Raw genomic sequence first — 57671 nt, 5'->3', positions numbered from 1 at the left:
ACCACGGCCTTGAACAGGCCGGCGGCGGCGCCGAGGCCCCACTGCTGGGTGCTGATGGCCTGGTAGTAGACGAACGTGTCCAGCACCTCGGCGGCCTCCCGGCCGACGGCCTCGCGTTGCAGGATGAACTGCTCGAAGCCGACCGACAGCGCGTCGCCCAGCCGCATGATGAGCAGCAGCACGATCACCGGACGCAGGCCCGGCAGGGTGATGTGCCACAGCCGCCGCCACCGGCCGGCCCCGTCGGCGGCCGCCGCCTCGTACAGGTTGGGGTCGATCGCGGACAGCGCGGCCAGGAACACGATCGCGCCCCAGCCGACGTCCTTCCACACCGACTCGGCGGTGACCAGGACGATGAACGTGTCCGGGTTGGTCATCACGTTCCAGGGCTGCAGTCCGGCCTCGCGCATCTCCTGGGCCAGCAGCCCGGCGCCGCCGAGCATCTGCACGAAGAACGTGACCACCAGTACCCAGCTGAAGAAGTGCGGCAGGTAGACGACGCTCTGCACGAAGCCCCGCACGCGCCCCGAGACCAGGCTGTTGAGCAGGATCGCCAGCAGGATCGGCAGCGGGAAGAAGAAGACGAGCTGGAACGCGGTGATGGTGAGGGTGTTACGCACCGCGTCCCAGAACAGCGGGTCGCCGAAGAGCGCCTCGAAGTTGCCGAAGCCGATCCACTCGCTGTAGAGGAACGCCTCGAGGGGGTCGTCGCCGACGAACGGGTTGTAGTCCTGGAAGGCGATGACGTTGCCCAGCGTCGGCACGTAGTGGAAGACCAGCAACAGGCACGCGGCGGGCGCCGTCATGGCCAGCAGCGGCCAGTCCCGGCGCAGCCGGTCCCGCAGGGTACGCCGGGGCCGGACGGGCGGCGTACGACCGGCGGCCCTGCCTCGACGGCCGGGCCGGGTCGGGCGGGTGTCTGCCGGCGCGTCGACCGCGCCGGCGGTGCCCGGGCCGCTCATCGGCCGTTGTCGGCGAGCGCCTTCTCGTGGAACGCGCGCCCCTCCTCACCGCCGGAGGCGAGGAACTCCTTCGTCACCTGGTCGAGGTCGCTGATCGGGCGACGGCCGCGCAGGATGTCGCGGATCTTGTCCTCCGTCGGCTGGAGGATCTTCGACCAGTTGGCCGGCAGTTCCAGCTTGATCCCGGCGAACAGGTCCTTCTCCAGCAGGCCGATGTTCTTCTTGTAGTAGTCCAGGTACTGCTGGACGTAGTTCGGCGTGTCGCTGCTCTTCACCTTCACCGGGACCCGGCAGAAGTTGTACTGGCCGCCCAGCTCCTTGCGGCCGAGGTCGCTGGGCAGCGGACTGCCGTCGGAACCCCGGGTGAAGTGCTTGCCCTCCACGCCGTACTCGCGCAGCTCGAACTCGCGGCTGCCGAACGGCGCGGCGCACCAGTTGAGCACCCGCAGCAGCTCGTCGACCCGCTCCGCGCCGGCGCCCTTTTTCAGGAAGGTGAAGAAGATCGGCTTCTCGCTGCCCCAGATGACCGGCTGGGCGCCGGCCGCGCCGAACACCGGCAGCGGCTGCATGTCGAAGCTCGGCAGGACCTTGGACTGCTCGCCCTGCAGGCCCTGCCACGCGCCGAGCCCGTCCTGGAACATCGCGATCTTGCCGGCCTTGAAGAGCTGCTTCTCGTCGGCGCCCTTGCTGGCCACCGTGTCGGGGTGCACCAGCCCCTCGGCGAAGAGCTTCGCGGTGAACTCCAGGGCCGCGCGGAAGGCCGGGTTCTCGAACTTGTGCTCCAAGCCGCCGTCGGGCTTCTTACGCCAGTACTGCTGGCAGCCGAAAAGCTGCTGCACCGAGTCGAAGATGCTGCCGAACGCCCACACCCCCTTGCCCGGGTCGGTGAGCTTCCTGCCCAGCTCGTGCAGCTCCTCCGGCGAGGTGGGCGCGGTCAGGCCGGCCTTGTCGAACAGGTCCTTGCGGTGGAACAGCGCCCACGCGAACACGCCGTCGGTGGGGTACGGCACGGCGTAGAGCCGGCCGGCCCAGACCGAGTACTCCCACGCGCCGGTGGGCAGCGCGGCGAGGTACGGGTACTTCGCCGCGTTGTCGCCCTTGAGGTGGTCGGTGAGGTCCTCGAACAGCGCCTTGACGGCGTCGGAGAACCGGGCGACCTTGTCGACCTCCCAGTTGGGGACCATGAGCAGGTCGGGCACGTCGCGGGCGCCGAGCATCGCGTTGAGCTTGTCGGCGTAGGTCGTGCCGTCCTGCAGGCTCGGGTCCAGGTCCACGCCCAGCTTGGCGTTGACCGCCGCCAGGTAGGAGTTGCGGCCCAGGGTCGGCGGGGTGGGCCCCCACCACGGGCTCATGCTGCGGATCGCCGGGCCGCCCCGGCCGGGCTGCTCGGTGACGGCGTCGACCAGGCTGCGGGGGTAGCTGAGGTAGCCGTCGGGGATCGGCCCCTCCCCGACGATGTCGGGCTTGAGCAGGTCGGCCGGCTTGTGGGTGGGCAGCACCGACCGGATCGCGTCGGCCTGCGTGGCGCTGCCCTTGCTCCCGGCCTCCTTGCTGCAACCGGCCAGGGTGGCGCCGCCCATCGTCGTGGCGGCGCCGAGGCCGAGCAGGCGCAGCAGGGACCGTCGGTCGGTGGATACGCCCGGCAGGGACGGCTTCACGGCGCACTCCCTTCGTCATCGGATAACGGTTTCGCGGACCGTTCGTGTCCGGCTAGAATTAGTTGGGGTTCTAGCCGAACAAACTAATCGACGGTGATCCGTCCCACAAGACAGCGGCACCCGCCACGTAAGCGATGATGGGGCGCGCGGCACCACCGGGATCGCGCACCGTCGCCCAGGGAGCGGACAGATCGTGATCAGCAGCCACAGCGAACCGCGGCCGAGCGACCTCGGCGACGTCCGTACGGCCAACCGGGCCGTCGTGCTGCGGCACGTCCGCCGCCACGCCCCCTGCTCCCGGGCCGACATCGCGGCGCACACCGGCCTGAACAAGGCCACCGTGTCCAGCCTGGTCGGCGAGCTGATCGAACGGCGGCTGCTGCGCGAGACCGGGCTGACCGAGAACCGGGTCGGTCGTCCCGCGACCATGCTCGTCCTCGACGGCGCCCCGTACGCGGCCCTGGGCATGCAGATCGCCGCCGACGAACTGGTGGTGGTCGCCGTCGACCTGGCCGGCACCCGGCTGCTCACCTGGCGGCGTGCCTTCGCCGCGCCCACGTCCTCCCCCGCCGAGACGGTCCGCGCGCTGGCGGCCCTGGCCCGGCGGGCGATCACCCGGCTGACCGGGCAGGGCCGCCGCGTGCTCGGCCTGACCGTGGGCGTGCCCGGCCTCGTCGACGCCGACGGCGCCGTCCCCCGGGGCACCGCCCTCGGCTGGCGGGAGGTGACCCTCGCCGCCGACCTGCGCGCCGCACTGCGCGAGCCCGGTCTCACCGTCGACGTCGACACCGACGCCAACCTCGCCGTCCTCGCCGAGCACCGCCACGGCGCGTACGCCGGGGCCGCCCACCTGGTCCACCTCACCGGCGGGGCCTCCGTCGGCGCGGGGATCGTCGCCGGCGGCCGGCTGCTGCGCGGCGGACGGGGATTCGCGGGCGAGATCGGGCACCTGACGCTCGACCCGGCTGGTCCCGCCTGCGGGTGCGGGCGGCGCGGCTGCCTGGCCGCGTACGCCGGACTGCCGGCGGTCGTCGGCCGCCTGCTGCCCGACACCCAGCAGGACGGGCCGGTCACCGACTTCCTGCCCGAGATCGAACGGATCCAGGCGCTGGCCCGCCAGGGCGACCCCGGCGTCCTGGCCGGACTGGCCGACGTCGGCTGCCGGCTCGGGCACGCCGCTTCCGTCCTGGCCAACCTGCTCAACCCGCAGGCCGTGGTGGTCGGCGGGCACTTCGCGACCCTGGCGGAGTGGCTGCTGCCGGCGGCCCGCACGGAGTTCGCCGCGCGGACCCACGCCCCGGATTCCGGCGGGTGCCTGCTCGACGCCTCCACCCTGGACTCGGCGGCCACCGCGCTCGGTGGCGCCACCGCCTCGCTCGCCGCCGTCGAGTCGGGTCGGCTCCCTTCGGCGTGACCCCCGGGGCCACCGGGCCTTGACCGGACCGGCGCGGGGTGCCAACCTCGAACCGCCGCCCTGTGGCTCGGGCACCCGGGGCGGCATGTCTCGCGCAGTCGTCGAAGCGCTTCAACGCTTCCGGGCCGGCGGCCGCCACCCCCACCGCGACGCCGCTCGCGCCACCGTTCGTCGAAGCGCTTCGACACGGTCGTGACGCGGACCCACGGAAGGCGACCCGACCATGACCGACCACCCCGCCCCCTCCCCGCACGCCATCGTCGACGACCTGCTGGATCGGCTCACCCTGCCGGAGAAGCTCGGCCTGCTGCACCAGTGGCAGGCGCCCGTGCCCCGCCTCGGCCTACCCTCCTTCCGCACCGGCACCGAGGCGCTGCACGGGGTGGCCTGGCTCGGCAGGGCCACCGTCTTCCCGCAGGCGGTCGGGCTCGCCAGCAGCTGGAACCCCGAGCTGGTCCGCGCCGTCGGCGCCGCCGTCGGCGACGAGGTACGCGCCAAGCACCACGCCGACCCCGAGCGGGTCGGCCTCAACGTCTGGGCGCCGGTGGTCAACCCGTTGCGCGACCCCCGCTGGGGACGCAACGAGGAGGGCTGGTCCGAGGACCCGTGGCTGACCGGGCGGCTCGCCACCGCGTACGCCCGGGGGCTGCGCGGCGACCACCCGCAGCGGCTGCGTACGGCGCCGACGGTCAAGCACTTCCTCGCCTACAACAACGAGACCGACCGGGCCACCACGTCCAGCGACATGCCACCCCGGGTGCTGCACGAGTACGAGCTGCCCGCCTTCCGCGCCCCCCTCGCCGCCGGCGCGGCCGTCGCCGTGATGGCCTCCTACAACCTGGTCAACGGGGTGCCCGCGCACCTGAGCCCGCTCATCGAGAACGAACTGCGCCGCTGGACGCCCGAGGAACTGCTGGTCGTCGGGGACGCCGGCGCGGTGACCAACATCGCCGGGGTGCAGGGCCACCTGCCCGACCACGTCAGCGGCTTCGCCGCCGCCCTGCGCGCCGGGATCGACAGCTTCACCGAGGACGACGCCGACAGCGCCCCGACCGTCGCGCGACTGACCGAGGCGCTGGACCGGGGGCTGATCACCGGGTCCGACGTGGACCGCGCCGTCCGGCGGATCCTCACCGTCCGGGTCCGCCTCGGCGACCTGGACCCGCCGCGCGACGACCCCTTCGCCGGCGTCGCGCCGGACGCCGTCGACCGCCCCGCGCACCGGGACCTGGCCCGCGAGGCCGCCCGCCAGTCGATCGTGCTGCTGCGCAACGACGGGCTGCTCCCGCTGACCGATGCGGACCTGCGGGTGGCCGTGCTCGGCCCGCTGGCCGACGCCGTCCACGAGGACTGGTACAGCGGCACCCTGCCGTACGCGGTGAGCGCGTACCAGGGCCTGGCCGAGCGACTGTCCACGGTCACCACCCACCCCGGCACCGACCGGATCGCGCTGCGCGTCGGCGGGCGCTACGTCGGCTGCCCCGACAGCCCCGACGGCGGCCCGCTCACCGTCGGCGCCGACGCCACCGGGTTCGACGTCTTCGACTGGGGGCGCGACGTGGTGGCGCTGCGCGCCGCGGGCAACGGCCGGCACGTCGGAGCCGACGAGGCCGGCGCGCTCGCCAACGACCGCCCGGGACCGGGCGGCTGGGTCGTACGCGAGACCTTCCGCTTCCACGACGGCCCCGACGGCACGGTGCTGCTGCACCACCTCGCCACCGACCGGTACGTCGCCGTCGACGCCAGCGGGCGGCTGCGCGCCGACGCACCGACCCCGGGCGCCGCGACCCGCTTCACGGTGGAGCTGCTGGCCGACGGGGCCGCCGAGGCCGCCGCCCTGGCCGCCGAAGCCGACGTGGCGGTGGTGGCGCTGGGCAACCACCCGATGGTCAACGGCCGGGAGACCGAGGACCGCGTCGACCTGGCTCTGCCCACCGGCCAGGAGACGCTGCTGCGGGCGGTGCACGCCGCCAACCCGCGCACCGTGCTGGTGGTGACCAGCAGCTACCCGTACGCGGTGGGCTGGGCCGAGGAACATCTGCCGGCGGTGCTCTGGTCGGCGCACGGCGGCCAGGAGCAGGGCACCGCCCTGGGCGACGTGCTGCTGGGCGACGCCGAGCCCGGCGGCCGACTCACCCAGACCTGGTACGCCGACGCCGCCGAACTGCCCGACCTGCTCGACTACGACGTGATCGGCTCCGACGCCACCTACCTGTACCACCGGGGCGACCCGCTGTACCCGTTCGGCCACGGGCTGAGCTACACCCGCTTCGAGTACGCCGGCCTGCGGCTGAGCGTCGACGAGGCCACCGCCGGCGAGGAGGTCGAGGTGAGCGTCGAGGTCACCAACGCCGGCGACCGCCCCGGCGAGGAGGTCGTGCAGCTCTACACGCGCCAGCGCCGCTCCCGCGTCAAGCAGCCGCTGCGCCAGCTGCGGGACTTCGCCCGGATCAGCCTCGCGCCGGGGCAGCGGCAGGTGGTGCGGCTGCGGCTGCGTACCGCCGAGCTGAGCTGGTGGGACGAGACCCGGGGCCGCCGCGTGGTGGAGGACGCCACCCACACGGTCATGGTCGGGCGCTCCGCGCGCGACGTGCGGCTGGTCGGCACCCTCGCCGTACGCGGCGACGAGGCGGCCACCGACGGCCGGGCGGCCGTGCCGGCCTCGGGGCGGGCGCGGTGAGCGGGGCGCGGGGGCGCCCGTCGCCCGGGCAGCCCACCATCGCCGACGTCGCCCGGCACGCCGGGGTCGCGGTGAGCACCGTGTCGTACGTGCTCAGCGGCAAGCGCGTCATCTCCGAGGTCACCCGCAACCGGGTGCTGGCCAGCATCCGGTCGCTCGGCTACCACCCGCACGCCGGCGCGCGGGCCCTGGCCAGCCGGCGGGCCAACGTGATCGCGCTGGTGCTGCCGCTGCGCGCGGGGATGCAGGTGCCCGTGGTGATGCAGTTCGCCATGGCCGTGGTCACCACCGCCCGCCGCTTCGACCACGACGTGCTGCTGGTCACCTCCGACGAGGGGCCCGCCGGCCTGCGGCGCGTCGCCGCCACCGCCCTGGTCGACGGCGTCCTGGTGATGGACGTGGAGCTGGACGACCCGCGGGTGCCGCTGCTGCGGGCGCTGGCCCGGCCCAGCGTGCTCATCGGCCTGCCCGCCGACGCCACCGGCCTGACCTGCGTGGACCTGGACTTCCACCGGGCCGGCGGGGCCTGCGTCGCGCACCTGGCCGGGCTGGGGCACCGGCGCGTGGCGCTGCTCGGCGCGCCCGCCGCCGTCTACGACCGGGGCACGGGCTTCGCGCACCGCACCCGCACCGGCGTGGTCGAGGCCGCCGCAGGGCACGGCGTCGACGCGGTGGCGCTGCCCTGCGAGGAGGGGGCGGCGGCCGTCCGCCGCACCCTCGCCGACCTGCTGGAACGCCACCCCGACGTGTCGGGGCTGATCGTGCAGAACGAGGCCGCCGTGGACCCGGTGCTGGCCACGTTGCCCGCGCTGGGCCGGCGCGTGCCGCAGGACGTGTCGGTGGTCGCCGTCTGCCCCGACCGCTTCGCCGAGCAGGCCAGCCCGATGCTCACCGCCGTGCCCGTCCCCGCCGAGGAGATCGGCACGCAGGCCGTGTCGCTGCTGATGCGCAAGCTCGACGGCGAGGCGGTGCCGGAGGTCACCCTGCTGCCGCCGCGGCTGACGGTACGCGGCAGCACCGCCGCACCCGCCCCGGCGGCGAGGGCCGGCCGGTGACGGCCGGGCCGTCACCCGCCGCGCACCGCATCGTCGACACCGCCCCCGCCGGGCGCTGGGAGGACGCGTTCCTCTCCGGCAACGGCGAGGCCGGGATCATGGTGTACGGCCGGCCACACGCCGAACGCATCATCGTCAACCACCACCGCTTCGTCCTGCCCAACGGCACCCGCGACGCCCGGCCGCCGGAGCTGGCCGCCCTGCTGCCCCGCGTCCGTGAGCTGATCCTCGCCGGCCGGCGCGCCGAGGCCAGCCGGCTGCTCGCCGGCGACGGGGTGCTGCGCTGGACGCAGTCGTTCCATCCCGGCTTCGCCCTCACCGTCGACGCCGTGGCGCCCGGCCCCGTCGACGGCTACCGGCGCCGCACCGAGTTCACCACCGGGGAGGTCGTCGTCGAGTGGGCGGGCGGGCGGCGGCGCTCGTTCGTCTCCCGGGCCGACGCGCTGGTGGTCACGCACGTCGACGCGGGCACCTGCGAGGTGGGCGTCACCGGGGACCTGCCGGGCCGGCCGGATCCGGTGCGCTACACCGTCGCCGCGTACCGCCGGGGGGAGCTGGTCTTCCTGCGGGTGCGGGGCCGCTACCCCGACGCGGGCGGCGCGTACGGCTTCGAGGGGCTCACCCTGCTGCGCGGCGACGTGGCGGTCCTCGGCGACGACCGGGTGGCGGTACGCGGCCCGGTGCTGCTGACCACGGCGATCGACCGCCCCGACACGCCACCCTGGCGCACCGGCGAGCTGGAGGAGCGGCTGGCGGCCCACGCCGGCGACGACTACGAGAGCCTGCTGGCCCGGCACGTCGTGCTGCACGGCCGCGCCTACGGGCGGGTGAGCCTGGACCTGCGGGTGCCGGACGCGCAGCGGGAACTGCCCGTGGGCGAGTTGCTCGCGGCGCAGGACGCCGACGCGGGCACGCTGCGGCCGGCGCTGCTGGAGCGGCTGTTCCACGCCGGCCGTTACCTGCTGCTCAGCTCCAGCGGTGTCCTGCCGCCCCGGCTGACCGGGCTGTGGCTCGGCTCGTGGGACGCCGCCTGGGCGGGCGACTTCACCACCGACGCCAACCTGAACCTGCAACTGGCCGGCGCGAACGTCGGCGCCCTGCCGGAGGTGACCGCGGCCCACGCCAACCTGGTACGCGGCCAGGTCGACGACTGGCGGCGCAACGCGCGGGCGATCTACGGGGCCCGGGGCCTGCTGGCGCCCAGCCGCACCGACGGCGAGCACGGCCACCTGTTCCACCTGCACGAGGACTGGCCCTTCGCCGCGTGGCTGCCCGGCGCGGACTGGCTGCTGCACCCGCTGCACGAGCAGCACCTGGTCACCGGTGCGCCCCTCGGGGAACTGGCCGGCTGGCTGGCGGAGGTGGCGGACTTCTTCGCCGACTTTCTCACCGTCACTGACGAGGCGGGCACGGTGGTCGTGGTGCCGTCGTACTCGGCGGAGACCGGTCCGCACGACGAGCGGGGGCGGGCGGTGCACGTGGCCGTGAACGCCACGATGGACATCGCCGCCGCCCGGCACGCCCTGCGTACCGCCGCCGAGGTGACCGGCTCGCAGCGGTGGGCGGGGCTGCTGGGGCGGCTGCCCGCGTACCGGGTGGACGGGCGCGGGGCACTGGCCGAGTGGGCGTGGCCCGGCTACCACGGCGACGACGACCACCGCCACGTCAGCCACCTCTACCCGGTGTGGCCGCTCGACGAGATCAACCCGGACGACACCCCCGAGCTGGCCCGGGCCGCGCACCGGGCGCTGACGCTGCGCGGCGACGAGAACCTCTCCGCGCACGGCAGCCTGCACCGGGCGCTGGCCGCCGCCCGGCTGCACGACGGGGCGCTTACCGCCGCGAACCTGCTGAAGATCGTCGGCAACGACATGTTCTTCCGGTCGCTGATGAGCGCGCACAACCCGGGCCTGGTGACGTACAACGCCGACGCCGCGCATGCCCTGCCGGCGGTGCTGATCGAGTCGCTGGTGCAGTCCCGCCCGGGGCTGCTGCGGCTGCTGCCGGCCGCGCTGCCGGGCCTCGACGCGGGGGTGCTGCGCGGGGTGGCCTGCCGGGGCCGCGTCGGCGTCGAGGAGCTGTCCTGGTCGCCGGGGCGGGTGCGGGCCCGCCTGTGCTCCCCCGTCGCGCAGCGGATCAGCGTGCGCAGCCCGTACGGCGCACGGGACGTGGACCTGGCCGCGGCGACACCGATCGAGGTGGCCTTCGGCGCGCCGGACTGACAGCCGCGCCGGGCTGACGGGTCAGCCGGCGCGGTGCCGGCGCCGCATCCCGGCGGCCAGCGGCGCGGCGTCCAGGTCACCGGCGGCGAGCCGGCTGGCGACGGTACGGCGCACCAGCCGGTCGGCCAGCCTCGGCGCGTGCCGCGCGAGGGCCAGTTCGAGGCGCCCACGCCTGGTGGTGGCCACGTCCCGGGGCGCCCGCCGGGCGGTGGCGGCGTGCAGGATCGCCGCGACGACCCCCGCCACCGGTTCCGGGCGGGACACCCCGTTCAGGGACAGGCCGGCGTCGGCGGTGCTGTCGTGGATCGGCGAGGCGACCATGCTCGGGTAGACGACGCTCACCCCGACGTGGGTGCCCACCTCGTGGCGCAGCGCGTCGGCGTAGGCGACCAGCGCCCGCTTGCTGACCCCGTACGCGGCGGCCAGCGGCAGCGGCAGCAGGGCCATCCGGCTGGCGACGAAGACCACCCGCCCCCGGGCGGCCTCCAGGGCGGGCAGCGCGGCGGCGGTGGTGCGCCAGGCGGCGAGCAGGTTCACCTCCAGCTGCTGGCGCACCACCTCGTCGGGCGGCAGCTCGGCCGGGGCGGGTCCGCCGACGCCGGCGTTGTTGACCAGCAGGTCCAGCCCGCCGAGGCGGTCCACGGCGGCGGCGACGGTGGGCGCCACGGCGGCCGGGTCGGTCAGGTCGCAGCCGAGCACCGGCACCCCCTCGCCGTCGCCCGGGTCGCGGTCGACGGCGACGGTGCCCGGTTGCCGGTCGATGCCGACGACCCGTGCCCCGGCGGCGGTGAACGCGGCGCACAGGTGCCGGCCGAAGGTGCCGCTGGCCCCGGTGAGGAGCACCCGGCGACCCGCCAGCCCGCTCACGCCGCGGCTCCGCGGGCGCGGCGGGTGCCGGCGGCCAGTTCCCGGCCCAGCTCGGCCAGGTACGCGTCGAAGTCCACCCGCATGGCGGGCCGGCGCTGCCCCCACCGGGCGGTGGCGGCGCGCAGCTCGGCCCGGCAGGCGGCGCGCTGCCGGTGCGGCTCGGGCAGCGCGTAGCGGCCGGACAGCTGCGCCGCGACAAGCTTGGCCTGTGCCTCGACCAGCGGGAACGCCGCACCGGTGGACTGCATCAGCCCGACGAACGCCAACCCGGGCGCGTCGAGGTGGAAGACGTGCCGGTACAGCGGCAGGGTGTCCGCCCCGGCGCCGAGCAACGCCGGGTCGAGGAACGGGATCTCGACCCGGTAGCCGGTGCACCAGATCACCAGGTCGACCTCGTCGACGCGGCCGTCGGTGAAGGTGACCCGATCGCCGTCGAAGCCGGCGATGCCGGGGCGGGGCTCGATCTCGCCGTGGGTCAGCCGGGACAGCAGCCCGTCCGACAGCGTGGGGTGGTCCTGGAGGAAGCCGTGGGCGGGGGCGGGCAGGCCGTAGCGGGTGGGCGCGCCGACGGTGGCGGCGAGCAGCCGCTGGGTGATGCGCTGGCGCAGCCGCCACGGCAACCGCCGGGCGAGGGCGCCGTTGAGGGTGTCCGATGGGCGGCCGAGCAGGTGTTTCGGCACCACCCAGACGCCCCGGCGCAGCGACAGCAGGGTGCGCCGGGCCGCGTACGAGGCGTCCACGGCGATGTCCATGGCGGAGTTGCCGCCGCCGACGACCAGGACCCGCCGGCCGGCGAGTTGGTCGGGGCCCCGGTAGGCGTGGCTGTGCAGCTGCTCGGCGGTGCAGGTGCCCGGGTGGTCGGGGGCGGGCGGTTTCGGCACCCGGTTGTGGCCGTTGGCGACGACGACGGCGTCGACGGTGACCTCGACACCGCCGTCGGGTCCGTCGGCGTGCACCGCCCACCGGCCGTCGCCGCCGCGGGCGACCCGGTCGACGGTGTGCCGCAGCCGCACCGCGTCGTGCAGCCCGAACCGGTCGGCGTAGTCGGTGAGCCAGCCGGCGACCCGGGCGTGGTCGGGGTAGTCCGGCCAGTGCGCCGGCATCGGGTGGTCGGCGAACTCGGTGCGGGCCTTGCTGGTGTTCAGGTGCAGGGTCCGGTACGCGGGCGAGCCGGGCGCCCCGTACACCCAGAGGCCACCGACGCGGTCGGCCGCCTCGAAGCAGACGGCGGGCACGCCGACGTCGGCGAGCGCCTTGAGGGTGGCCAGTCCGGCCGCGCCCGCGCCGATGACCGCCACCCGGTGCTGTGCACCCATCGCCGGCTCCTCCCCATTAATCCAACGTGCGTTGGATAATGGCCCGGTACGGGCCGGCACGTCAAGGCGTGGCCGGCCCGTACAGGCCGTCGAGGAAGCGGTGCACGAACGCGCGGAACTCCCGCCGCTCGCGCGCCTGCGACCCCCCGCCGGCGGCCAGGGCCACCACGTGACCGTGCACCGCCCACACCAGGCTGCGTACCGTCACGTGCGGCGCCGGCTCGACCAGCGCCCCGGCCGCCGCGGCGGCGCTGAGCAGGTCGGCGACGAGCCGGTACAGCGGCGCTGCGTAGCGCTCGTCGAGTTCGGCGTGCCGCTGCGGCTCCAACCAGCGGCGCAGCCACAACGCGGTGGTCTCCGGCCGGTCCTCCAGGAAGTCCACGAACACGTCCACCAGGTCGTGCAGCGCCCGCCGGACCTCGCCCGGCCCGCTGTGCAGGGCCTGCCGGGCGCGCCCGGCCGCCGCTTCGAGGGCCTCCCGCTCGGCGGCGAAGACCCGCGCGAAGCAGGCGTCGTAGAGTTGCGCCTTCGTACCCGTGTGGTGCGAGACCGTGGCGACGTCGACGCCGGCGGCGGCCGCGACCTCCCGCAGCCCGACGGCGTCGAAGCCCCGCCGGGCGAACAGCGCGGTCGCGGCGGTGAGCACCACCTCCCGGGTCGGTCGGGTCTCCTCGCGGCGGGGCCGCCCGGGTCGACGGCGGGGCATGGTCATGGCCGCCATTCTGCCCCTACAATCCAGCATCCGTTGGATTGCGGGCGGCGTGCCCGCCGAGGAGGCCGCCATGACCGGGCTCGACCAGCAGCCGGCCGGTACGGACACCACCACCGCCCTTCCCCGCGGGCCGTTGCTCGGCTTCGCCGCCGGCTCCCTCGGCATGGGCGTCTGGGTGACGGTGCCCGGCCTGCTGCTGCTCTACTTCCTCACCGACGTGCTGGCCGTCGCCCCCTGGCTGGCCGGCCTGGCGCTGCTGCTGCCGAAGATCGCCGACGTGCTGCTGCACCCCTGGATCGGGCACCGCTGCGACGTCGAACAGGCCCGCCGGGGCGACCGGCGCCGGCTGCTGCTGCTCGGCTGCGCCCTGCCGCTGGCCTTCGCCACGCTGTTCGCCGTGCCCGGCGGGCTCACCGGCGCGCCGGCCGCCGCCTGGGTGGCGCTCGCCTTCGTCGCCGGCAACCTGCTCTTCGCCGCCTACCAGGTCCCCTACCTGGCCACCCCCGCCGACCTGCGGATCGGCTACCACGAGCGCACGCGGCTGATGGCCTTCCGGATGGTGGTGCTGACCCTCGGCATCCTCGTCTCCGGGCTGCTGGCACCCCTGCTGGCCGGCGGCGAGGACGCCACCCGCGCCGGCTACCAGCGGATGGGCGTGCTGCTGGCCGTCGGGATGCTGGCCGCCATGCTCGTCGGCGTGGCGGGCATCGCCCGGCTGCGCCGGGCCGCCGCCGCGACGCCCGCACCGCACGGCGGCGGCTGGCGGGCGCTGGTCGTGGCGCTGCGCGACCGGCAGTTCCGTTGGCTGGTCGCCGCGTACCTGGCCATGTCCACCACCACCCACCTGGTCCTGGCCGCGGTGCCCTACTACGCCGAGTACGAGCTGGGCCGCCCCGGGCTGACCACCGTGCTGGTGGCCGCGTTCGTCGCCCCGGCGCTGCTGGTCACCCCGGCGTGGCTGACGCTGGCGCGCCGGATCGGCAAGCAGCGGGCGCTGCTGGGCGCCCAGGGCGCCTTCGCGGCCGGCTCGCTGGTCCTCGCGGTCGGCCGTCCCGCGGGGTTGCCCGTGCTGGTGGCCGCCGTCGCGGTGCTCGGAGTCGCCTTCGCCGGCATGCAGTTGCTGCCGTTCTCGATGGTGCCCGACGTCATCCGCGCGGGCGGCGGGGCCGCCGGCACCTACACCGGGGTCTGGACGGCCACCGAGGCCACCGGGGCGGCGCTGGGCCCGTGGGCGTACTCGCTGTGCCTGGCCGCGGGCGGGTTCGTCGCCTCCACCGCCGGCGAGGGCGTCACGCAGCCCGACGGCGCGCTGACCGCGATCCGCTGGGGCTTCGGGCTGCTGCCCGCGGCGGCGATGCTCGTCGCGCTGCTGTTGCAACGGCGCTACACCCTGGACCGCACGGCCCGCACGGCCGGCTGAGCGGCCCGGTCCGGGCGCCGGGTCGCCGGCACCGGCACCGCTTCGGTGCCACCGGGCCCGGCAGTAGACTGCGCCCTCGATGGACGCCGAGCCCACCCCCGCCGAGACCCGCCCCTGCGCCCACTGCGGACGCCAGGTGCCGCAGCGCGTCGGCGCCGGCCGGCCGTTCCGCTACTGCCGCGACAACGACGGCGCCTGCCAGCGGGCCTCGCGCAACAGCCGGATGCGGCACCGCAACGCCCCCGGCCTGCCCGGTCAGGTGGCCCGCACCTGGGAGGCGGTCGACCGGCTGGAGCAGGTCGCGGAGACCCTCGCCGACGCCCTGCACGCCGAGCTGTCCCCGGTGGGGGTGGAACGCCAGCTCGCGCAGGCCCGCGCCGACGCGGCGACCCAGGTCGCGGCGGCCCAGACCGAACGCGACGAGGCCCGCCGCGACGCCGAGGACGCCGCCGCGGCGGCCGTCCGGGCTCGCGAGGAGGCCCGGTCCGCCGCCGCCGAACGCGACGCCGCCCACGACGAGGCCCGGCGCGCCGCCGAGCGGGCCACGGCCGCCGTCGAGCGCGCCGACCGGGCGGAGGCCGCCCGCGACGACGCCCGCCAGCAGGCCAGCGCCGCGGAGGCCCTGCGCACCCAGGCCGAACGCGACCGCGACACAGCCCGCCACGAGCTGCGTGCGCTACGCGTCGAGATCGACGCCGAACGCCGCCGCGGCACCGAACTCACCGGCGAACGCGACGCCGCCCGCGCCGACGCCGACCGGGCCACCCGCGCCGCCACCGAGGCCCTCGACCGCGCGCAGCGCCTGCACGCCGAGGCCGAGCAGGCCCGCGAGCACGCCGGGCAGGCCCGCGCCGAGGCCGACGCCGCCCGCACGGCCGCCGCCGAAGCCGACGCGGCCCGCCAACGCGCCGAAGCCGCGCACCGGGACGCCGAGACCGCCCGGCGGCGCGCCGAGGCCACCGCCGAGCAGGCCCGCACGGAACTGGCCGCGCTCACCGGCCGGCACGACACGCTGCGCGCCGACCTGGCCGCCGCGCGCGAGGCCGCGAGCGCCGCCGAGGGCCGTGCCGCCGAGTTGACCGTACGGCTGCGCGCCGCCGAGACCGACCGCGACGAGGCGCAGCGGCGGGCGGCCCAGCTCGCCGAGCAGGTCAGCCACCTCGCCGCCGCCCTGGCCCACCTGGGCCCCCGCGCGGCCGGCTGAGCTATCTCCGGTCACCCGTTTGCGGTGGCGGTGTAACGGCGGGCCAGCCGCGCGAAGGCGTCCCTGAGCTCGGCCGGGCCGACGACCTCGATGTCGACGTCGAAGCGGCCGATGGAGGCGGCCAGACCCACCCACGACCACGAGCCCAGGACGAGCCGGCAGCGGTGCGGGCCCAGTTCCTCGACGAGCGCGTCGTGCAGGTACCCGGACACCACGGCGGCCGGCAGGTCCAGGATCACCTCGCCGCGGCAGGGCCAGCCGCCGGTGCCCCCGGAGCCCTGGAACCGGCTGGTCACGAAGGCCGCCACGTCACCCCCGGGCAGCTCACGTGGGGTGAACCGGGGGCCGGTGGGGGTACGCGGGCTGATCCGGTCGGCGCGGAAGGTGCGCCAGTCACCGCGCTCGAGGTCCCACGCCACCAGGTACCAGCGTCCGCCCCACGTGACGAGGTGGTGCGGCTGCACCCGGCGCGGCGCGGGCGGTCCGCCGTCGCCGTCGGCCTCCGGCGGGGTCACGGGGGTGTAGTCGAAGCGCAGCACCTCGCGGGCGTGCACGGCGGCGCCGAGCGCCATGAGCACGCCGCTGTCGACCTGCCGGCCCGGCCGCGTCGGGGACCGCTCGACGGCGGTGACCTGGAGGATGTCGATGCGGTGGCGCAGCCGGGCGGGCATGACCTGCCGGACCGTGTGCAGGGCGCGCGCCGCGGCCTCCTCGATGCCGGCGCCGGCGGTGGTGGCGCTCTGCAACGCGATGGCCAGGGCCACGGCCTGCTCGTCGTCGAACAGCAGCGGCGGCAGCTGCGCACCGGCGGCGAGGCGGTAGCCACCGTCGGGTCCCTTGACGGCGGCGATGGGATAGCCGAGCTCGCGCAGCCGCTCGACGTCGCGCCGTACGGTGCGCGCGCTCACGTCCAGCCGCGCGGCCAGCAGCCCTCCCGGCCAGTCCCGGCGGGCCTGCAGCAGCGACAGCAACGCCAGCAGGCGCGCGGAAGTTTTCGGCATTCCCCCATGGTGCCCGCAGAAGCGGACACATCCTGTCCGCTTCGGCTGCGAACGTGGTCCACGTGCCCACCGACGACGACACGAAGGACCCGAACGCCGTGACCGACACCGCCACGCCCCCGACGACCCTCGACCCCGAGCGGGCCGACCTGCTCGCCGCGCTCTCGACCGCCCGATCGGCCCTGACCGGCACCGTCCGCGGCCTCACCGACGAGCAGCTCGCCCAGCGCCCGACGGCCAGCACGCTGTGCCTGGGCGGGCTGGTCAAGCACGTCGCGGCCATGGAGCGGTCGTGGCTGCGCTTCGTGGTCGAGGGCCCCTCGGCCATGTCCTTCGCCCTGCCCGAAGGGGTCACCTGGGCCGACATCACGGCCGGCACGGCCCGCGAGGTGCCGCAGTGGCTCGTCGCGCACGAGGCCGGCTTCCAGATGCTGCCCGGCGACACCCTGGCCGGGATCCTCGATGACTACGCGCAGGTCGCCGCCCGCACCGAGGAGACCGTCGCCGCCGTCGCCGACCTGTCGGCGACGCACCCGCTGCCGTCGGCGCCGTGGCACGAGGAGACGGGGGTGCAAAGCGTACGTGGGGTGCTGATGCACGTCATCGCCGAGACCGCCCAGCACGCCGGGCACGCCGACATCCTGCGCGAGAGCCTCGACGGGCAGCGGGCCACCTGAGCGCCCGGCGGGTCCCGGCCACCTGACCGGGACCCGCCCGCCCCGCACCCCGTCGATCCGCAGGGAAGGCGTGCACCGATGACCGTTCTCGACGCCCGGGCGCTCAACCGCGCCACGCTGGCCCGGCAGCTGCTGCTCGACCGCGCCGACGTGCCGGTCCTCGACGCCGTCGCGCACCTGTGCGGCCTGCAGGCGCAGGAACCACAGGAGCCGTTCGTCGGGCTCTGGTCCCGGGTGCGCGGGTTCGACCCGGCGGCGCTGTCGGACCTGCTGACCGGCCGGCGCGTGGTGCGGACGCACCTCATGCGCCGCACCGTGCACCTCGTCACCGCCGACGATGCGCTGGCGTGGCGGTCCCGCCACGACGGCATGCTGCGCCAGCGCGTACTCGGGGTCTACCGTCGCGAACTTGCCGGCGTGGACCTCGACGAGCTCGCCACGGCGGGCCGGGAGGTGCTGGCCGACGGCGAGCCCCGCTCGATGACCGGGCTCGCGCGCGAGCTGGCCGACCGGTGGCCGGCACCGGGACCGAGGGCGCTGGGCGAGATGCTGCTGGCCCTCGTCGCGGTGGTGCAGCTGCCGCCGCGCGGGCTGTGGCGCACGACGGCGGGCGTACGCAACGTGCCGCTCTGCGCCTGGCTGGGCCGCGAGATCGACCCGCCGGCCCCGCCGGGCGGCGACCCGGTCGGCGCGGCGCTCGTGCGGCGCTACCTGGCCGCCTTCGGTCCGGCCTCGACGGCCGACCTGCGCGCCTGGTCCGGCCTTGCCGGCCTGCCGGCGGCGGTGACCGCGATCCGCGACGAGCTGGTCGTCCTGCGCGACGAGCGCGGGCGGCGGCTGTGGGACCTGCCCGACGCGCCGCGCCCCGACGCCGACACGCCCGCGCCGGTGCGGTTCCTGCCGGCGTTCGACAACGCGCTGCTCGGCTACGACGACCGCAGCCGCATCGTCGACGACGCCCACCGTGGCCTGTCGGTCGCCGGCGAGCGCGTCGTCCTGGTCGACGGCCGGGTCGCCGCCACCTGGGGCCTCGCGGCCGGCACCGTGACCGTCGCCCCGCTGCGCCACCTCTCCCGGGCCGAACGCGCCGCCGTGACCGAGGAGGGCGCGGCGGTGGCGTCGTTGCTCTGCGACAGCGACCGCGTACACGTCGCCGCGGACGCGCCCTGATCACCCGCGAGCCGGCCCCGGGGCAGCGCGGCGGCCCGCCGCCGGGCCATGATGCCGGGGTGGGAAAGACATACGAGCGCATCGAGGGCCGGCTGCGCAGCTTCATCGAGGACCAGCCGCTGTTTTTCACCGCCACGGCGCCGCTGTCGGGCGACGGCACCATCAACCTGTCCCCGAAGGGGCTGCGCGGCTCGTGGGCGGTCGTCGACGCGCACACCGTGGCCTACCTGGACTTCGCCGGCAGCAACGCCGAGACGATCGCGCACCTGCGGGAGAACGGGCGGATCACGCTCATGTGGTGCGCGTTCGACGGGCCGCCGAACATCGTGCGGGTGCACGGGCGCGGCGAGCCGGTGTTTCGCGACGACCCCCGCTGGGCGGAGCTGACGGGCCACTTCCCGGACATCGACACCAGCGCGCACGGCCTGCGGGCGATCATCGTCGTGCGCGCCGACCTGATCCGCGACACCTGCGGCTACGCGGTGCCGTTCATGTCCTACGACGCCGACCGCGACCTGCACGCCCGGCGCTTCGCCCGGGAGGACGACGCGTCGTTGAGCGACTACTTCGCCGGCAAGGACCACGTGGCCCGCAGCATCGACGGGCTGCCGGGCCTGCCGCTGCCGCTGCCACCGACCCCGGCGACCTGAGCCGGCCGGCGCGTCACCGGCCGTCGCGACCTGCGCGGCTTCGGGGCGGCTACCATCACCGGTGGCACAGCGGAAACCCGACCCGGCCCGGGGCGACCCCGCCGGGCGGCTGGCGTGGCCGGCTACCCTTGTGCAGGCTCGCCCGGCGTCCGGGCGGGAATGGCCCGGCGGGAACGGACCGTTACACCGAGAAGACCAGCACCACGAACGAGGGGAAGTCGATCATGGGCGAGCGTATGCTGCGTGGCAGCCGTCTGGGCGCGGTCAGCTACGAATCCGACCGCAACACGGAGCTCGCGCCGCGTCAGACCCGCGAGTACCTGTGCGCCAAGGGCCACCAGTTCGAGGTTCCGTTCGCCGTCGACGCCGAGGTCCCCACGACCTGGGAATGCAAGTTCGACGGCAGCGTGGCCCGGCTGGTCGACGGCAACGAGCCGGAGCAGAAGAAGGCCAAGCCGCCGCGCACCCACTGGGACATGCTGCTGGAGCGGCGTTCCATCGCCGAGCTGGAGGACATCCTCGCCGAGCGGCTGCAGGAGGTCCGCACCCGCCGCGGCCGCGCCTGAACCGCACCGTCGACGACACGGCGCCCCGGGAGCATCCGCTCCCGGGGCGCCGTCGTGTCCGCGTCAGCTCCGGCCGGGCTCGACGATCTCTCCCTCGATGGCGCGGCCCCCGTCGACGACGGTGGGCTCGGCAACCGGCTGCTGCTGCGGATGCGGCTGCTGCGGCGCGCCCCGGCGCACCCGCACCCGGCGCGGCCCGAACAGGTCACCGGCGACCATCGACGACACCCGCCGCTCCGCGGCCCGCTGCACCCCGTTGCGGGCCAGCCGACGCACCGGCGGCACCAGCAACGACACCCCCACCAGGCCACTGAGCAGGCCCGGCATCGCCAGCAGCAACGCCCCGAGCAGCCCCACGAGACCATCGGTCACCTGCCGGCCCGGCGGCTGACCGGCCTGGGCGGAGGCCTTGAAGCCACGCCAGGCGCGCATCCCCTCCCGACGCAGCAGCACCAGCCCCAGCAGCGACACCGCGAACACCACCAGCAGCGCCGAGCCGAACCCGATCGCCCGCCCCACCACGACGAACACCACCAGCTCCAGCAGCGTCGCCACCAACAGGGCCAACGGCACAAACCTCAGTCCTCGGCGCATCTCACCCCATTCGCCATCAGCGGCGCCTACGGCGGGGTCACCCCGCGCGGGCGCCGGCGCCCCATCCAGCATGACACGCCGCCGCTCAGGGCCACCGCACCTGACCGGTGGGGGTGCCGTGCAGGCCCCGCCGCACCGCCTGCCGCCGGTCCTGCACCCCCCACGTCGTGATCCGCCACAACGCCTCCGCCACGATCAACGGGCTCATCTTGCTGCTGCCGCGCTCCCGCTCGGCGAACGTGATCGGCACCTCCACGATGCGCGCCCCGCAGCGGTGCGCCAGCCGGGACAACTCCACCTGGAACGAGTACCCCTGCGAACACACCGACGCCAGGTCGAACTCGTCCAGGGCCGCCAGCCGGTACACCCGGTAGCCGCCGGTGGCGTCGGACAGCGGCATGCCCAGCACCAGCCGCGCGTACAGGTTGCCGCAGCGCGACAACAGCAGCCGCCGCAGCGGCCAGTTCACCACCCGCGCCCCGGCGGTCCACCGGGAACCGATCACCACGTCGGCGTCGCGGGCGGCGGACAACAACGCGGGCAAATCCTCCGGGGCGTGCGAGCCGTCGGCGTCCATCTCCACCACCGCGTCGAAGCCACGCTCGCGGGCCCACGCGAACCCCGCCAGGTACGCCGCACCGAGGCCCTGCTTGCCCTCGCGGTGCAGCACGTGCACCCGGCGGTCGGCGCCGGCCAGGGCGTCGGCGAGCGCACCGGTGCCGTCGGGACTGTCGTCGTCGGCGACCAGGATGTCCACCGTCGGCGCGGCGCGCCGCACCCGCGCCACGATCCCCGCCACGTTGTCGGCCTCGTTGTAGGTCGGGATCACCACGAGCACCCGACCCACCCCCGGATGGCCGGTCTCGGCCCGGGTGCCGGTCGTCTCGCCCACCGTCGCTCCCCCTTCGCCGGCGTACCGGCTGGTGTCACCCGACGCGCGGCCGGCGGCGCAGCACGCCCGCGCCCACCAGGGCCGCCACGGCCAGGGTGGCCAACGCCACCTCCGGCCACAACCCGACCCGGGTGGCCAGGGTGCGCCCGTCGTCCAGCCGCAGCTGCTGCACCACGACCGCTCGGGTGTTGAACCCGGTGGCGTCGCTTACCCGCCCGTCCGGGGCAACGAACCCGGACACCCCGACCGTGGAGGCCATCAACGCCGGCCGGCCGTGCTCGACCGCCCGCAGCCGCACCATCGCCAACTGCTGGCGCGCCTCGGCCACGTCGAACGTGGCGTTGTTGGTCTGCACCACCAGCAGCTGCGCCCCGCCGACGACGGTGTCACGCACCACCTCGTCGTAGGCGACCTCGAAGCAGATCACGTCGCCGAGCACCGCCGCCCCGGTCCGCAGCACCCCCGGCTCGCTGCCCGCCACGAAGTCGGCGCGGACCCGGTCGACCTGCTTGCTGACCATCCGCGCGAGATCACGCATCGGCACGTACTCGGCGAACGGCACCGGGTGCCGCTTCGTGTACAGCTGCTCCAGGTCCGGGCCGCTGCCAGGCCGCCACAGGATCCCCGCGTTGCGCACCTGCCCCTCCCCGGGGCCGCGCAGCACCGCACCGACCAGGATCGGGGCCCCGACCGCGTCGGCGGCCTGCGAGATGCGCGCCCCGGCGTCGGTGTCACGCAGCGGGTCGATGTCGCTGGAGTTCTCCGGCCACACCACCAGGTCGGGGCGGGGCCGCACGCCCGCGGACACCTGCCCGGCCAGCTCGATCGTGGCGTCGACGTGGTTGTTCAGCACCGCCTGCCGCTGGGCGTTGAAGTCCAGCCCGAGCCGCGGCACGTTGCCCTGCACGATCGCCACCGTGACCGCGGCACCGCCCCCCGCACCCGACACCGGCACCAGCAGCCCCACCACGGGCACCGCGACCGACGCGGCCGCCAACCCGGCCACCGGCACCCACCAGCGCCGCCGCCCGCCCCACGGCCGCCACAGCGCCGCGACCAGCAGCCCGCCCGTCAGCGCCACCGCGAACGTCACCAGCGGCGCGCCACCCCACGCGGCCAGCCGCAGCAGCGGCGAGCCGTCCTGGCTGAACGCCAGGCGCCCCCACGGGAACCCACCGAACGGGGTGCGGTCGCGCAGCGCCTCCTGCCCCACCCACAACACGCCGGTCACCAACGGCCAACTCCACCGCACCCGCTCGACCAGCGGCGACACGTACGCGCCCGCCGCGCCCAGTAGCGCCAGGTAGCCGGCCTGCAACAACGACAGCAACACCCACGGCAGGTAGCCGGTGTGCAGGTTCGTCCAGCTCAGCAGCGGCGCGAACAACGCCACGCCGGTCAGGAAACCCAGCCCGGCGCCGGCGCGTACCCGACGCCCGTGCGTCGCCGCGGCCAGCAACGCCACCCCCAGCGGCGCGAGCGGCCACAGCCCGTACGGCGGGAACGCCGCCAGCAACGCCAACCCGGCGACCACCGCCATCGGCACGGCCACCCGCAGCGGCAGCGCACGCCGCGCCACCCCGGGCGTCCCCGCCCCCACGGCGCCCGGCTGGCTGCTGTCCCCGGCCGGCGCCGGCACGTTGCCCACGATCACGGGCCGAAGGCTACCCGGCCACGGGTTCCCGCCCCGCCCGGCGCCGCACCCGACGCCCCCTCACGGCGCGTACGGGCGATTCCTCCCCCACCGGGGGCCGCAGACACAAATCGGGGCGCGGCATAAGCCGCGCCCCGATGCTCCCAGGCCCTTCCCGGCCGGTGGGGCGAGAATGAGCTGCGCCGACCTTCGGACCGACCCGACGCGGACTGGCTGCCCCCGCCTGGCCGTTGTCTACTGGCCGTGCACCTCACCCTGCCCGTACACCGGTAACCGCGGCCGGTTCGCGCCGCCCCGCCGACCCCCGCCCGCTGGACCTGGCCGCCGCGACGCACTGCTCACATGTCGCTCGGCCAGCGGACGAAGGGACGAAGCGAACAACAGCCGCTTCCCGTAGTAGGACTCAAAGACGGTACGGCGTGGACCCCCGCCGCTGTCAACCCACCCGGGCCTGTCGTGTGATGCACCACGGCGTGTCGCGTCGGCGAGTCTCAATCCGTCGCGAGGTGCCGGCGCAGCAACGCCCCCGCCGCCGCCGGATGCTCGGCGGCCAGCAACCCACCAGCGGCCAGCACGTAGTCGACGTCGACGACCGGCCGCGCCGCACGCGGCAACGGCCACCCACCGGCGTGGTCGGCCAGCACCGCACCCAACACACCCGCCGCATCCGCCGGCGCGGCATGCCGCAGCACCCCACCGGAGCCCACCAGCAGCCGCACGTCACGCAGGTCCCGCCCGGCCCGCTCACCCGTGGCCGCCCCCCGGGCGTGCCGACGCAACGCCACCGTCGCCGCCAGGGCCGCGATCCGGGCGTCCACCGCACGCTCCGCGTCCCCCACCGGCAAAAACCCCGGATCACCCGCGCGCACCACCGCCCCCGCCGCCAGGTCCTCGCCCTGCGCGTCGGTCAGCAACCGCTCCTCGACGGCGGCCCGCACCACCCCCGGCGCGCTCCACCGCATGCCCAGGTCCCCCTCGACGGTACGGGCCCGCCACAGCGACCCCGCCACCTCCCGCCCCGGCCCGGTGGCCCGCTCGTCCGGCGTGAGCACCGAATACACGTCCGTGGTGGCGCCACCCACGTCCACCACCACCAGATCACCACCCAGGGTGTCGGCCAGCACCTCCACGCCCGTCAACACCGCGTCGGGGGTGGCCGCCCGCACCAGCCGCGCGAACCGCGACCCCCGCGACAGCCGCTTGCCCCCGATCACGTGCCGCAGGAACACCTCCCGGATCGCCGCGCGCGCCGACGCCGGCGCCAGCACCCCGATGCGCGGCAGCACGTTGTCGGCCACCGTCACCGGTACCCCCGCCGACGCCAGCACGGCGTGCAGGTCGTCGCGGACATCGACGTTGCCGGCCAACACCACCGGCACCCGCCAACGGGCCCTCGCCAACCGCGTCGCGTTGTGCGTCAACGTCTCGGCGTCACCACCGTCGGTGCCACCCACCAGCAGCACCACGTCCGGGCGGGCCGCCCGCAACCCCGCCAGGTCCGCCGCACCGAGCCGACCCGCCGCCACGTGCACCACGTTCGCGCCCGCCGACAGACCCACCCGCCGGCCCGCCTGCGCGGTCACCAGCCGCTCGTAGCCGACGACCGCCAACCGCAACCCGCCCCCGGCCGACGAACACACGTACCACGGCGCCTGACCCGCCGCCAGGCCGGCGGTGGCCGCCGCCACCGCCGCGTCCAGGCCGTGCAGCACGTCCGTGCCCACCGTCGTCGGCGCCGACGCCCCCGCCACCAACGCGCCCGCGTCGAGGTCCACCACCGCCACCTTCGTGTACGTGGACCCGACGTCGGCGCAGACCGCGTACCTCACGCCACCGGCGGCACGACCACCGTGCCGGTCGCGGTGACCGCCACGATCGGCTCGTCGAGCACCTCCGCCGCCGACTCACCCCGATCCGGACGCCCCCGGCACACCACCCGCGCCTCGAAGTCGATGGTGCGGCTACGCCTACCCACCCGGGTCACCGTCGCCGTCACCTCCAACACGTCACCCGCCCGCATCGCCGCCCGGAACTGCACGTCCGAGTACGACGCGAACAGCCCCTCGTCACCGTCGGTGCGGATACACACCTCCGTGGCCACGTCCCCGAACAACCCCAGCGCGTACGCCCCGTCGACCAGGTTGCCGGCGTAGTGGGCGTGCGAATACGGCACGTACCGCCGATGCACGACCGTCAGACCCACCCGGGAATCACTCATGCCTTCGCCTTCTTCTCCGTCACCAACGCATGCACCAGGAAACTCGCCACCTCACCCGGGGTCGTCCCCCGACCGAAGATCCGGTCCACGCCCAACTCGCCGGCCATCGACTCGTCGAAACGCGGCCCACCCACGATCAGCAACGGCCGACGCCCCGCCGGCATCGCCTCCCGGAACGCCGCCGACATCTCCCGCGTGTTGTGCAGATGCGCGTCGCGCTGCGTCACCACCTGCGACACCAGCACCGCATCCGCGCGCTCCACCCGCGCCGCCTCCACCAACTCCGGCACACTCACCTGCGCACCCAGGTTCGTGACCTTCAACTCCCGGTAGTACTCCAGGCCCTTCTCCCCCGCAATGCCCTTGACGTTGAGGATCGCGTCGATGCCGACCGTGTGCGCGTCCGTGCCGATGCACGCCCCCACCACCGACAACTTGCGCCGCAACCGCCGCTTCACCACCGCGTTGACCTCCTTGGCGCTCAGCAGCGGGAAGTCACGCTCCACCACCTGCACCGCCGACAGGTCCACCAGATGGTTCACCCGCCCGTACACCACGAAGAACGTGAACCCGTCACTCATCGGCTTGGCGTGCACCAGCATCGCCGGGTCGATACCCATCTTGTTCGCCAACTGCACCGCCGCACCCTCGGCCCGCTTGTCGTGCGGCACCGGCAACGTGAACGACACCTGCACCATGCCGTCGCCCGTGGTGTCCCCGTACGGCCGGACGATCTTCTTCCCGGCGTCCCCGCCGGCCTCGACGGCGCTCACGCCCGTGCCACCTCTCCACCCGCCACCGGCGCCTCCAGGATCTCCGTCGCCGGATTGAAGTAGCCGGCCTCGTGCGCGGCCACCCCCGCCAGCCCCTTGCCCCGGTCCGCCGGCCGCTTCATGATCCCGAACGTGCCCTCGGCGATCGCCGTCAACAGCGACTGCCCACCGATGCGCTCCAGCAGGTCGACCGCCTCACCCAGCACCCGGTTCGCCCGCTGCTGGATGAACCCGCCCGACGCCGGCACGAAGTCCTCGTGCAACCCACCGGCCGCACCCAGCACGTACCGCACGTTCTGCAGGGCGATGTCCCGGTCCGACAACCACGGCGTCACCACCGCCTCGGTCATCATCCCCACCAGCAGGATCCCCTGACCGGTCATCGTGCCCACCAGGTTGAAGAACCCGTCCAGCAGATTGCCCCGGAACACGTCACCCGTCATGTGCTTCGTCGGCGGCATCCACTTCAACGGCGCGTCCGGGAACAACTCCCGCGCCAGCAACGCGTGCGCCAACTCCAGCCGCAACGACTCCGGCACATCCGGGTTGATCTCGAACGCGTGCCCCAGGCCCAACTGCCAGTCCGCCAACCCCGCCTCGTGCGCGAAGAACTCGTTGAGCAGCTGCGACACCGTCACCGTGTGCGCCTCGTCCACCGCGTCCGCAGTGGTCAGGTAGTTGTCCTCACCGGTGTTGATGATGATCCCCGCCCGCGCGTGCACCTGCCGCGAGAACCGCTGGTCCACGAACGTACGGATCGGATTGATGTCGCGGAACAGGATCCCGTACATCGAATCGTTCAACATCATGTCCAGCCGCTCCAGGCCCGCGAGCGTCGCCATCTCCGGCATGCACAGACCCGACGCGTAGTTCGTCAACCGCACGTAGCGGCCCAACTCCCTCGACGACTCATCCAACGCCGCCCGCATCAACCGGAAGTTCTCCTGCGTCGCGTACGTGCCCGCGAAACCCTCCCGCGTCGCCCCCTCCGGCACGTAGTCCAGCAACGACTGCCCCGTCGACCGGATCACCGCGATCACGTCCGCACCCGCCCGCGCCGCCGCCTGCGCCTGCGGAATGTCCTCGTAGATGTCGCCCGTCGCCACGATCAGATAGATCCACGGCCGCTGCGCCGGATCCCCGAACCGCTTCACCAGCCGGTCACGCTCCGCGCGCCGCCGGTCGATCGACCGGATCCCCGCACCCACCGCCCGCCGCGCCGCCTTCCGCGCCGCCGTGGCCGCCTTCCCCGTCGGCACCTCGAACCGCACCGACCCCGCCGCCGCCTTCTGCGCCAGCAACGTCACGTCACCGAACTGCTCCCGGGCGAGCGCGTCGAACACCGGCAACGCCACCCCGTGCCCCAACCCCACGTCCGCGACCACCGCGTCCACGAGCCGGTTCACCCACGGAATACCGTCCGGATCCGCGCCGACCACCCCGGCCAGCCGCAACACCGCACGCTCCACCGACACCGTCGTGTGGCTACGCGCCAGATCCACCACCGGCTGCCCCGCACGACGCGCCAACTCCCGCGCCCGCGCCACCAGCCGCGGATCAAGGTCAAGCTTGCCCGTCACACCGTCACCCGACCCTGCCCCGCGACGGCGCCGCACGCCGTACCGATGGTTCCCACGCTCACGAAGACCCTTCCTCGTAGATCACGTCACCGCGCAACACCGTGCGCCGACACACCGGCAGCGGCGTCGGGTCCTGCGGACCACGCGCCTCCGGGTCCCCGGCCAACAACACCGGCAACCCCCGGTCCACCCCCGCCGGCGTCGACCACACCGCGAACGTCGCCGGCGCCCCCAACGCCAGCACACCCTCGTTGTCCAGCCGCACCGCACGCCACCCGCCCCGGGTGTGCGCCGCGAACGCCGACCGCACACTCATCCGCTGCGTCGGACTGTGGTGCCACACCGCCGCCCGCACCGAACCCCACGGATCCAGCGGCGTCACCGGCGAATCCGACCCGAACGCCAACGCCACCCCGACACCGTGCATCGCACCCATCGGATTCGACTCCAACGACCGCTCCAGGCCCAGCCGCGACTCGTACATCCGACCCGCGCCACCCCACAACCGGTCGAACGCAGGCTGCATGCTCGCCACGATCCCGTACTCCACGAACCCAGCGATCAACCGCTTGTTCATGATCTCCGCGTGCTCGATGCGGTGCCGACCCGCCCGCACCCGGTCCGTGCCCAACTTCTCCGCCGCCCCCGCGAAACCCTCCAGCACCGTCGAGATCGCCGCGTCACCGATCGCGTGGAACCCACCCTGCACACCGTGCGCCGCACAGTCCAACAGATGCTCACGCACCTGCTCCGCACTCAGGTAACCGTGCCCGCAACCCCCCTCACCATCCAGGTAGTCACGCGACACGTGCGCCGTACGCGACCCCAACGCCCCGTCAGCGAACAGATCACCCCCCGCCCCCACCGCACCCAACTCCCGGGCCCGCGCCGCCCCCATCAGCTCACCCCAGTACCCGTACACCTCCGCCACACCGTCACCCGACAACGCCAACAGACCCGTGAAGTCCTCCTCGTCGGAGATCTCCGGGCCACCGCACTCGTGCACCGCCGCGATACCCAGCGACGCCGCGTGCGCCAACGCCGCCCGCTGCGCCGCCACCCGCTGCGCCCGCGTCACCGACGCGAACGCCGCCGCCCGCACCACGTGGTGCGCATCCCGCCGCAACCACCCCGACGCGTCGTACCCCGCCGCCGACACCACCTGCGGACACGCCGCCAGCAACGCCGCCGACACCAACGCCGAATGGATCGACGCCTGCGACAGATAGACCCGCCGACCCCCGGCCGCCCGGTCCACCATCGCCGCGTCCGGCAACCGCGGCACCGGCCAACCCGACTCGTCCCAGCCGTGCCCCAGCACCACCGCGTCCGACGGCAACCCCGCCGCGAACCCCGCCACCGCGTCCAGCAACTCCGCCGCCGAACGCACCCCCGACAGATCCAGCCCCGACAACGCCAACCCCGTGTCCGTGGCGTGCACGTGCGCATCCACGAACGCCGGCGTCACCAACGCCCCGTCCAGATCCACCACCCGCTCGGCGACCGGCGCGTCCGCGTCCACCCCCAACCAGGAGATCCGGCCATCGCTGACCAGCAGAGCCGTCGCGCTCGGATCGGCCGGGCAGTGCAGCGTCCCGCCGCGGTACAGAGTCGAGGGGTTCGTCATGACCATCAGTCTGCCGCCAGACGCGCCTCGAACAACGCCCGCACCCCCGACTCCGAACGCAACAGACCCAACGCGAACTCCGCGTGCCCCGGCACGTACCCGTTCCCGACCAGCATCGTCACGTCCGCCGCCAGGCCCTCCGCCCCCAACGCCGCCGCCGCGAAACTCGTCGCCATCGAGAAGAACACCACCGTGCCGCCATCCTCCGTCGCCAGCACCGCACCGTGCTCACACCCCGGCACGTCCACGCAGACCACCGTCACGTCCGCCGGCGCCCCCAACGCCGTCGTCACCGCCGACGACAACCCCACCGGATCCCGCGCGTCGGCCAACGCCACCACGTCCGCCAGACCCACCGCCGCCAGCGCGTCACGCTCCGCCACGACCGGCACCACCCCGACCGTACGAGCGGCACCCGCCCGCCGCGCCGCGGCCAGGGACAGCGACCCGCTCTTGCCCGCGCCACCGATCACCGCCACCCGCACCGGCGTCGGATCCTCCGCCCGCTCCCGCTCCGCCACGTACCGCGACACCACCCGCGCCGTCAGCGCCGGCGCCCCGCACACGTCCAGCACCGCCAGGGACAGCTGCGGATCGAGATCCGCCGGCAGCACCGCCGCGATCGACCGGGCGAACAGGATCGCGTACCCGTCGCACGGCACCTGCTCGCTGCGCCCGTCCCAGCGGGCCAGCCCGTCGAGGATCGTCAGCGGCGTCAGCGTCAGCGACACCAGGGTCGCCACCCGCTGCCCCGCCCGCAGCCCCAGCGGGGACCGCCGCCCCGCCTCCTCCACGGTGCCGATCAGCATCCCGCCCGAGCCCGTCACCGGGTTCTGCATCTTGCCGCGCGTCGACACGATCTCAAGCACCTCGGCGCGGACCGCGTCGCCGTCCCCGCCGTGCTTCTCCCACAGCTGCCGGAAGCTCGCCGCGTCCAGGTTCAACCGATCCACCCGGATCCGCACCTCGTTCGGCGCGATCTGCGGACTCGCGTCCAGCCGCCACGCGGCCTGCGGCAGCACCCCCGCCGGTTCGACAACGCGGTGCAGACCCACCGGTGACGTCACGCCGACCTCCCCTGTCACGCCGCTCGAAGCCCCGACCAGGGCTCGCGTAGCGGGAAAACTTACGGCAGACTAATTTCTTCACCGAATATTTTCCAGTAGCCTTCGGGGTCGCTGATCAACCGCACCACATCGAGGAGGGGCCGTGACCCAGACCCAACCGGTAGAGACCCCGCCCGCGCCCCGCCCCGCGCCGGTCGCCGTCCCCGCCGCCGGACAGCCCTACGAATACCGCCGCGCGCCCCTCGTCGAACCCGACTGGACCCGCTTCCCCGGCTGGCGCCACGTCACCCGCGACCAGTGGGAGAACGCCCAGTGGCAGCGCGTCAACTGCGTCAAGAACGTCAAGCAGCTGCGCACCGTCCTCGGCGACACCGTCGACGAGACCTTCTACGCCGACCTCGAGGCCGACCAGAAGGCCCTGGCCACCATGTCCATGCTGGTGCCGCCGCAGATGGTCAACACCATGGTCCCGTTCGCGCCGATGACCACCGAGGCGTTCCTCGCCGACCCGATCCGGCGCTACATGATCCCGGTCGCCTCCGACCGGCGCACCGACTGGCCCTCCCACCCGTACGCCAGCCGCGACTCCCTGCACGAACACGACATGTGGGTCGCCGAGGGCCTCACCCACCGCTACCCCACCAAGGTCCTCGCCGAGCTGCTCTCCACCTGCCCCCAGTACTGCGGGCACTGCACCCGCATGGACCTCGTCGGCAACTCCACCCCCGCCGTCGACAAACTCAAGCTCACCCTCAAGCCCGTCGACCGCTACGACGCCCACATCGGCTACCTCAAGGCCCACCCAGGCGTCCGTGACGTCGTCGTCTCCGGCGGCGACGTGGCCAACGTCCCGTGGAAGAACCTCGAGTCCTACCTGATGCGGCTGCTGGAGATCGAGACGATCCGCGACATCCGGCTCGCCACCAAGGCCCTCATGGGCCTGCCCCAGCACTGGCTCCAGCCCGACGTCGTCGAGGGCCTCGAACGGGTCGCCCGCACCGCCGCCCGCCGCGGCGTCAACCTCGCCATCCACACCCACGTCAACCACGCCCAGTCGCTCACCCCGCTGGTCGCCAGGGCCGCCCAGACCGCCCTCGACGTCGGCGTACGCGACGTCCGCAACCAGGGCGTGCTCATGCGCGGTGTCAACGCCACCGCCCCCGACCTGCTCGACCTCTGCTTCGCCCTCCAGGGCGAGGCGGGCATCCTGCCGTACTACTTCTACATGTGCGACATGATCCCCAACGCCGAGCACTGGCGGGTCCCGGTCTGGCACGCCCAGCAGCTCCAGCACGACATCATGGGCTACCTGCCCGGCTACGCCACCCCGCGCATCGTCTGCGACGTCCCCTTCGTCGGCAAGCGCTGGGTGCACATGCTCACCGAGTACGACCGCGACCGCGGCATCTCGTACTGGACGAAGAACTACCGCACCTCGATCGAGTCCGCCGACGCCGAGGCGCTCAACAAGCGCCACGCCTACTACGACCCGATCGACACCCTGCCCGAGACCGGGCAGCAGTGGTGGGCCGAGCACCGCAACGACTGACCAGCCGCGACACCGCGTCACCCCCGGAAGCCGACCACCGGCCCCGGGGGTGACGCATCTTCAGCCACGACGGCGCCGCCGCTTCTTGGTCGAGCGACCGCGGGGGTACGGCGCACGCTTCACCCTCGACAGGAACGCCATGCGGTGCGGGTGAGGCTCACCCCACCCTGCTCAGTACATCGCTGAATGTACTATCCCTGGTGTGGAGACGTTGACGCACGGACAGGTGCTGGCCCGCTTCGGTCATGCCCTGTCCGACCCGACACGGGCACGGCTGCTGCTGGCGCTGCGCGACGGGCCGGGATACCCGGCGGAACTGGCCGAACTACTGGGCACGACCCGGCAGAACCTGTCGAACCACCTGTCGTGTCTGCGCGGCTGCGGCCTGGTGGTCGCCGTGCCCCAGGGCCGCCGCACCCGGTACGAACTGGCCGACGCCCGGCTGGCGCACGCCCTCGCAGACCTGCTCGGCCTCGTACTGATGGTAGACCCCGCCGCGTGTCCGGACTCCGGCGAAAAGGGCTGCTGCTGATGGCCCTCCCCCTCATCGACCTGACACCGGCGGGCCCGTCGCCGGCGCGCCGCGCGGTGCTCGCCCGCCGCGTGCGGCTGCTGGTCGCCGCGACGATCACCTACAACGTCGTCGAGGCGGTCGTCGCGATCACCGCCGGCACGATCGCGTCGTCGACCGCCCTGCTCGGCTTCGGCCTGGACTCCGTGATCGAGGTCTCGTCGGCAGCGGCGGTGGCGTGGCAGTTCGCCGGCCGCGATCCGCAAGCCCGGGAGAAGGCGGCGCTGCGGGTCATCGCGGTCTCCTTCTTCGCTCTCGCCGCCTACGTGACGGTGGAGTCGGTACGGGCCCTGCTCGGCGGCGCCGACGCCGAGCACTCCAGCATCGGACTGGTGCTGGCGGCACTGTCGTTGGCGATCATGCCGGGCCTGTCGTACGCGCAGCGCCGCGCCGGCCGGGAACTCGGTTCGCGGTCGGCGGTCGCGGACTCCAAACAGACCCTGCTGTGCACCTACCTGTCCGCCGTCCTCCTCGTGGGCCTGGGTCTGAACAGCCTGTTCGGCTGGTCCTGGGCCGACCCGGTCGCCGCGCTGGTCATCGCCGTGGTGGCGGCCAAGGAAGGTCGCGAAGCGTGGCGCGGTGACGCCTGCTGCACACCCGGGCTCCCCCCGGCCGGGCCGGCGACAGGCAGCACGGACGGCTGCTGCGCCGAGGAGCGGTAAGCCCTCCGGCCGAGCGGGGCAGCCGGCGGCCCCCGGCCGTTGCGCCGGGGACCGCCGCCGCACTCGGGTCACCTGGTGAAGGCGTCCTTCACGTCCCGGCCGGCGTCCGTGAGGTGCTCGCCGGCCTGTCGGGCACGCGCGTCGCTCTGCTGCGTGGCCCCCTCGCCGCGCATCCGCTCGTTGTGCGTGGCGCCGCCGAGTCGCTTCCTGGCCGCACCCGCCACCTGCTGGACCTTGTTCTTCGCCTTGCCGGTGAAGCCCATGTCGCCTCCTCCGCACAGGCCGGGCCTCCCCCGGCCCTCGTCCGCCGGGTGCCCTCATGGCGCCGCGGGAAACCCGGCCACGCCATCGTGGCGGGTGCCACACCCGCTAGGGCATCCTAGGACACTAGGTGAACGGCGGTGAGGGACTGTCTGGTTGACTGGGCCGATGGGAGAGCTTCTGCTGATCCGGCACGGCGAGACCACCTGGAGCGCCAGCCGCCGGCACACCTCGTACACCGACCTCCAGCTCACCCCCGACGGCGAGCGGCAGGCCCGCGCCCTCGGCCGCTTCCTCGCCGGCCGCCGCTGCGCCGCGGTCCTGACCAGCCCCCGCGCCCGGGCGTTGCACACCGCGCGCCTCGCCGGCCTCACGGTCACCGGCACGCTCGACGACCTGGCCGAGTGGAACTACGGGGAGTACGAGGGGCGCACCACCGCCGACATCCGCGACGACCACCCGAACTGGTCCATCTGGGCCGACGGCTGCCCCGGCGGGGAGTCCCCGAACCAGGTCGGCGAGCGCCTCGACCGGGTGCTCGCCCGGGTCCACCCGCTGCTCGACCGGGGCACCGTCGCCCTCGTCGGGCACGCCCACAGCCTGCGTGTGCTCGGCGCCCGCTGGGTCGGCCTGCCCCCGTCGGCCGGCGGGCTGCTGCGCCTGGACACCGCCACGGTCAGCGTACTCGGCCACGAGCACGGCCGGCGGGTCATCCTGCGCTGGAACCAGCCGGTTCCCCCGACCCCCGCGAGCGCACCCGAAGCTGGGGCTCGGCACTGATCTTCGGCGAGCGGTTCTCGTACGGCGTCGACAGCACCACGGTCGTACGGGTGGTCACGTTCGCCGCCGTCCGGATCTCCTGGAGCAGCCGCTCCAGGTCGGCCGGGCTGGCCACCCGCACCAGCAGGAGATAGAAGTCCTCCCCCGCCACCGAGTAGCACGAGTCGATCTCGGGCAGGTGGGCCAGCCGCTCCGGCGCGTCGTCGGGCTGCGACGGGTCGAAGGGCCGGATCGCCACGAACGCGGTGAGCGGCAGGTCCAGGGCCTCGAAGGAGACCCGGGCGGCGTACCCCTTGATCACGCCGCGCTGCTCCAGGCGGCGCACCCGCTGGTGCACGGCGGAGACCGACAGGCCCACCCGCTCCGCCAGATCGGTGTACGACAGCCGACCGTCAGCGGTCAGCGCGGCGATGATGGCGCGGTCGATCTCCTCCACGGCGTGCAACCTACCGGGAAAACCGCGTCGCGGCGACGACGCGGCCCGCCGGCGCGACACGGCGCCGGCGGGGCGACGCCCGTCAGCCCTTCGCCAGCGCCCGGGAGATGACCAGCCGCTGGATCTGGTTGGTGCCCTCGACGATCTGGAGCACCTTGGCCTCGCGCATGTAGCGCTCCACCGGGTGGTCGGCCACGTAGCCGGCCCCGCCGAGCACCTGGACCGCGTCGGTGGTCACCCGCATCGCCACGTCGGTGGCGAAGAGCTTCGCCTTCGCCGCCTCGATCGTGTACGGCCGGCCGGCGTCGCGCAGCCGGGCCGCGGCCAGCGTCAACGCCCGGGCCGCGGAGATCTGGGTGGCCAGGTCGGCGAGCGTGAAGCCCAGCCCCTGGAAGTCGATGATCGCCTTGCCGAACTGCTGGCGCTCCCGGGCGTAGCCGACCGCGTAGTCCAGCGCCGCCTGGGCCAGCCCGACCGCGCAGGCGGCGATGCCGAGGCGTCCCGAGTCGAGGGCGGACATGGCGATAGTGAAGCCCGCTCCCTCCCCGCCGATCAGCCGCTCGGCCGGCACCCGGGCCGAGTCGAAGGCGATCTGCGCCACCGGGGAGGCGCGCAGCCCCATCGTGCGCTCGGCCGCCTGCGGCGCGATGCCGGGCGTGGCGCGGTCAGCCAGCAGGCAGGAGATGCCCTTCGGGCCGGGCCCGCCGGTGCGGCAGAAGATGTTGTAGAAGTCCGCCACCTGCGCGTGGGTGATCCACGCCTTGGTGCCGTCGACCACGTAGTCGTCGCCGTCGCGCACGGCCTTCGTGGTCAGCGCCGCGGCGTCCGACCCGCCCTGCGGCTCCGACAGGCAGTACGCCCCGAGCAGCTCCCCGCCGACCATGTCGGGTAGCAGCTTGCGCTGCTCGTTCGTACCGAACTGCGCCAGGGGGTAGCAGGACAGGGTGTGCACGCTGACCGCCTCGGCGACCGCCAGCCAGCGGCTGGCCAGGATCTCCAGCACCTGGAGGTAGACCTCGTAGGGCTGGGCGGCACCGCCGTGCTCCTCGGCGTAGGGCAGGCCGAGCAGGCCGGCCCTCCCGAGGGTGCGCAGCACCTCGCGGGGGAACTCCGCGCGCTCCTCGAACCCGGCGGCCCGCGGCGCGAGCTCCCGGTCGGCGAGTTCGGTGGCGAGGTCGAGCAGGTCGTGGGCCTCGTCGGTGGGGAGGATCCGGTCGACAGTCATAGCGCGATGAGCTCCGTGGGGGTGGTGTTGAGCCGTTGCACGCCGTCCGTGGCGCAGACGACGATGTCCTCGATGCGGGCGCCGTGGCGGCCCGCCAGATAGATGCCCGGTTCGACGGAGAACGCCATCCCCGGCTCCAGGGGGCGGGCGTTGCCGGCCACCACGTAGGGCTCCTCGTGGCCGTCCAGGCCGATGCCGTGGCCGGTGCGGTGCAGGAACTCCGCGCCGAACCCGGCGGCCGCGATCGGCTCCCGGGCCGCCGCGTCGACGTCCTCGGCGGTGATCCCGGGGCGGACCGCGGCCACCGCGGCCCGCTGGGCGGCGTGCAGCACCGCGTAGTAGTCGACGAACTCGACCGGCGCCGGGGCGCCCGTGACGTAGGTGCGGGTGCAGTCGGAGCGGTAGCCCGACGGCATCGTCCCGCCGATGTCCACGACGACCGGCTCGCCGGCGCCGATCGGGCGGTCGGAGGTGCCGTGGTGCGGGCTGGCGGCGTTCGGGCCGCCGGCGACGATCACGAAGTCCACGCTCACGTGGCCGGCGGCCCGGATCGCCGCGGCGATGTCGACGCCCACCTCCGCCTCGGTGCGCCCCGGCCGCAGCCACTCCCCCATCCTCTCGTGGACCGCGTCGATCGCCGCGCCCGCCTCGGCCAGCGCGGCGACCTCGGCCGGGGACTTGCGCAGGCGCATCTCGCGCAGCACCTCGGAGGCCAGCCGCTGGGTGGCGCCGGGCAGCGCCGCGCGCAGGGCCAGGACCTGCTCGGCCCACATCCGGTCGGCCAGGCCGACCGTCGCCACCGGTCCGCCCAGGGCGGCGACGAGCAGCGGGTACGGGTCGGTGCCGTCGGCGTGGTCGACGATGCGTACGCCGGTGGCCGGCGCGGGGGACGCCTCGGCGGCCGGCCGTTCCAGGGTGGGCACGATCAGCGTCGGCTCGCCCTGCGCGGGCAGCACCAGGCAGGTGAGCCGCTCCCCCTCGTGGGCGTCGTAGCCGGTCAGGTAGCGCAGGTCGGAGCCGGGGGTCAGCAGTAGTGCGTCCAGGCCCGCGGCGGCGGTGGCGCGCCGGGCATCGTCCAGCCGCCGTGGCGGATACAGCTCGTCGGATCCCACGCGCTCAGCTTAACGGTCGTTCGGGGCCGGACCCCAGCCCACCCGACGTCGGGCGGTGCCCGCATCCATCGAACATCATCGTTGACGCGACAGTTAACAATCCTTAGGATTTGGCTGCCTCGAGGATGTCCACCCGTCCCCCACCCGTACGCCCGCACCCGGCGCCCCACCGCCGACGCGGGCGGCACGGCCGCCACGACCCGCCCACGGGAAGGCCCCCCGATGCCCTCATCGCTCTCCCGCCTCAGGTCGGCCCTCGCCGCCGGCCTGCTCACCCTCGCCACCGCCGCCACCACCCTCACCCTGGCCCCCGCCCCCGCGCAGGCCGCCGTGCTGCCCAACGGCTTCCGCAGCGTCGGCTACCTGCCGTCCTGGACCGGCGACGTCAACGCGGTGCAGTACGCCAAGCTGACCCACGTCAACTACGCGTTCGTGCTGCCCAACGGCGACGGCAGCCTCCGCCCGGTGGAGAACCCCGCCAAGCTCTCCCAGCTGGTGTCGCGCGGCCACGCCAGCAACGTCAAGGTGTCGATCGCGATCGGCGGCTGGAACAACGGCGACGACTCCGCCTTCGAGGCGCTCGCCGCCAACGCCGGCAGCCGCACGACGTTCGTCAACAACGTCGTCAACTTCGTCAACCAGTACAACCTCGACGGCGTCGACATGGACTGGGAGTACCCGGACCCGGGCGCCTCGGCCACCAACTACACGGCGCTGATGCAACAGCTGGCCGGTGCCCTGCACAGCCGGGGCAAGCTGCTCACCGCCGCCGTCGTCTCCGAGGGCTGGTACGCCGAGGGCGTGCAGCCGGCCGTCTTCGGCCACGTGGACTGGCTCAACATCATGGCGTACGACGGCGGCAGCCCGCACGCCAACTTCGACTGGTCGATCAACGCCGTCAACTACTGGAAGTCCCGTGGCCTGCCCGCCCGCAAGGCGGTGCTCGGCGTGCCGTTCTACAGCCGGCCCGGCTACCACACGTACGCCGCGCTGGTCGCCATGGACCCGGCAAACGCCAACCGCGACTGCACCACGGTCAACGGCACCCAGCAGTGCTACAACGGCATCCCGACGGTCAAGCGCAAGACCCAGTGGGCCATGGCCAACGCCGGCGGCATGATGAACTGGGAACTGAGCCAGGACACCACCGGCGCCACCTCCCTGGTCAGCGCCATCTACGACACCGCCACCGGCGGCACCACCCCGCCGCCCGTCGGGCGCACCGGCCCGATCACCGGCATCGGCGGCAAGTGCGTCGACGTGGCCGCCGCCGGCACCGCCAACGGCACGGCCGTGCAGCTCTACGGGTGCAACGGCACCAACGCCCAGAGCTGGACGGTGGGCACCGACGGCACCCTGCGCGCCCTCGGCAAGTGCGCCGACGTGACCAGCGCCTCCACCGCCAACGGCGCCAAGGTGCAGCTGTGGGACTGCAACGGCACCGGCGCGCAGGTCTGGCAGGCCCAGTCCAACGGCACGCTGCGCAACCCGGCGTCCAACAGGTGCCTCGACGCCACCGGCAACAGCTCCGCCGACGGTACCCGGCTGCAGATCTGGGACTGCTTCGGCGGCGCCAACCAGGTCTGGCGGCTGCCCGCCTGAGCCCTCTCCGGGGCCCGCCGTCGACGCGGGCCCCGACGGGCGCGGGTACCCGGGCGCGACGATCTCAGTCCGGCCCGTCGGCCGCGACCGGCAGCGCGGCGGCGAGGCGGCGGACCCGGTGCGCGTGGGTCAGCACGTCGACGCTGTCGACGTACTGGTCGACCGCGCCGAGGGGCGCACGCCCGCGCAGCACCGGATCGGTGACGGCGGCCCGCAGCGCGCCGGCGATCCGACCGGCGTCCAGGACCAGGAACGGCCGCCGGTGGAAGGGCCGGGGCCGGGCGCGCACCGGGGCCGCCAGGCCGGTCTCGTCGGTCCGGGCGGCGAGGGCCTCCAGCGCCCGGACCAGCCCGTCCTCCCGCCTGCGCCAGTCGCCCGGGCCGAGCGCGTCGGCCAGGGCCGCGACCAGGGGCGCCGCGTCGGGCAGCCGGGCGAACAGCGTGCCCAGCCACTTGTCGTACGGGGGCCAGCGGCGGTGCAGCAGCAGACCGAGCCGCATCAGGTCCCGGGCCAGCCCGGCGGTGACCACCCGGCTGCCGAGGTCGTCGCCGGTCTCGGCGCAGCGGCCGGGCAGGTGTTCGGCCTGGGCGACGCGGGTCCACGCGGCGGCGAGCACGTGCCGCCACACGTCGTCCGGGTACCACGCCAGCGCCGCCCGGGCCCCGGTCAGCGCGCCGTCGAGGCCGTCGTGGAACACTTCGCCGCCGGTCACCTCGGCCAGTCGCTGCGTCGGCGTGGCCAGCCAGTCCGCCGTGCTGACGCCGGCAGCGGGGTCGAAGCCCAGCCGCTCGCGCCACCAGCCGCCCGGCTCGTCGATCGTGACGCCGTGGCGGCTGCCCGCCCGGTCGGCGACCCCCAGCCGGCCCTCCCCGGTGAAGCGGGTGGGCCAGCCGAGGAACTCCGCCGGCAGGTCGGCGTCCAGCGCCGCGCGCAGGTGCGGGATCCGCGCCGCGTCGGACGCGCCGACGAAGAGCTGCGCGCGCGGTCCCCAGTCGTGGTCGGTGGAGCGCGGGGTGTCCAGGCCGAGCAGCTCGGAGCCGCCGTCGAGCAGCCCGGCCGCGTACCGCAGGTCGGGGAAGCGTCGACGCAGGATCGGGGCGAGCACCTCGTCGTGGAACCGGCGGCCGAGCGTCAGGCCCGCAACGAACGTCACACCGGCAAGTCTGCGCGCGCAGCGGCGGGCCCGCAGCCCGGTTCCGCCGCCGGCGGCCGTACGCGCCGATAGGCTGGGCGCGGACGGGTCGCCGACGGAGAGGACCGACCGCCGTGGCAGCGACGGACCGGGAGCGCGCCGCGACCCGACGCCGCCGGCTGCTCTGGGCGGGCATCCTCGCCGTCGCGGGCCTGGTGCTGCTGGCCGTCGGGGTGACAGTCGCCGACGGCACGGCGGCCTGGCTCGAGGTGTCGGTCGCGATCGCGCTGCTGCTTGCCAGCTACGGCCTGCAGTACGTGGCCCGCCGCGAGACGGTGTACCGCGACCACGAACGTCCCTGACCCGCCGCGCCGCGCCCCCTGATCGTCGGTGGGGTGTGCCAGGCTGTCGGGCGTGGCACAGCGACCCCCGATCCTGCTCATCGACGCGCCCAGTCTCTACTTCCGGGCCTACTTCGGCATTCCCGAGTCGGCGGCCCGGGCCGCCGACGGCAGCCCCGTGAACGCGGTGCGCGGCTTCCTCGACATGCTGGCGAGCCTGATCCGCACCCGCCGGCCCGACCGGATGGTCTGCGCGATGGACCACGACTGGCGGCCCGACTGGCGGGTGGCGCTGCTGCCGTCCTACAAGGCGCACCGGGTGGCCCCCGAGGGCGGCGAGGTGGTGCCCGACACGCTCAGCCCGCAGGTCCCGCTGATCCTGGAGGTGCTCGACGCCGTCGGCATCACCCACGTCGGCGCGACCGGCTACGAGGCCGACGACGTGCTCGGCACCCTCTCGGTGACCCAGCCGGCGCCGGTCGAGGTGGTCTCCGGCGACCGGGACCTGTTCCAACTCGTCGACGACGCACGCCCCGTGCGGCTGCTCTACGTCGGGCGGGGCGTGGCCAAGCTCGACGACTGCGACGACGCCGCGGTGCGCGCCCGCTACGGGGTGCCGGCCGACCGCTACGCCGACTTCGCCGCCCTGCGGGGCGACCCCAGCGACGGGCTGCCCGGGGTGCCGGGCGTGGGCGAGAAGACGGCCGCCCGGCTCGTCGAGCGCTACGGCGACATCGCGGGCATCCTGGCCGCCCTGGACGATCCCAACTCCGGCTTCGCCCCCGGGCTGCGCATCAAGCTGGTTGCCGCGCGTGACTACCTGGCCGTCGCGCCGCAGGTGGTCCGGGTCGCCCTCGACGTGCCGCTGCCCGAGCTGGCCACCGAGCTGCCGACCGCGCCGGCCGACCCCGACCGGCTGCTGGAGCTGGCCGGCGAGTGGAACCTGGCCGGCTCGGCACGTCGCCTGGTCGACGCCCTCGCGCAGCGGTCCTGACCCGGTCGCGCGCACGGCCGGTCGCGGGCATGGCAGGGCAGGGCACGGCCGGCCGCGGGCAGGCCCGGTCGCGCGCACGGTCCGGGCAGGGGCACGGCCGCTCGCGCACACGGCTCGACAGCGGGCCGGCGCCGGGCCGGACGGGACCGCAGGTGGCTACGGGGATCTTCCCGGCGGCGGTGTCGGCCCGCTGGGCGGGGTCAGCGCGGCGGGTTGTCCCGGCGGGACGGGAACGGGGTGCCCGGCCGGCCGAGCGTCGACCGGGCCCGCAGCCCCACCGGATCGGGCGGCGGCGACGCCTCGGCCGGCTCCGGGCCCCGCAGGGTGTCGAAGTACGCGGCGGCGGCCCGGTCCTCGGCGGTGGGGGCGGCGAGCAGCGCGTAGACCAGCCCGACCACGCCGAACACCACGGCGAGGATGATCGGCACCAGCAGGGTGCTGACGCCGGCGCCCACCACCTCGCCCTGCCCGGAGTGCGGATGCACCGACATGGCGCTCATCCCGGTGAAGTGCATGCCGTTGACGGCGACGCCCATCAGCAGCGCCGAGCCGACGATCGCCAGCCCCCGGCGGACGGTCATCGCGAGCCAGAGCGCCACCGTGGCCGCGACCACCGCAATCACGACCGAGAGCACGACCCGGGTGGTGTCGTAGTCGATCCGGCCGTTGAGCCGCATGGCCGCCATGCCGGTGTAGTGCATCGCGGCGACCCCCGCGCCCGTGAACAGGCCCCCGGCGAGCAGCCGCACGGCGGAGAACCGCCCGGTGCCCACGATGGCCAGGCCGATGCCGACCGCGATCACCGCGATCATCGCGCTGGCCACGGTGATCGGCACGTCGTACCGGATCCGGGTGCCCTCGACGGCGAAGCCGAGCATCGCCATGAAGTGCATGGTCCAGATGGCGGTGCCACCGATCGCCCAGGCCGCCAGGGTTCCCCACCAGGCGCGCTGGCCCGCGCTGCCCGCCGTGCGGATCCGGCCCGCGCAGATCAGGCCCAGGGCCGAGCCCAGCACCGACAGCGCGTAGCTGAGCGCGGGGGTGATCCACCCGTACTCGAAGTGATTGATCTCCGCCACGGCGGCCTTCTCCCAGATCGTTCCACCGACGCGCGATCCCGCGCCGGAGCAATGATCAGGGATGCCGTGACCAGGCACGACGACACCCCCCGGACAATTCGGGGGGTGCCGTCGCGGTGACTAAGCGATGCGTCGATTTCGATATCCGGTGACGGACAGTGACGGTCAGGCCGGGGCGTGGTAGGCCAGCACACCCCGGTTCACGGCGCCGATCGCCTGCCGGGCGGTGGACCTGAGCTCCGCGGAGGCGCCGCCGGAGTCGGCGAGCTGGCCGAGCAGGTCGACCACCTGCCGCGCCCAGCGGACGAAGTCGCCGGCCGGCATCTCGCCGTCGATCTCGTGGCCGCTGCCGAGGACCTTCGCGAGCGCCTCGCCCCGCGCCCACCGGTAGACCGGCCAGGCGAAGCCGAGGTCGGGCTCGCGGGTGACGGTGAGGCCCCGGGCCGCCTCGTCGGCCTCGATCTCGCTCCACAGCTTGAGCGTCTCGTCGACCGCCTCGGCCACGGGCCCGCGCGGCAGCGACGCCCGCTCGTCGACGTCGCGGCGGGCCTCGAAGACCACCACGGAGACCGCCGCCGCCAGTTCGGCCGGGGAGAGCCCGTCCCACACCCCGCGCCGTAGGCACTCGGCGACCAGCAGGTCCGCCTCGGTCCAGATCCGGCCGAGCATCCGGCCGGCGTCGGTCACCGCGCCGTCGGGCGCCAGGTAGCCCCGGGCGGTGAGCAGCGCCACGATCCGGTCGAACGTGCGGGCCAGCGAGCCGGTCCGGCCGGCCACCCGCTGCCGCAGCTCCTCGGTGTCGTTCTCCAGGCGGCGGCGCCGCTCCGCCCAGCGGGCGTGCTCCTCGCGGTCGGGGCAGGCGTGGCAGGGATGCCGGCGCAGCTCGGTGCGGAGCTGGCTGAGCCGGTGGTCCTCGCCGACGGCCTGCCGGGACCGGCCGCCGCGGCGGCCGCCGTGCCGGTCCAGCCCCGTGCCGCTGACCTCGGCGGCCAGGTCGCGCCGGGCCGCTGGGGACCGGTGGTTGAAGTGCTTCGGCACCCGGATCCGCGCCAGCACCTCGGCCGGGGTGGTGAAGTCCCCCGGGCTGACCCGGCCCGCCCAACGGTCCTGGGTCAGCACCAGCGGCCGGGGCTCGCCGAAGCCGCCGGTGGCCGGGTCGAGCACGACCGCCAGGCCGGCCCGCCGGCCCGACGGCACCCGGATCACGTCGCCGATCCGCAGCCGCTCCAGTGAGGCCACCGCGGCGGCCTTGCGCTGGCTCTGCCCCTGCCGGGCGATGGCCCGCTCCCGCTCGCCGATCGCCACCCGCAGCGCGAAGTACTCGTCGAAGTCGCCGTGGTGGCAGGCCGCCTCCGCGCCGTACGCCTCGATGGTCTCGGTGTTGCGCTGCACCTGCCGGGCCAGGCCGACCACCGAGCGGTCCGCCTGGAACTGGGCGAACGAGGACTCCAGCAGCGCACGCGCCGGCTCGGCACCGACCGTGCCGACCAGGTTGACCGCCATGTTGTAGGACGGCCGGAAGCTGGACCGCAGCGGGTAGGTGCGGGTGGAGGCGAGACCGGCCACGTGCCGGGGGTCGGTCTCCGGGGACCAGACGACGACGGCGTGCCCCTCGACGTCGATGCCCCGCCGGCCGGCACGGCCGGTGAGCTGGGTGTACTCCCCCGGCGTCAGGTCGACGTGCGCCTCACCGTTGTATTTCACCAGGCGTTCCAGCACGACGCAGCGGGCCGGCATGTTGATGCCCAGCGCGAGCGTCTCGGTGGCGAAGACCGCCTTGACCAGGCCCCGGACGAAGAGCTCCTCGACGACCTCCTTGAACACCGGCAGCATGCCGGCGTGGTGGGCGGCCAGCCCGCGTTCGAGGCAGTCGAGCCACTCCCAGTAGCCAAGGACGGTCAGGTCCTCGCCGGGGATGGCGGTGACCCGCGACTCGACGACGCGACGGATCTCGGCCCGCTCCTCGGGGGAGGTGAGCCGCAGGCCCGCGGCGAGGCACTGCTGCACGGCGGCGGCGCAGCCGGCGCGGCTGAAGATGAACAGGATCGCCGGCAGCAGCCCCTCCCGGTCGAGCCGGTCGACGATGTCGGGGCGCATCGGACCCCGCCAGCGGGGCCCGCGCCGGCCGCCGCCGGGACCGGCGCTGCGCCCCTCGCCGAGCTCCAGCCGGCGCATGGTGTCGCGGGTGTAGCGCAGCAACTCGGGGTGCACGTCGTGCTTGCGGGCGGCGTCGGCGTCGTGGAACAGGTCGAACATCCGCTTGCCGACCAGCATGTGCTGCCACAGCGGCACCGGGCGGTGCTCGCTGACCACCACGGCCGTCTCGCCGCGCACGGTGACCAGCCAGTCGGCGAACTCCTCGGCGTTGGACACGGTGGCCGACAGGGAGACCAGGGTGACCGAGGCGGGCAGGTGGATGATCACCTCTTCCCACACCCCGCCGCGGAACCGGTCGGCGAGGTAGTGCACCTCGTCCATCACCACGTAGGCCAGGCCGTCGAGGGTGGCCGAGCCGGCGTAGAGCATGTTGCGCAGCACCTCGGTGGTCATCACCACCACCGGGGCGTCGCCGTTGATGGCGTTGTCGCCGGTGAGCAGCCCGACCTGCTCGGCGCCGTAGCGGTCGACCAGGTCGTGGTACTTCTGGTTCGACAGGGCCTTGATCGGGGTGGTGTAGAAGCACTTGCGCCGGCGGGGCGGGGCCCCGTCGCCGGCAGCGGGCGCCGGCGTGCCGCGCAGCGCCAGGTGTACGGCGAACTCGCCGACCACCGTCTTGCCGGCGCCGGTCGGGGCGCAGACCAGGACGCCGCTGCCCCGTTCCAGCGCCTGGCACGCCTCCCGCTGGAAGTCGTCGAGGTCGAACCCCAGATCGAGGGCGAACTCGTCAAGTGCCGGGAACTGTGAGGCCTGCGCGGCCCGGCGGCGCGCCGCGGCGTACCGCTCGGCGGGGCTCGACATGCCTCCAAGATTAATGCGTGCCGCCGACAGCCACCGGACAAGGCCAACCGGCAGGGGGGTCGGCGGCGGTCGGTAGGGTGCACGACGTGCCGGATCATGCCGAACCGCCCCACGCCTCGCGCGGCGCCGACGACGCCGTCCGCCCGGGTCCGTCCCGCCGGCCGGTGGAGGCGGTCCTGCTCGACTTCCACGGCACCCTGGCCCAGGTGGAGGAGCCCCGGGACTGGGTGCTCGCGGCCGCCGCCGCCTGCGGGGTGAGCCTGGAGCGGATGCGGGCCACCGCGCTGGCCGACCGGCTGCTGACCGCCGGCCGGGCGGGCGGGCCGCTGCCCACCCGGGTGCCGCCCCGGCTGGCCGAGCTCTGGGCCGACCGGGACCTCTACCCGCACGCCCACCGGGGCGCCTACACCGGGCTGGCCGAGACCGTGGACGCGGGCATCGAGGGCTTCGCGGAGGCGCTCTACGAGCGGGTGCTGGTGCCCGAGGGCTGGGTGCCCTACCCGGACACCGCGGCGACCCTGGACGCGCTGCGGGCCGGGGGCGTCCGGGTGGCCGTCGTCAGCAACATCGGCTTCGACATCCGGCCGCACTTCGAGGCCTGGGGGCTGGCCGGGCTGGTCGACGCGTTCGTGCTCTCGTACGAGGTGGGGCGCTGCAAGCCGGACCCGGGGATCTTCCTGCGTGCCTGCGGAATGCTCGGCGTCGATCCGGAGCGGACGCTGATGGTGGGCGACACGCCGGCCGACGCGGGGGCCGTCGCGGCCGGGTGCGCGGTGCTGGTGCTGCCGGCCGCCGAGGCGGGTCGGGCCAACGGGCTGGGCGCCGTGCTGGACCTGGCCGGCGTCGATCAGCAGCGCTAACGGCACGCCGAAAGCACCGTTAACACCTGGCGCTAACGCGAAGGCGTTATCGTCGCTGCCATGATCACCGAGACGTCGCCCCGGGACCGGATCGTCCGGGCCGCCGCCGCACTGCTCGCCGAGGGCGGCCGGGAGGCCGTCTCCACCCGCGCGGTCAGCCGGGCGGCGGGGGTGCAGGCGCCCACCATCTACCGCCAGTTCGGCGACATGCGCGGCCTGCTGGACGCGGCGGCCAGCTACGGGTTCGCCGCGTACCTGCACGCCCAGGCGGCCGGGGACCTGGCCGACGACCCGGTCGACGACCTGCGCCGGGGCTGGGACCTGCACGTCGGCTTCGGCGTCGCCAACCCGGCGTTCCACGCCCTCATGTACGGCGATCCGCGCCCCGGCGAGACCCCGACCGCCGCCCGGGTGGCGGCCGACATCCTGCGCCAGCTCGTGCACCGGGTGGCCGAGGCGGGTCGACTGCGCACGAGCGTCGACCAGGCGACCGAGATGCTGCACGCCACCGCGTGCGGGGTCACCCTCACCCTGATCCGGACCCCGCCGCCGGGGCGCGACCCGGCCCTGTCGACCCGGACCCGGGAGGCGGTGCTGGCCGCCCTGGTCACCGACTCCCCCGCCGCCCGGGCGACCTCCCGGGCCGACCGTCCGGTCCGGCACGCGGTGGCGCTGCGCGCCGCCCTCGACACGATCACCACCGACCTCACCGCCGCCGAACGCACCCTGCTGGCCGAATGGCTGGACCGCATCACCCGCCAAACCCCCTGACAAACGCCCCCTCGACGCCCTCGACGCCCTCGACGGGTCGATCATGCACTTCTGGCGCCGGTTTTGCGGGCATACACGGCTTGTGCGGGGCACCACGACTGCATGATCGGCGCCGGGGAGGGGGCGGGGGAGGGCGGGGGGAGGGCAGGGGGCGGGGGTCAGCGGAGGAGGTGGAGGGCGGCGGGGGTGGCCGTGACGGTCAGGGGGAGGGGCAGGGCGCGCTCGCCGTCGGCGTACGTGGTGATGCCCTCGGCGCTCAGCTCGACCGTACGGGCGCGGTAGCTGTGCACCAGCGGATGCGTCACGTGGGTGCCCCGGTAGATGCGCGGCTTGACCCGCATCAGGGTGCGCCGGTGGAACCGGCCGCCCACCACCACGTCGAGCACGCCGTCGGTCGGGTCCGCGTCCGGGCAGATCCGCATGCCGCCGCCGTAGCTGGCGCAGTTGCCCACCGCCACCAGCACGGCGTCCACCTCGTGCGGCACCCCGTCGAGGCGCAGGGTGTAGCGGCGCGGGCGCAGCCGGGCCAGTTCCACCAGGATCGCCAGGTCGTAGCGGCGCGGACCGCTCGGCCAGCGCATCCGGTTGGCGCGCTCGTTGACGATCGCGTCGAAGCCGGCCGCGAGCACGGCCCCGTACCACCGGTCCGTACCGTCGGCCCCCGTCATCCGGGCCAGGTCGACCGGGCGGGTGCGGCCGTCGCGCAGCGCCGCCGCGATCACGTCGACGGCGGCGAGCGGGTCGGCCGGGAACCCGGTGTCGGCGGCGAAGTCGTTGCCGGTGCCCGCCGGCACCGGACCGAACGGGACCCCAGTCCCGGCGACCGCCTGCAGCGCGCGGTGCACGGTCCCGTCGCCGCCGACCGCGACCAGGGCCGACGCCCCGTCGCGCACCGACGCCCGGCAGGCCGCCTCGGCCTCGTCGGCGGTACGCGCGTGCAGCGGGCGTACCGGCCGGCCGGCAGCCGCGAGCCGGTGCAGGACCTGCGGCAGCAGCCCTCGGTGCCGACCCCGGCCAGCGGTCGGGTTGGCCAGCACGGCGACGGGCCCGGCACCGGCGGCGGAGGGGTGATCGTCTGCGGTCACGGCGAGCACCGTACCGCCCCGGGACGGGCGGGGGCACCGCCCACCGTGCGGTCGGCGACCGGCCGGCGGGGCACCGCGCACCCCGGGCGCAACTGACTTTTGTCACGGCCGACCCGTGCGGCACGCATTCGTCGTCATGACTGAACGCACTGGAACCGCCATAGCCCGAACGGACAGACTCAGATCCGTCAGCAGGACGAAGGCATCGGCCGAACGACGCAGGCACCGGCCGAACAGCGGAGGGAGTGGTCACGGTGGACGAGCGCTACGACAGTTACTGCGCCGCCGACCGGCTCTTCTACGACTCCCTCGGCAGCGCGGTCGAGCAGCCCACCTTCGCGGCGGCGCAGCGGCCCGTTCCCGACGGTTGGCGCTCCGAGCCGCTCGACGACTGGCTGATCTACGCCCCCGAGGGCGGCACGCTGCCCCAGCAGGGCTGGAAGGTCCACGTGTCGGCGACGCTCGACAACGCCGAGCGGGTGCTGGACGCCGTCTGGGACTACTGCGTCCCCCGCGGACTCTCCTTCAAGTTCCTCCGCGGCCCGCGCACCCTGCTGCTGCGCAACTCCAAGTACGCCTCCCGGGCGGCCAGCGGCAAGTTCGTCACCGTGTACCCCCGCGACGACGCGGAACTGGAGCTGGTCTGCAAGGAGCTCGACGAGCTGCTCGCCGGCGAGCCCGGCCCGTACATCCTCAGCGACCTGCGTCACGGCGCCGGCCCGGTGCACGTCCGCTACGGCGGCTTCGCCGCGCGCTACTGCCACTCCCCCGACGGCCAGGTGGTCCCGGCGATCGAGGACGACACGGGCACGCTGGTGCCCGACCGCCGCGACCCGGTGTTCCACGTGCCGTCCTGGGTGACGCTGCCCGACTTCCTCGGCCCGCACCTGGCCGCCCGCAACGCCACCAGCACGAACGAGGTGCCGTACCGGATCGAGAAGGTCATCCACTTCTCCAACGGCGGCGGCCTCTACGTCGGCCGGGACGTGCGGACCGACGACCAGCTGGTGCTGAAGGAGGCCCGGCCGCACGCCGGTCTCGACGCCGACGGCACCGACGCGGTCGCCCGCCTGGCCCGGGAGGCCGACGCGCTGCGCCGGCTGGCCGACCTGCCGCAGGTGCCCCGGGTGCACGACGAGTTCGCCCTCGGCGAGCACCGGTTCCTCGCGCTGGAGTTCATCGAGGGCCGCCCGCTCAACAAGGTCCTGGTCGACCGGTACCCGCTGATCGACGCCGACGCCACGGACGCCGACCGCGCCGACTACACCCGCTGGGCACTGGACGTGCACCGGCAGGTCGAGGAGGTCGTCACGGCGATCCACGACCGCGGCCTGGTCTACGGCGACCTGCACCTGTTCAACGTCATGGTCCGCCCGGACGACCGGATCGCGCTCGTCGACTTCGAGGTCGCCGCGCCGATCGACGGCCACCGCCGGCCGGGACTACGCAACCAGGGCTTCGCCGCGCCCCGGAACCGCACCGGTCCCGCCGTCGACCGGTACGCCCTGGCCTGCCTGCGGCTGGCGCTGTTCCTGCCGCTGACCCAGCTCGTCCGGCTCGGGCCGGAGAAGGCCGCGCACCTCGCCGACGTCATCGCCGCGCACTTCCCGGTGCCGAGGGAACTCCTCGACGACGCCGTACGGGAGATCACCGGCCCCGCCCCGGCGGACGCCGACGGGCCACCCGACCTCACCGTCGACGTCGGGCCGGCCCACACCGACCGGCTCGCCCGGGCGATCCTCGCCGGCGCGACACCCGACCGGGACGACCGGCTCTTCCCCGGCGACATCGAGCAGTTCCGCAGCGGCGGGCTCAACCTCGCCCACGGCGCCGCCGGCGTCCTGTACGCCCTGCACGTCAGCGGCGCCGGACGGTGGCCGGAACACGAGCAGTGGCTGGTCCGCCACGCCACGGCACCCGCCTCCGGCACCCGGTGCGGCTTCTACGACGGTCTGCACGGCGTCGCGTACGCCCTGGAGGCGCTCGGCCGCCGGCAGGACGCCCTCGACGTGCTCGACATCTGCCTGCGCCAGCCGCTGGACGGCCTGGACCACAGCCTCTCGGGCGGCCTCGCCGGCATCGCGCTCAACCTGGCCGAGCTGGCCGGACGCACCGGCGAGACGGCCCTGCGCGACGCGGCCTGGCGGGTAGCCGAGCGGGTGGTCGACCAGCTCGCCGACGACCCGGGGCCGGACATCAGCGGCGGGCGCAACCCGTACGCCGGGCTGCTGCGCGGCCGCACCGGGCCGGCGCTGCTGCTGGTGCGGCTGCACGAGCTGACCGGCGACGAGGCCCTGCTGGACCACGCCGCCACGGCCCTGCGCCAGGACCTGCGCCGCTGCGTGGTACGCCCCGACGGCGCGCTGGAGGTCAACGAGGGCTGGCGCACCATGCCCTACCTCGGACAGGGCAGCGTCGGCATCGGGCTGGTGCTCGACGAGTACCTGCGCCACCGCGCCGACGAGCGGTTCGCCGAGGCCAGCGCCGGCGTACGCCGCGCCGCCCGGTCACCGTTCTACGCGCAGTCCGGCCTCTTCGCCGGACGGGCCGGCATCATCGCCTACCTGGCGGCGTACCCCGACGATCCGGGGCTCTGCCGCGAACGCGACGCCCAGGTGGCCCGGCTGGCCTGGCACGCCCTGCCCTACCGCGACGGCACCGCCTTCCCGGGCGAGCAGCTGCTGCGGCTGTCCATGGACCTCGGCACCGGCACCGCCGGCGTGCTGCTGGCGCTGGCCGCCGCGCGGCCCGACGACCCGGTGCGCCTGCCGTTCCTCGCGCCCCTGACGGGCGCCCCCGACTCCCTCGCCGACGCGAGGGCGACCGACCCGACCGACCAGCACGGAAGGAGGTGACACGACATGGCGCTTCTGGACCTCCAGGGCCTCGAGATGGCCCCCGCCGACCGCACGGGCGGTGGCAGCCGGGCGAGCCTGCTGCTCTGCGGCGACAGCTCGCTGTCCGTCACGACCTGCAACTGAGCCGGACGCCCTCAGCGGCGACATCCAGCACAGGACCATCCGACCGACCAGCACAGAAGGAGATGATCGACATGGCGCTTCTCGACCTTCAGGGCATGGAGATGGCCCCCGCCGACCGCACCGGCGGTGGCAGCCGCGCGAGCCTGCTGCTCTGCGGCGACAGCTCGCTGTCCGTCACGACCTGCAACTGACCAGGTCATCACGCGAGGCCCTGGGCGGACGCCGTGTCCGCCCAGGGCCGCACGTCTTTCGCGGGAGAAGCCATGGGGACGCCGACCGGCACCGACCGGCTGCTGCGGCGGGTGGTCCGCGACGGCGGCGGGTGGACGGTCCTGCTCGGCGCGGTCTCGCTCACCGGCGCCGCCGCCGAACTCGCCCTGCCCGCCGCGCTCGGGCTCGCGGTCGACGCCGCCGTCGACGGCGACCCCGGCGTCTGGTGGCCGGCCGCCGCCTGCGGCCTGATCGCCGTCCTCATGGTCACCGACATCCTCGCCGACGTGGCCAGCGGGTACGGCGCGGCCCGGGCCACGGCGCGGCTGCGTCGGCGCCTGCTGCGGCACCTGTTCGCGTGCGACGTCCGCACCGTCCGGCGCCACCCGGTGGGCGACCTGGTCGGTCGACTCGTCGGGCAGGCCGCCGAGGCCGGGCAGGCCGGCACCGCCGTGGTGTTCGGCCTCGTCGCGCTGCTCCCCCCGGTCGGCAGCGTCGTGGCGCTCACCCTGCTCGAACCGCTGCTCGGCCTGACCCTCCTCGGCGGACTGGCCCTGCTCACGCTGCTCATGCGCGCCTTCGTCACCGACGCCTCCGCCGCCGTCGCCGGCTACCAGCGGGTGCTGGGGGACATCGCCGGGCGCCTGCTGGAGGCCCTCGGCGGCGCCCGCACCATCGCCGCCGCCGCGACCGTCGACCGGGAACGCGAGCGGGTGCTCGCGGCCCTGCCGGAACTGCGCGGGTACGGGCTGCTCAGCTGGCGGCTGCTGGCCAGGGCGAGCGCCCGCACCGCTGCCGTCGGCCCACTGCTCCAGGTGGCCGTCGTGGCCGTCGGCGGGTACGCGCTGACCGTCGGCTGGCTCTCCCCCGGCCAACTCGTCGCCGCCGTGCAGTACGCGGCCCTCGGCGCCGGACTGGGCGCGGTGCTGGCCACCCTGAACCGCCTCGTCCGCGCCCGCGCCGCGGCCGGCCGGATCGCCGAGCCGCTGGCCCACCCGGTACGCCCCGACGGCACCGAGCCGCTGCCGCCCGGCCGGGGAGAACTGCGGCTGCGCGGGGTGGGCGTACGCGCCGAGGACGGGCGGGCGGTCCTCGACGGGATCGACCTGACCGTCCCGGCGGGCGCCACGGTGGCCGTCGTCGGCCGCTCCGGCGCCGGCAAGTCGACCCTCGCCGCGGTGGCCGGCCGCCTGCACGACCCGGAGACCGGCGAGGTGCTGCTGGACGGGGTGCCGCTGCGCCGGCTCGACCCGTCCGCGCTGCGCCGGGCCGTCGGCCATGCCTTCGACCGACCCGTGCTGGTCGGCGAGACGGTGCACGACGCGATCGGGCTCGGGCTGCCCGCCGGCTCGGCGCGACCGCCCGCAGGCGCCGCCCCGGCCACCCCGGCGGTGTTGGCCGCGGCGCGGGCGGCGCAGGTCGCCGACGTCGTCGCCCGGCTGCCCGAGGGCTTCCGCACCCCGCTGGCGGACGCGCCGCTCTCCGGCGGCGAGGCGCAGCGCCTCGGGCTGGCCCGCGCGTTCCCCGCCGAGCGGCTGCTCGTCCTCGACGACGCCACGTCCAGCCTGGACACCGCCACCGAACACCGGATCGCCCGGGCGGTGGCGGCCGGCGCCGGCGGACGTACCCGACTCGTGGTGACCCACCGCGCGACGACGGCGGCGGCGGCCGACCTGGTGGCGTGGCTCGACGGCGGGCGGCTGCGGGCCGTGGCGCCGCACCGGCAACTCTGGGCCGACCCGGCCTACCGGGCGGTCTTCACGCCCGGTGGAGACGCCCGATGAGCGGCCCCGGCGTACGCCGCAGCACCTGGGCGGCACTGCGGGCCCGCCGCCGGGCCCTGGGCCGGCTGGCCGCCTGGTCGGCGGTGGAGGCCCTGCCGGCGCTGCTCGGCGGGGTGCTCGTGGCCCGCGCCGTCGACAGGGGTTTCCTGGCCGGTGAGTTCGGCACCGGCCTGGCCTGGCTGGCCGGGCTCGCCGCGGCCGTGCTGGTGGGCGCGGCGGCCACCGGGCAGGTGTACCGCAGCCTCGGGGCCGTGGTGGAACCGTTCCGCGACGAGTTGGCCGCCCGGGTGGTGCGGGGGGCCCTGCACGACGCCACCCGGGCCGGCGGCCGGGCGGACAGCGCCACCGTGGCCCGGCTGACCCACCAGGTCGAGGTGGTCCGGGACACCTTCGGCGGGCTGCTGCTGGTGGTCCGCGGGTTCCTGTTCACCGCCGGCGCGGCGCTGCTCGGCCTGCTCGCCCTGGCCCCGCCGCTGGCCGGTGCGGTGGCCGCCCCGCTGGTGGTGGGGCTGGCCGTGTTCGGGGCGTCGCTGCCGGCCATGGTGGCGCACCAGCGGGCCCAGGTGACCGCCGGCGAGCGACTCGGCCGCTCGGCGGCGTCGGCGCTGGCCGGGCACCGCGACGTCGTCGCCTGCGGCGCGCAGGAGCGCGTGGTGTCCGACGTGGACCAGCGGGTCACGGCGCAGGCCGACGCGGAGCGGACCCTCGCGCGGATGGCGGCGCTGCGCAGCCTCAGCCTCGGCGTGGGCGGCTGGCTGCCCGTGGCGGTGCTGGTGCTGGCCGCGCCGTGGCTGGTCCGGCAAGGGCTGAGCGCCGGCGCCGTGCTGGGCGCGCTCGTCTACGTCACCACCGGGCTGCAACCCGCCCTGCACGCGGTCGTGCAGGGCGTCGGTGGCGGCGGCCTGCGCTACGCCGTCACCCTGGGCCGCATCCTGCGCACCAGCCCGCCCCCGGGGCCCGACCTCCCGCCGCCCGCCGCCCCACCGTCGCACCCCGCCGCCGTCCCGGCGCCCCCGGTCCCCGCCGGCCCGGCGGGTCCCCCACCGGCCGCCGCCGAGGGCGTTCCGCCGGCGATCGCGCTGCGGGGGCTGACCTTCCGGTACGGCCCGCACGCCCGCCCCGTCCTGGCGGACCTCACCCTGACGGTGGCGGCCGGCGACCATCTGGCCGTGGTGGGGCCGAGCGGCGCCGGCAAGTCCACCCTGGCCGCGCTGGTCGCCGGGCTGGCGTCACCGGAGTCGGGCACGGTCCACCTGGCCGGCGTACCGGTCGACGGCACGCCGCCGGAGGCGCTGGCCCGGCTGCGGGTGCTGGTGCCGCAGGAGGCGTACGTGCGCACCGGTTCCGTCGGCGACAACCTCCGCTATCTGCACGCCGACGTCGACGACGCGACGGTCCTGGCCGCCGTACGCACCCTCGGCGCCGGTCCCCTGGTGGCCCGCCTCGGCGGCCTGGACGCCGAACTCGACCCCGCCGCCCTCTCCGCCGGGGAGCGTCAACTCGTCGCCGCGGTCCGGGCCTACCTCGCCCCGGCGCCGCTGGTCATCCTCGACGAGGCGACGTGTCACCTGGACCCGACCCTGGAGGCGACCGTCGAGCACGCCTTCGCCCGCCGGGGCGGCACCCTGGTGGTGATCGCGCACCGGATCAGCTCGGCGACCCGGGCGCGGCGGGTGCTGGTGTTCGACGGCGACCGGCCGCTCGTCGGCAGCCACGACGACCTGCTGACCCGCTCGACCACCTACCGCGAGCTGGTCGGGCACTGGGAGGACGTGACGCCGCCGGAGCGCGTGCCGCTCGGCCGGCCCTGACGGTCCCGGGGCCGGCGCCCGTCGTCAGATCCAGCCGGCCTCGCGGGCGACCCGCACCGCCTCCACCCTCGTGCGCGCGCCCGCCTTGCGGGCGATCCGGCCGAGGTGGTTGCGCACGGTCCCCGGGGCGAGCCCGAGCGCCCGGGCGACCTCCACGACCGGCGCCCCGGCCGCGGTCAGGTCGAGGATCTCCGTCTCCCGCGAGGTGAGCGGGCTGTCCCGGCTCAGTGCCGCCATCACCAGGTCGGCGTCGACCACCGACTCGCGGCGGGCTAGCCGCCGGATGCCGTCCAGCACCCGGTGCGGGGAGACGTCGGCGCCGAGGATCCCGACGCTGCGCCCCGGCACGAAGACCCGGTGCAGGCTGCGCGCCCGCCGACGGTCGGCGAGCACCAGCAACGGGCAGTGCCCCGCCACGCCCGTGTCGCCGATGAGGTCGAGGTCCACGACCGCCACGTCGGGACGCTGCGTCCGGACCGCCGGTGGCAGGGCGTCGCCCCGGTCCAGTTCCGCCACCACGCTGATGTCCGCCTCGGCGGCGAGCACGAGCGACAGGGCGCCACGGACCAGGGCGCCGTCGAGAGCGAGCAGGGTACGGATCACCGTTGACCCCTCCGGAGCGTCGTCAGACAGATCACGGACCGTCAGAATTCAAACACGTCCCGCCAGATTCCGCTCGGCGGGCGACCCGCCGCCGTCTGGGCGGTATCCGGCGGGCGACCGCCGTCGTCCAGGCCGTATCCGGCGGGCGACCCGCCACCGTCCAGGCTGGACGGGGGGCGGAACGGCGTTGGCGCGCCCCGGCCCGGGCGGGGCCGGCCCGCTACATCCAGCCGTCGCGGCGGGCGCGCCACACCGCCTCCATCCGGTTGCGGGCACCGGTCTTGCGCATGATCGCCGACAGGTGGTTGCGTACGGTCCCGTGCGCCAGGTAGAGCCGGCGGGCGATCTCCTTGAGCGGCAGTCCCTCCGCGGCCACCCGCAGCACCTCCACCTCCCGGCGCGTCAGCGGGCTCGACGCGGGGCGCAGCGCCGTCACGGCGGCGGCGGCGTCGATGACCTTCCCCCCGCCGGCGAGTTCCCGGACGGCGTCGACGAGCGCCTCCAGGGACGCGTCCTTGCCCACCAGGCCCCGTACGCCGGCGGCCAACAGGTCCCCGACGATCCGCTGGCTCCACCGGCGGCCCATGGCCAGCACGGCGGTGTCGGGCATCGCCCCGGTGATCTCGGCGACGACCTCGACCGGGTGCGGGGCGTCCGGCGCCAGGTCCACCAGCACCACGTCCGGCCGGTGCCGGCGTACCAGGGCGGGCAGCTCCGTCACCCCGGTCACCTCGGCGACGACCTCGATGTCCTCCTCGCTCGACAGTGCCGCGCACAGCGCGGTGCGCAGCAGGCCCATCTCCTCGACAACGACGACGCGGATCAACGGGTGGCTCCGATCTGGGGGTGCGGGGGCGGCGGGCGGTCCCGTTGACGGGACTACGCGGGCCGGACGGACGGAACGACTGGATCATCAAGCGCGACAACGACGACCGACGGTCAGGGGCATCCGGGTGGCCCGGCGCGGCGCGCAACGGCCGGAGGGACCGGACGAGCGCGCGGGCGGGCCCGCCGGGACTCAGCCAGGGCGGGCACTCACCCCGGGAGAGCGGTCACCCGGGGCGGCCGGCGCGGGTGGCGGCCCGCCGTCGGTCCCTGTCGGAAGGGCCGCGCCGGCGCGGTGCCCGGCCGGCGCCGGGGCGCGGCCGTGCGCGGCAGCCGGGACGCGGCCGTGCGCGGCAGCCGGGACGGCGGCTCCCCGCCGTACGACGGGCCGGGCGACGGGCACCCTGGGCCGCCGCAGCGGGGAGGCGGCCTCCCTCCCGGGGACGGCTGGACGACCACACGTCGGGCGACGCACTGGACAGCGACCTCCCTCGTCGGACACGTCGACACATCGTAAAGATCTGCTTACCCGATTGCAGCTCGTGGATGCCTCGTGACGGATTGCCGACTGGGTGCTGACGGCTGACGCGCCGTGCGTTAGGGGCCCGCCCGCGATGTGCCGTACGCACCGGGGCGGCAACGGAACAAGCCCCCCGATGAAGGAGGGCTTGTGTCCGTTCGTGATCGGGGAACGACCGGCCGGTCAGGTCATGTCGTCGTAGCGGCGCTCGATCGGCGCCGGCGCGGCGACCGGCTCGGGGGCCGCGATCGGCGCGCTGGCGTCCACCCGCTGCCCGGCTTCCACCGGCTCGGGGTCGAACTCCAGCGGCGACACCTCGTCGTCGCCGACGCCCGCGTAGACCTCCTTGCCACGTCCCTTGCGCTTGTCGTTGAGGAACGCCACCCCGACGGCGACGAAATAGAGCAGCGACAGGCAGAGCGCCAGCAGGGTCATGCCGAACGGCCCGGGGTCGGGGGTGGCGATCGCCGCGAACGCGAAGCAGATGAAGACCACGGCCCGCCACCAGCTGAGCAGCCGGCGGGCGCTCACCACCCCGGTGAAGTTGAGCATCAGCAGGGTGAGCGGGAACTCGAACGCGACCCCGAAGAGCAGGATCATGTTGGTGACGAACGAGATGTAGCGGGTCACCTCGAGCTGCGAGTCGGTGCCGGTGACGCCGGCCTCCAGCAGGAAGGCCAGACCCTTGTCCACCACGAAGAAGGCCAGCACCGCGCCGGCGGCGAACAGGGGCGCCGCGATAGCCACGAAGACGTACGCCCACTTGCGCTCGTGCCGGTGCAGGCCCGGCGCGATGAACGCCCAGAGCTGGTAGAGCCAGACCGGCGCTCCGATGATCAAACCGATCCAGAGCGCCAGCTTCAGCTTGAGGACGAAGCCGTCGGTCGGTGCGAGCTGCAGGAAGTTCTGGCACTCACCGTCGACGATCATGCCGGGCAGCCGGCAGTACGGCTGCTTGAGCAGGTCGAACGCCGGCTGGGCGAGCAGGAAGCCGATGATCAGCCCGAACGCGATAGCCAGGGAGGCGCGGAACAGCCGGTTGCGCAGCTCGCGGATGTGCTCGATGAGCGTCATCGAGCCGTCGGCGGCCCGCTCGAAGTTGCTCGGACCACGCTTCTTGAGGGCGAAGGCCACGGGTCGGGCCCTTCGGTCAGTTGTCGCGGACGCGCTGCACCGGGTCGTTGACCGGGGGTGCGTACGGCTGCTGCTGCGGGGCGACGTGCGGCTGCTGACCGGCGGGAGGCGGCGCGTACGGCTGGCCGGCGGGCGGCGGCGCGTACGGCTGGCCCTGGACGGTCTGCGGCGGGAGCGGCTGGTAGCCGGACTGCGCGTCGGCCTTCTCGGCGAGATCGCGGTCGTCGTCGTGCAGGCTCTTGGTCTCGGCCTTGATGATCCGCAGCGAACGGCCCAGCGAACGGGCCGCGTCCGGGAGCCGCTTCGCGCCGAAGAGCAGGATCAGCACGACCACGAGTACGGCGATGTGCCACGGCTTGAGGGCACCCATGGGAAGCTCCAGTCGCTCTGTGTCGTCGTGAGGGGT

Annotated in this window: 50 protein-coding genes and 1 pseudogene (1 of these 51 running past the window's edge); 24 read left to right on the top strand and 27 right to left on the bottom strand. The window is 74.9% G+C overall.

The genetic code is table 11. The features are described 5' to 3' along the window. Positions 1-962, bottom strand: the 5' portion of a protein-coding gene (locus ACN27A_RS03590) for an ABC transporter permease (protein WP_421449775.1). The gene continues 76 nt to the left of window position 1, outside the view; 962 of the gene's 1038 nt are visible here — the first part of the coding sequence; its start codon is at positions 960-962; its stop codon lies off the left edge, out of view. After that, the gene (locus tag ACN27A_RS03585; RefSeq protein WP_421449774.1) at positions 959-2620 is read right to left on the bottom strand and encodes an extracellular solute-binding protein; all 1662 of its coding nucleotides are present in this window, start codon (positions 2618-2620) and stop codon (positions 959-961) included. Before ACN27A_RS03585 ends, ACN27A_RS03590 begins: the two co-directional genes overlap by 4 nt. A gap of 193 nt (positions 2621-2813) precedes the next feature. Here ACN27A_RS03585 and ACN27A_RS03580 point away from each other — a divergent pair, with 193 nt between their 5' ends. The 4 genes from ACN27A_RS03580 to ACN27A_RS03565 all read left to right on the top strand — a co-directional run bounded on the left by ACN27A_RS03580 (position 2814) and on the right by ACN27A_RS03565 (position 9991). Then, positions 2814-4034 (top strand): ROK family transcriptional regulator, encoded by a 1221-nt coding sequence (locus ACN27A_RS03580; protein ID WP_421449773.1) that lies wholly within the window; start codon positions 2814-2816, stop codon positions 4032-4034. A 223-nt stretch (positions 4035-4257) separates the two neighbouring features. Continuing rightward, positions 4258-6714, top strand: coding sequence for a glycoside hydrolase family 3 C-terminal domain-containing protein (locus ACN27A_RS03575; RefSeq protein ID WP_421449772.1), 2457 nt, complete (start codon positions 4258-4260; stop codon positions 6712-6714). Next, positions 6711-7769 carry a LacI family DNA-binding transcriptional regulator gene (locus ACN27A_RS03570; RefSeq protein ID WP_421449770.1) on the top strand — a complete coding sequence of 353 codons (1059 nt, stop codon included), beginning with the start codon at positions 6711-6713 and terminating at the stop codon, positions 7767-7769. The genes ACN27A_RS03575 and ACN27A_RS03570 overlap by 4 nt, the downstream gene beginning before the upstream one ends. Continuing rightward, positions 7766-9991: a glycosyl hydrolase family 95 catalytic domain-containing protein gene (locus ACN27A_RS03565; protein WP_421449769.1), complete on the top strand. Its 2226-nt coding sequence runs from the start codon at positions 7766-7768 to the stop codon at positions 9989-9991. The genes ACN27A_RS03570 and ACN27A_RS03565 overlap by 4 nt, the downstream gene beginning before the upstream one ends. 21 nt (positions 9992-10012) lie before the next feature. On the opposite strand, the gene ACN27A_RS03560 is transcribed toward ACN27A_RS03565, so the two are convergent. The 3 genes from ACN27A_RS03560 to ACN27A_RS03550 form a co-directional block, all read right to left on the bottom strand. Beyond that, on the bottom strand, positions 10013-10858 hold the full coding sequence (locus ACN27A_RS03560) for an SDR family NAD(P)-dependent oxidoreductase (RefSeq protein ID WP_421449767.1): 846 nt from the start codon (positions 10856-10858) through the stop codon (positions 10013-10015). Further along, the gene (locus ACN27A_RS03555; RefSeq protein WP_421449766.1) at positions 10855-12174 is read right to left on the bottom strand and encodes a flavin-containing monooxygenase; all 1320 of its coding nucleotides are present in this window, start codon (positions 12172-12174) and stop codon (positions 10855-10857) included. Before ACN27A_RS03555 ends, ACN27A_RS03560 begins: the two co-directional genes overlap by 4 nt. A gap of 61 nt (positions 12175-12235) precedes the next feature. Continuing rightward, complete coding sequence (locus tag ACN27A_RS03550; protein WP_357580685.1) at positions 12236-12886, bottom strand: TetR/AcrR family transcriptional regulator; 651 nt, start codon at positions 12884-12886, stop codon at positions 12236-12238. Positions 12887-12956: 70 nt separating this feature from the next. Between ACN27A_RS03550 and ACN27A_RS03545 the strand changes: the two genes are divergently transcribed. Together ACN27A_RS03545 and ACN27A_RS03540 are read left to right on the top strand one after the other, a co-directional pair. Continuing rightward, complete coding sequence (locus ACN27A_RS03545; protein ID WP_421449765.1) at positions 12957-14306, top strand: MFS transporter; 1350 nt, start codon at positions 12957-12959, stop codon at positions 14304-14306. A 79-nt stretch (positions 14307-14385) separates the two neighbouring features. Further along, positions 14386-15510, top strand: a complete 1125-nt coding sequence (locus ACN27A_RS03540; RefSeq protein WP_421449764.1) for a hypothetical protein — start codon at positions 14386-14388, stop codon at positions 15508-15510. Between the two features lie 11 nt (positions 15511-15521). On the opposite strand, the gene ACN27A_RS03535 is transcribed toward ACN27A_RS03540, so the two are convergent. Next, the gene (locus ACN27A_RS03535; protein ID WP_421449763.1) at positions 15522-16511 is read right to left on the bottom strand and encodes a helix-turn-helix transcriptional regulator; all 990 of its coding nucleotides are present in this window, start codon (positions 16509-16511) and stop codon (positions 15522-15524) included. Between the two features lie 62 nt (positions 16512-16573). On the opposite strand from ACN27A_RS03535, the gene ACN27A_RS03530 reads away from it, so the two are divergent. The 4 genes from ACN27A_RS03530 to ACN27A_RS03515 all read left to right on the top strand — a co-directional run bounded on the left by ACN27A_RS03530 (position 16574) and on the right by ACN27A_RS03515 (position 19574). Further along, positions 16574-17188: a DinB family protein gene (locus ACN27A_RS03530; RefSeq protein ID WP_421449761.1), complete on the top strand. Its 615-nt coding sequence runs from the start codon at positions 16574-16576 to the stop codon at positions 17186-17188. A gap of 78 nt (positions 17189-17266) precedes the next feature. Further along, a complete protein-coding gene (locus ACN27A_RS03525; RefSeq protein ID WP_421449759.1) occupies positions 17267-18358 on the top strand; it encodes a winged helix DNA-binding domain-containing protein in 1092 nt (363 codons plus the stop codon). Positions 18359-18417: 59 nt separating this feature from the next. Further along, positions 18418-19008 carry a pyridoxamine 5'-phosphate oxidase family protein gene (locus ACN27A_RS03520; RefSeq protein ID WP_421449757.1) on the top strand — a complete coding sequence of 197 codons (591 nt, stop codon included), beginning with the start codon at positions 18418-18420 and terminating at the stop codon, positions 19006-19008. Between the two features lie 224 nt (positions 19009-19232). Continuing rightward, complete coding sequence (locus ACN27A_RS03515) at positions 19233-19574, top strand: RNA polymerase-binding protein RbpA (RefSeq protein WP_007460094.1); 342 nt, start codon at positions 19233-19235, stop codon at positions 19572-19574. 63 nt (positions 19575-19637) lie between these two features. Here ACN27A_RS03515 and ACN27A_RS03510 read toward each other — a convergent pair whose 3' ends face one another. The 9 genes and pseudogenes from ACN27A_RS03510 to ACN27A_RS03470 all read right to left on the bottom strand — a co-directional run bounded on the left by ACN27A_RS03510 (position 19638) and on the right by ACN27A_RS03470 (position 29967). Beyond that, positions 19638-20168: an FxsA family protein gene (locus ACN27A_RS03510; RefSeq protein WP_421449756.1), complete on the bottom strand. Its 531-nt coding sequence runs from the start codon at positions 20166-20168 to the stop codon at positions 19638-19640. 85 nt (positions 20169-20253) lie between these two features. Next, positions 20254-21060 carry a polyprenol monophosphomannose synthase gene (locus ACN27A_RS03505; protein WP_421449755.1) on the bottom strand — a complete coding sequence of 269 codons (807 nt, stop codon included), beginning with the start codon at positions 21058-21060 and terminating at the stop codon, positions 20254-20256. An 8-nt stretch (positions 21061-21068) separates the two neighbouring features. Next, positions 21069-22714: pseudogene (gene lnt / locus ACN27A_RS03500) on the bottom strand (apolipoprotein N-acyltransferase); the annotation flags it as partial. A gap of 491 nt (positions 22715-23205) precedes the next feature. Beyond that, on the bottom strand, positions 23206-24543 hold the full coding sequence (locus tag ACN27A_RS03495; protein ID WP_421449753.1) for a glutamate mutase L: 1338 nt from the start codon (positions 24541-24543) through the stop codon (positions 23206-23208). Then, complete coding sequence (locus tag ACN27A_RS03490) at positions 24540-24932, bottom strand: hotdog domain-containing protein (RefSeq protein ID WP_421449752.1); 393 nt, start codon at positions 24930-24932, stop codon at positions 24540-24542. Before ACN27A_RS03490 ends, ACN27A_RS03495 begins: the two co-directional genes overlap by 4 nt. After that, entirely contained in the window at positions 24929-25705 is a 777-nt protein-coding gene (locus ACN27A_RS03485; protein WP_132237542.1) for an OAM dimerization domain-containing protein, read from the bottom strand. The genes ACN27A_RS03490 and ACN27A_RS03485 overlap by 4 nt, the downstream gene beginning before the upstream one ends. Then, a complete protein-coding gene (locus tag ACN27A_RS03480) occupies positions 25702-27285 on the bottom strand; it encodes a lysine 5,6-aminomutase subunit alpha (RefSeq protein ID WP_421449750.1) in 1584 nt (527 codons plus the stop codon). The genes ACN27A_RS03485 and ACN27A_RS03480 overlap by 4 nt, the downstream gene beginning before the upstream one ends. A 58-nt stretch (positions 27286-27343) precedes the next feature. After that, positions 27344-28912 (bottom strand): amidohydrolase, encoded by a 1569-nt coding sequence (locus ACN27A_RS03475; RefSeq protein ID WP_421449748.1) that lies wholly within the window; start codon positions 28910-28912, stop codon positions 27344-27346. Between the two features lie 5 nt (positions 28913-28917). After that, positions 28918-29967, bottom strand: a complete 1050-nt coding sequence (locus ACN27A_RS03470) for a zinc-binding alcohol dehydrogenase (RefSeq protein ID WP_421458361.1) — start codon at positions 29965-29967, stop codon at positions 28918-28920. A gap of 154 nt (positions 29968-30121) precedes the next feature. Here ACN27A_RS03470 and ACN27A_RS03465 point away from each other — a divergent pair, with 154 nt between their 5' ends. The 3 genes from ACN27A_RS03465 (at position 30122) to ACN27A_RS03455 (ending at position 32761) form a co-directional block, all read left to right on the top strand. Beyond that, positions 30122-31528 carry a KamA family radical SAM protein gene (locus tag ACN27A_RS03465; protein WP_421449747.1) on the top strand — a complete coding sequence of 469 codons (1407 nt, stop codon included), beginning with the start codon at positions 30122-30124 and terminating at the stop codon, positions 31526-31528. Positions 31529-31730: 202 nt separating this feature from the next. Next, positions 31731-32060, top strand: coding sequence for an ArsR/SmtB family transcription factor (locus ACN27A_RS03460; RefSeq protein ID WP_421449745.1), 330 nt, complete (start codon positions 31731-31733; stop codon positions 32058-32060). Further along, complete coding sequence (locus ACN27A_RS03455; protein ID WP_421449743.1) at positions 32060-32761, top strand: cation transporter; 702 nt, start codon at positions 32060-32062, stop codon at positions 32759-32761. The genes ACN27A_RS03460 and ACN27A_RS03455 overlap by 1 nt, the downstream gene beginning before the upstream one ends. 68 nt (positions 32762-32829) lie before the next feature. Here the strand turns inward: ACN27A_RS03455 and ACN27A_RS03450 are convergent, their stop codons facing one another. Beyond that, on the bottom strand, positions 32830-33024 hold the full coding sequence (locus ACN27A_RS03450) for a CsbD family protein (RefSeq protein WP_311412730.1): 195 nt from the start codon (positions 33022-33024) through the stop codon (positions 32830-32832). Positions 33025-33190: 166 nt separating this feature from the next. Here ACN27A_RS03450 and ACN27A_RS03445 point away from each other — a divergent pair, with 166 nt between their 5' ends. Further along, on the top strand, positions 33191-33802 hold the full coding sequence (locus ACN27A_RS03445) for a histidine phosphatase family protein (RefSeq protein WP_357579546.1): 612 nt from the start codon (positions 33191-33193) through the stop codon (positions 33800-33802). On the opposite strand, the gene ACN27A_RS03440 is transcribed toward ACN27A_RS03445, so the two are convergent. The 3 genes from ACN27A_RS03440 to ACN27A_RS03430 form a co-directional block, all read right to left on the bottom strand. Further along, positions 33732-34238, bottom strand: a complete 507-nt coding sequence (locus tag ACN27A_RS03440) for an Lrp/AsnC family transcriptional regulator (protein WP_151456848.1) — start codon at positions 34236-34238, stop codon at positions 33732-33734. The two genes, ACN27A_RS03445 and ACN27A_RS03440, sit on opposite strands and share 71 nt — an antisense overlap. Positions 34239-34320: 82 nt before the next feature. After that, positions 34321-35463, bottom strand: a complete 1143-nt coding sequence (locus tag ACN27A_RS03435; RefSeq protein WP_421449741.1) for an acyl-CoA dehydrogenase family protein — start codon at positions 35461-35463, stop codon at positions 34321-34323. Next, positions 35460-36575, bottom strand: coding sequence for a M24 family metallopeptidase (locus ACN27A_RS03430; protein ID WP_421449739.1), 1116 nt, complete (start codon positions 36573-36575; stop codon positions 35460-35462). The genes ACN27A_RS03435 and ACN27A_RS03430 overlap by 4 nt, the downstream gene beginning before the upstream one ends. A gap of 222 nt (positions 36576-36797) precedes the next feature. Between ACN27A_RS03430 and ACN27A_RS03425 the strand changes: the two genes are divergently transcribed. Beyond that, entirely contained in the window at positions 36798-38177 is a 1380-nt protein-coding gene (locus ACN27A_RS03425; RefSeq protein ID WP_421449737.1) for a glycosyl hydrolase family 18 protein, read from the top strand. Positions 38178-38241: 64 nt separating this feature from the next. Here ACN27A_RS03425 and ACN27A_RS03420 read toward each other — a convergent pair whose 3' ends face one another. Further along, positions 38242-39330: a DUF4037 domain-containing protein gene (locus tag ACN27A_RS03420; RefSeq protein WP_421449735.1), complete on the bottom strand. Its 1089-nt coding sequence runs from the start codon at positions 39328-39330 to the stop codon at positions 38242-38244. Positions 39331-39443: 113 nt separating this feature from the next. Between ACN27A_RS03420 and ACN27A_RS03415 the strand changes: the two genes are divergently transcribed. Further along, on the top strand, positions 39444-39671 hold the full coding sequence (locus tag ACN27A_RS03415) for a hypothetical protein (RefSeq protein ID WP_421449733.1): 228 nt from the start codon (positions 39444-39446) through the stop codon (positions 39669-39671). A 52-nt stretch (positions 39672-39723) separates the two neighbouring features. Beyond that, positions 39724-40644, top strand: coding sequence for a 5'-3' exonuclease (locus tag ACN27A_RS03410; protein WP_421449731.1), 921 nt, complete (start codon positions 39724-39726; stop codon positions 40642-40644). Between the two features lie 200 nt (positions 40645-40844). Here the strand turns inward: ACN27A_RS03410 and ACN27A_RS03405 are convergent, their stop codons facing one another. Next, positions 40845-41723, bottom strand: coding sequence for an MHYT domain-containing protein (locus tag ACN27A_RS03405; protein WP_393168432.1), 879 nt, complete (start codon positions 41721-41723; stop codon positions 40845-40847). Positions 41724-41888: 165 nt separating this feature from the next. Then, on the bottom strand, positions 41889-44681 hold the full coding sequence (locus tag ACN27A_RS03400; RefSeq protein ID WP_421449729.1) for a DEAD/DEAH box helicase: 2793 nt from the start codon (positions 44679-44681) through the stop codon (positions 41889-41891). 86 nt (positions 44682-44767) lie between these two features. Here ACN27A_RS03400 and ACN27A_RS03395 point away from each other — a divergent pair, with 86 nt between their 5' ends. Both ACN27A_RS03395 and ACN27A_RS03390 read left to right on the top strand, forming a co-directional pair. Continuing rightward, positions 44768-45541, top strand: coding sequence for an HAD family hydrolase (locus tag ACN27A_RS03395; protein ID WP_421449727.1), 774 nt, complete (start codon positions 44768-44770; stop codon positions 45539-45541). A 60-nt stretch (positions 45542-45601) separates the two neighbouring features. Then, positions 45602-46312: a TetR/AcrR family transcriptional regulator gene (locus ACN27A_RS03390; protein WP_421449725.1), complete on the top strand. Its 711-nt coding sequence runs from the start codon at positions 45602-45604 to the stop codon at positions 46310-46312. Between the two features lie 158 nt (positions 46313-46470). Here ACN27A_RS03390 and ACN27A_RS03385 read toward each other — a convergent pair whose 3' ends face one another. Further along, positions 46471-47406, bottom strand: a complete 936-nt coding sequence (locus tag ACN27A_RS03385; protein ID WP_421449724.1) for a diacylglycerol kinase — start codon at positions 47404-47406, stop codon at positions 46471-46473. Between the two features lie 245 nt (positions 47407-47651). Here ACN27A_RS03385 and lanKC point away from each other — a divergent pair, with 245 nt between their 5' ends. From lanKC to ACN27A_RS03360, 5 genes are all read left to right on the top strand, one after another. Further along, positions 47652-50252 carry a class III lanthionine synthetase LanKC gene (gene lanKC, locus ACN27A_RS03380; RefSeq protein ID WP_421449722.1) on the top strand — a complete coding sequence of 867 codons (2601 nt, stop codon included), beginning with the start codon at positions 47652-47654 and terminating at the stop codon, positions 50250-50252. A gap of 6 nt (positions 50253-50258) precedes the next feature. Beyond that, positions 50259-50378 (top strand): SapB/AmfS family lanthipeptide, encoded by a 120-nt coding sequence (locus tag ACN27A_RS03375; protein ID WP_013734295.1) that lies wholly within the window; start codon positions 50259-50261, stop codon positions 50376-50378. A 71-nt stretch (positions 50379-50449) separates the two neighbouring features. Then, a complete protein-coding gene (locus ACN27A_RS03370; protein WP_089003486.1) occupies positions 50450-50569 on the top strand; it encodes a SapB/AmfS family lanthipeptide in 120 nt (39 codons plus the stop codon). 72 nt (positions 50570-50641) lie between these two features. After that, on the top strand, positions 50642-52372 hold the full coding sequence (locus ACN27A_RS03365; protein WP_421449721.1) for an ATP-binding cassette domain-containing protein: 1731 nt from the start codon (positions 50642-50644) through the stop codon (positions 52370-52372). Further along, complete coding sequence (locus ACN27A_RS03360) at positions 52369-54183, top strand: ATP-binding cassette domain-containing protein (RefSeq protein WP_421449719.1); 1815 nt, start codon at positions 52369-52371, stop codon at positions 54181-54183. The genes ACN27A_RS03365 and ACN27A_RS03360 overlap by 4 nt, the downstream gene beginning before the upstream one ends. 24 nt (positions 54184-54207) lie before the next feature. On the opposite strand, the gene ACN27A_RS03355 is transcribed toward ACN27A_RS03360, so the two are convergent. The 4 genes from ACN27A_RS03355 to tatA form a co-directional block, all read right to left on the bottom strand. Then, a complete protein-coding gene (locus ACN27A_RS03355; RefSeq protein WP_132237485.1) occupies positions 54208-54786 on the bottom strand; it encodes a response regulator transcription factor in 579 nt (192 codons plus the stop codon). A gap of 220 nt (positions 54787-55006) precedes the next feature. Further along, complete coding sequence (locus tag ACN27A_RS03350; RefSeq protein WP_421449717.1) at positions 55007-55612, bottom strand: response regulator transcription factor; 606 nt, start codon at positions 55610-55612, stop codon at positions 55007-55009. Between the two features lie 702 nt (positions 55613-56314). Beyond that, positions 56315-57265 (bottom strand): twin-arginine translocase subunit TatC, encoded by a 951-nt coding sequence (gene tatC, locus ACN27A_RS03345; RefSeq protein ID WP_421449716.1) that lies wholly within the window; start codon positions 57263-57265, stop codon positions 56315-56317. 16 nt (positions 57266-57281) lie between these two features. Continuing rightward, positions 57282-57635 (bottom strand): Sec-independent protein translocase subunit TatA, encoded by a 354-nt coding sequence (tatA, locus tag ACN27A_RS03340; protein ID WP_421449714.1) that lies wholly within the window; start codon positions 57633-57635, stop codon positions 57282-57284. Between the last annotated feature and the right edge of the window lie 36 nt (positions 57636-57671).

The sequence above is a fragment of the Micromonospora sp. WMMD737 genome, assembly GCF_049179055.1.
Classification (GTDB): Bacteria; Actinomycetota; Actinomycetes; order Mycobacteriales; family Micromonosporaceae; genus Micromonospora; species Micromonospora reichwaldensis.
The sequence above is the reverse complement of the archived record's forward strand: the minus strand, read 5'-3'. Positions and strand labels throughout refer to the sequence as shown.

Coding starts and splice junctions, on each gene's coding strand:
- ACN27A_RS03515 (WP_007460094.1), top strand. CDS start 19,233: ATGGGCGAGCGTATGCTGCGTGGCAGCCGTCTGGGCGCGGTCAGCTAC.
- ACN27A_RS03445 (WP_357579546.1), top strand. CDS start 33,191: ATGGGAGAGCTTCTGCTGATCCGGCACGGCGAGACCACCTGGAGCGCC.
- ACN27A_RS03360 (WP_421449719.1), top strand. CDS start 52,369: ATGAGCGGCCCCGGCGTACGCCGCAGCACCTGGGCGGCACTGCGGGCC.
- ACN27A_RS03540 (WP_421449764.1), top strand. CDS start 14,386: ATGGACGCCGAGCCCACCCCCGCCGAGACCCGCCCCTGCGCCCACTGC.
- ACN27A_RS03525 (WP_421449759.1), top strand. CDS start 17,267: ATGACCGTTCTCGACGCCCGGGCGCTCAACCGCGCCACGCTGGCCCGG.
- ACN27A_RS03370 (WP_089003486.1), top strand. CDS start 50,450: ATGGCGCTTCTCGACCTTCAGGGCATGGAGATGGCCCCCGCCGACCGC.
- ACN27A_RS03490 (WP_421449752.1), bottom strand. CDS start 24,932: ATGAGTGATTCCCGGGTGGGTCTGACGGTCGTGCATCGGCGGTACGTG.
- ACN27A_RS03390 (WP_421449725.1), top strand. CDS start 45,602: ATGATCACCGAGACGTCGCCCCGGGACCGGATCGTCCGGGCCGCCGCC.
- ACN27A_RS03455 (WP_421449743.1), top strand. CDS start 32,060: ATGGCCCTCCCCCTCATCGACCTGACACCGGCGGGCCCGTCGCCGGCG.
- ACN27A_RS03375 (WP_013734295.1), top strand. CDS start 50,259: ATGGCGCTTCTGGACCTCCAGGGCCTCGAGATGGCCCCCGCCGACCGC.
- ACN27A_RS03425 (WP_421449737.1), top strand. CDS start 36,798: ATGCCCTCATCGCTCTCCCGCCTCAGGTCGGCCCTCGCCGCCGGCCTG.
- ACN27A_RS03550 (WP_357580685.1), bottom strand. CDS start 12,886: ATGACCATGCCCCGCCGTCGACCCGGGCGGCCCCGCCGCGAGGAGACC.
- tatA (WP_421449714.1), bottom strand. CDS start 57,635: ATGGGTGCCCTCAAGCCGTGGCACATCGCCGTACTCGTGGTCGTGCTG.
- ACN27A_RS03545 (WP_421449765.1), top strand. CDS start 12,957: ATGACCGGGCTCGACCAGCAGCCGGCCGGTACGGACACCACCACCGCC.
- ACN27A_RS03365 (WP_421449721.1), top strand. CDS start 50,642: ATGGGGACGCCGACCGGCACCGACCGGCTGCTGCGGCGGGTGGTCCGC.
- ACN27A_RS03475 (WP_421449748.1), bottom strand. CDS start 28,912: ATGACGAACCCCTCGACTCTGTACCGCGGCGGGACGCTGCACTGCCCG.
- ACN27A_RS03510 (WP_421449756.1), bottom strand. CDS start 20,168: ATGCGCCGAGGACTGAGGTTTGTGCCGTTGGCCCTGTTGGTGGCGACG.
- ACN27A_RS03435 (WP_421449741.1), bottom strand. CDS start 35,463: ATGACTGTCGACCGGATCCTCCCCACCGACGAGGCCCACGACCTGCTC.
- ACN27A_RS03535 (WP_421449763.1), bottom strand. CDS start 16,511: ATGCCGAAAACTTCCGCGCGCCTGCTGGCGTTGCTGTCGCTGCTGCAG.
- ACN27A_RS03450 (WP_311412730.1), bottom strand. CDS start 33,024: ATGGGCTTCACCGGCAAGGCGAAGAACAAGGTCCAGCAGGTGGCGGGT.
- ACN27A_RS03555 (WP_421449766.1), bottom strand. CDS start 12,174: ATGGGTGCACAGCACCGGGTGGCGGTCATCGGCGCGGGCGCGGCCGGA.
- ACN27A_RS03575 (WP_421449772.1), top strand. CDS start 4,258: ATGACCGACCACCCCGCCCCCTCCCCGCACGCCATCGTCGACGACCTG.
- ACN27A_RS03400 (WP_421449729.1), bottom strand. CDS start 44,681: ATGTCGAGCCCCGCCGAGCGGTACGCCGCGGCGCGCCGCCGGGCCGCG.